This window comes from Streptomyces sp. NPDC085900, assembly GCF_044540925.1.
Lineage (GTDB): Bacteria > Actinomycetota > Actinomycetes > Streptomycetales > Streptomycetaceae > Streptomyces > Streptomyces gilvifuscus.
The window spans coordinates 626,738-676,598 of record NZ_JBITSP010000005.1; the positions used below are offsets into that span (position 1 = coordinate 626,738).

Here is a 49,861-nt window from a genome sequence, read left to right on the forward strand (position 1 = left end):
GGACTTCTCACCGATGCTGTAGTGCTCGGGCGCGACGATCCCGATGAGCGTGAACCAGCCGATGACGTGCAGGGCGATCACGAGGGCGGCCATGCCGCCGACCCTGGTCCACTCCTCGCGTGTCATGGAGGTGCGGACGCGGTGCCAGGTCATACGGGTGGTTCTCTCTTCCGGGGGCGCGGCGGTTGCGGCAGGCAACCTGATGCCATCCTCCCGCACCTGCACATCATATGCAGTAAAGGCCGCGACAGCTCTTCACCATGGGCGGGAAAAGACGCGGGGCTCTGTCAGGGAGCGGCGTTCGGCCCGTCCGGGCGGCTGCGGCGCGCCTCCACCATCTCCCGGCTGAGCTGCTCCGTCTCCTCCTCGGAGAGCCGTTCGAAACCGTCCTCGGTGATCACCGACACGATGGGGAAGATCCGGCGGCCGATGTCGGGCCCGCCGGTCGCCGAGTCGTCGTCGGCCGCGTCGTACAGGGCCTGGAGGGCGGCCAGAGCGGCCTCGCGCCGGTCCATGCCGGCACGGAAGAGCTTCTTCAGCGCGCCTCTGGCGTACGGCGATCCCGAGCCGTCGGCGTGGAAGCCCCGCTTCTCGTACAGGCCGCCGGCGACGTCGTAGCCGAAGATGCGGCCCCTGCCGCCCTCGGAGGCGGCGGGGTCGTAGCCGGCGAGCAGCGGGACGACGGCCAGGCCCTGCATCGCCTGGCCCAGGTTCTGCCGGATGATGCCGGCGAGACGGTTGGCCTTGGCGGCGAGGGTCATGGGGATGCCCTCGACCTTCTCGAAGTGGGCCAGCTCCACCTGGTACAGCTTCACCATGTCCAGGGCGAGTCCGACGGAGCCGGCGAAGGCCACGGCCGTGTGGTCGTCCGCCGGGTGCACCTTCTCCAGGTCCCGCTGGGCGATGAGGTTGCCCATCGTGGCCCGGCGGTCGCCGGCGATCAGCACGCCGTCGCGGTAGGTGAGCGCCAGCACGGTGGTGCCGTGCGGGAACCGGTCGGCCCCGGCGCTAACGCCGTCGGGGAACGGGCGGCGCGTGGGCAGCAGTTCGGGCCGGTGCGCGGCCAGGAACTCGGTGAACGACGCGGTCCCTGGAGTGAAGAACTCCTCCCCCAGCCGCCCACCGCTGTCGCTCGACGTCATGCCGCTCCCCCTCCTCGTCGCACCGACATCGGACTCCTACCTGAAGCGGGACGCCGGGAAACACCGGCACGGTCCCTCGGCGGGCGGCGCCGGCACATCCGGCGCGGCCCCTCGGCGGGCGGCGTCGGCAAATCCCGTGCGGTCCCGCGGCGGGCCACGTCAGCAAATCCGGTGCGGCCCTTCGGTGGGCGGCGCCGAGACACCCGGCGCGGTCCACAGGGCGCGACGCCGGAACACCCGGTGCCGTCCAGCCGCGCCGGGACACGCGTAGCCCCAGGGCCGGCGGTGCCGGAAAACCCGGCACAGTCCCACGGCCGGCGGCGCCGGCACATCCGATGCGGCCCCTCGGAGGGCGACGCCGGAACACCCGGTGCCGTCCAACCGCGCCGGGACACGCGTAGCCCCAGGGCCGGCGGTGCCGGAAAACCCGGCACAGTCCCACGGCCGGCGGCGCCGAGACCCCCGGCGCGGTTCACAGGGCGTGGCGTCGGGCGAGCATCGCCAGGACCAGCAGGCCCGGCAGCAGGGGCAGCCATCCGGTCAGCAGCCGGTAGCCGAGGACGACGGAGGCGGCCGCGGCGCCCGGCGCGCCGGCGGCGGTGAGCGCGAGGGCGAGGGCCGCGTCGAGGGAGCCGAGGCCGCCGGGGGTGGGCAGCAGGGCGGCGGCGCCGCTCGCGGCGAGGTAGAGGAGCGCCACCCGGTCCGCGGGCAGGGGCAGGGCGACGGCCCGGGTGACGGCGACGAGGACGAGCGCGTGCAGTGCGACGAAGGCCGCCGAGCCGCCCCACAGCGCCGCAGCCCGCCCCGGCCGGGCGTGCACGGCCCTGATGTCCGCCATCACCGTCGTCAGCGCCGGACGGCATCGGCGCCACAGCGCCGCACCCGCAACTAACAGCACCCCCGCGACGGCGGCCACGCCCTCCACCGGCAGATGCGGCATCCTCAGCACGCCGGGGCAGCCGGCGGCGAGGACGACGATCAGGGCGCCGCGGACCGAGGCGCCGGCCGCGGCCTTCACCGCGAGGGCGGCGGCGGAGCGGCCGGGGCTCAGTCCGCAGCGCATGAGGAAGCGCAGGCCGACCGCGGCGGCGCCGATGCCCGCGGGCAGCAACTGGCCGGCGGCGGTCGCGGCGAACTGCGCGGCCACCAGCGGGCCCGCGGGCAGTCGCCGTCGCACCGCGCCCTGCTGGGCCAGTGCCGCGCACCCCCAGGTGGCACCGGTGGCCAGGACGCCCACGAGCAGCCAGCCCTGGTCGGCCACGGCCAGCCGGACGGCGCCGGTGCGCAGCACCGGCCAGTGCCGGTGGACGGCGTAGCCGACGGCCGCCCCAACGGCGGCGGTGAGGGCGGTCTGCCAGTAGGCGTGGCGGCGGGCGGCCGGGAGCGGGACCTGCTCGGACGTCATGCGGGCCACCCTTCCGCACCACGGGGAGATTCTTCGCGGACGGGCACAAACTAACCCGCCGCGCCCGGCCGCGCCCTGCGCAGTACGGCCAGGCGCCTGACGCCCCTCCCCCGCGCCGTCAGCGCCGGATGGGGCTGCGGTGCGGCGGCTGCTCGGGGGCCGGGCGTGCCGGTGGCTGCGGAACCGTGCGCAGGACGGGTGCCTCGGTGCGGACCGTCACCGGCGTCCCGTGGTGGCGGATGGTCAGGGGCGGGCCGGACAGCAGCGTGTACGTGGCCTTGTCGGGGCCGATCTCCACGCGCAGCCGGCGGCCGAGGAGCTGGAGGTTGAAGGCCAGCCGGCTCAGCCGTTCGGGCAGGCAGGGAGCGAAGCTCAGCACGTCGCCGTCGCGGCGCAGTCCGCCGAAACCGGCGACCAGGGCCGTCCACGTGCCGGCCAGCGAAGCGATGTGCAGCCCGTCGCGCGTGTTGTGCTCCAGGTCCTCCAGGTCCATCAGCGCGGCCTCGCCCGTGTAGTCGTAGGCGAGTTCCAGATGGCCGGCCCGGGCGGCGACGACGGCCTGGACACAGGCGGACAGGGAGGAGTCGCGCACGGTCAGCGGCTCGTAGTAGGCGAAGTTGCGCGCCACGTGCTCCTCGTCGAAGAAGCCCGCGCAGGTGTACATCGCCAGCACCAGGTCGGCCTGCTTGACGACCTGTTTGCGGTAGAGGTCGAAGTACGGGAAGTGCAGCATCAGCGGGTACTGGTCCGGGCGGGTGCCGGCGAAGTCCCAGCGCTGGTGGCGGGTGAAGCCCTCGTGCTGTTCGTGCACGCCGAGTTCGCGGTTGTACGGGACGTACATCGCGTCGGCCGCGTCCCGCCAGGCCGCGCTCTCCTCGTCGTCGACACCGAGCTGCGCGGCCCGGTCCGGGTGGCGCTCGCAGGCCTCCGCGGCCGCCAGCAGGTTCTGGCGGGCCATGAGGTTGGTGTACGTGTTGTCGTCGGCGATGGCGCTGTACTCGTCGGGGCCGGTGACGCCGTCGATGTGGAAGTCGCCGCGGTGGTCGTGGTGGCCGAGCGAGCGCCACAGCCTGGCCGTCTCCACCAGCAGCTCGACGCCCGCCTCCCGTTCGAACTGCTCGTCCCCGGTGGAGGCCGTGTAGCGGACGACGGCGTCGGCGACCGCCGCGTTCACGTGGAAGGCCGCCGTACCGGCCGGCCAGTAGGCCGAGCACTCCGAGCCCTCGATGGTGCGCCAGGGGAACGCCGCGCCGCGCAGGCCGAGTTGGGCGCTGCGTTCGCGTGCGGCGTCCAGGGTGCTGTGGCGCCAGCGCAGCGCCTCGGCGACGGCCTCGGGCGCGGTGTAGGTCAGCAGCGGCAGCACGAACGCCTCGGTGTCCCAGAAGGCGTGGCCGTCGTACCCGGACCCGGTCAGGCCCTTGGCGGGGATCGCGCGCTGTTCGGCGCGGGCGCCGGCCTGGAGTACGTGGAAGAGGGCGAAGCGGACGGCCTGCTGGATCTCCTCGTCGCCGCCCACCTCGACGTCGGCGCGGCTCCAGAAGTCGTCGAGGGTCTCGCGCTGTTCCTCGGCCAGACCGGCCCAGCCGCCGACGCTCGCGGCGGCCAGTGCCGCCTCGACCTGGTCGCTCATCGCCGGTTTGGAGCGGGTGCCGGACCAGCCGTGGGCGACCAGCTTCTCCACCCGCAGCCGCTCGCCGGGTTCCAGGACCGAGGTGACGGTGAGCCGGGCGACGTCCTCGTTGCTCTCGCTGCTCGTGCTGGTGCCCTCGGGGCCCTCGACGACGTGGTCGGCGGCCACGGCCACCCGCAGACCGCTGCGCCGGGTGCGGTGCACCAGCCGCAGCCGCCGGCCCGCGGCGAAGTCCTCCTCCGGCTCCAGCGGCGACTGCAGCGCCTTGGCGGCGCGCGGATCGCCCTTGGTCTCGGGCAGTTGCTCGTTGGCGACGAGCTCCGACTGGATGACGACACGCGTACGTGCCTCGACGGGCTCCACCTCGTAGGAGACGGCGGCGATCGCGCGCTGGGTGAGGGAGACGAGCCTGGTCGAGCGCACCCGTATCGCCGTGCCCGCCGGGGAGACCCACTCGCAGACCCGCTCCAGCACTCCCCGGCGCAGGTCGAGGGTGCGCTCGTGGGAGACGAGGCGGCCGTAGCGCAGGTCGAAGGGCTCGTCGTCGACGAGCAGCCGCAGGACCTTGCCGTTGGTGACGTTGATGACCGTCTGGCCGGACTCGGGGTAGCCGTAGCCGGCCTCCGCGTAGGGCAGCGGGTGCAGTTCGTGGACGCCGCCGAGGTAGGAGCCGGGCAGTCCGTGCGGTTCGCCCTCGTCGAGGTTGCCGCGCCAGCCGACGTGGCCGTTGGACAGGGCGAAGACCGACTCGCTCTGGGCCAGGACGTCCAGGTTCAGGGCGGTCTCGCGCACGCACCACGGTTCCACGGTGTACGAGCGGTCGCTGATCACTCCTGCCCTCCCAGCTCCGCGAGGTCCTTGACGACGACATCCGCGCCGTGCTTGTACAGCGCCTCGGTCTGGCCGACGCGGTCGACGCCGACGACGTATCCGAAGTGGCCCGAGCGGCCCGCGTCCATGCCGGCCAGCGCGTCCTCGAACACGGCGGCCCGCTTCGGCTCGACGCCCAGGTCGCGGGCGGCCGCGAGGAAGGTGTCCGGCCGCGGCTTGCCCGGCAGCTTGCGCTCGGCCGCCACCACGCCGTCGATGCGTACGTCGAAGAGGCGCTCGGCGTCGATGGAGCGCAGCACGTCGAGGGTGTTGGCGCTGGAGGAGACGATCGCGGTGCGCAGGCCCAGCTTGCGGGCGGCCTCGATGTAGCGCAGCGTGCCGTCGTAGGCCTCCACGCCCTGGGTGCGGATCCGCTCCAGGAGCAGGACGTTCTTGCGGTTGCCGACGCCGTTGACCGTCTGGGCGTCCGGTGGGTCGTCGGGGGTCCCCTCGGGCAGCTCGATGCCGCGGGAGGCGAGGAAGGTGCGCACGCCGTCGGCGCGCGGGCGGCCGTCGACGTACTCGTCGTAGTCGGCGGCGGAGTCGAACGGCCGGAAGTCCTCGCCCTCGCGTTCACGCAGGAACGCGTCGAACGTTTCCTTCCAGGCGGCCGCGTGCACCACGGCGGTCCTGGTCACCACACCGTCGAGGTCGAAGAGGCAGGCCTGGATGTCTTCGGGAAGTCCGAGCAGCGTCATACAGGACACCGTTCCCCATAAGGAGAACTCCAGTGAGTGGCCCGCACCACACGGGCGGCAAAATCTTGTCGGCCGGCCCGGAGATCCCCGCCGTGGCGCGGATGGCACACTCGGGTTGTGCCGCTGACTTTCGACGACCTCCTCACCCGTGCCCGCGCCCTGAGCAGGGGCGACCGGCGCGCGATCCTCGGTATCACGGGCAGTCCCGGCGCCGGGAAGTCCACGCTCGCCGAAAGCCTGGTGCGGGAGCTGAACGGGACGGGCGAGCCGTGGGCGGCGCACGTTCCGATGGACGGTTTCCACCTCGCCGATGTCGAGCTGGACCGGCTCGGCCTGCGGGACCGCAAGGGCGCGCCCGCCACCTTCGACGCGGCCGGGTACGCGGCCCTGCTGCGGCGGCTGCGCGAGACGGATCCGGAGGCGGCCGGCGACGTGGTGTACGCGCCGGGCTTCGAGCGGTTGCTGGAGCAGCCGGTCGCGGGGGCCGTGCCGGTGCCGCCGACGGCCCGGCTGGTGGTGACGGAGGGGAACTACCTGCTGCTGGACCACGGCGCGTGGCCGCGGGTGCGGCGGCAGCTGGACGAGGTGTGGTTCTGCGAGCTCGACGAGCGGGAGCGGCTGCGGCGGCTGATCACCCGGCACGAGGAGTTCGGCAAGGGGCACGAGGAGGCGGTCGCCTGGGTGATGCGCAGCGACCAGCCCAACGCCGAGCTGGTCGCCGCGACCCGGGGCCGGGCGGACCTGGTGGTGCCGGCGAGCGTGCTGGAGCGCCCCTCGCCGCTGGGAGTCACCGACTGACCGCGCGCAGCGCCAGCCGGGGCTCCCCCTTCTCGTCGTCCGGTCCGATCACGGCCGTGAACTCCCCCGTCGTGAGGACGAGTTCCCCCTCGCGCCGCTCCACCGCGACCGTGAACGGCGTCTCGGAGCCGTAGCGGACGGCGAAGACGTGCAGGTCGTCCGGGGTGCCGGGGACCGGGCCGGCCTCCAGCGCCGTCGAGCTCACCAGGTGCCGCCAGCCCTCGTCCGGGTTGCCGTAGCCGCGCGGGTCGGCCGCGAGCGCGAACGCGGCCTGCTCCTGGAGGAGTTCGGCACGCGCGTCGAAGTGCTCGGCCCCGCCGGACCGCGGGTGGGTCAGGCGCAGGGCGCCCGCCGAGGCGACCGGCGCCGCGGCGATGCGCCGCACCCGGTCGCCGTCGTCCTCGGCGTACGGCAGCCCGGCCAGCAGGTACGGCGTCCCGTCGAGGCGTTCGACGGCCACCGTGGTCCACAGGGTCTCGCCGTCGGTGACGTACAGGGACCGTACGTGCCGCAGGACGTGGTCGCGGCCGACGACCGGCTTGGTGACCAGCTTGGCCGTCAGGCCGTCCGCCCGCAGGTCGCGGACGCGGACCGCGCCCATGGGGCGGCACATCAGGAAGCCGTCGGTGACGGGACCGAAGCCGTGCTGACGGCCGACGGCGGCGGCCAGCCAGTAGGTGCCGGCCGCCTCCACGACGGCCGGGGTCATGCGGTCGTCGAAGGCCACCGACACCCTGCCCGCGCGCAGTTGGTGCCGTGCCGGAGTCTGGCTCGGCCCGCGGTGCCAGGGCGTGGCGTCCTGGATCTGCCAGACCAGCATCCAGGCGAAGTGACCGTCGACCCCGCCGTCCGGCTTGCACGCGTACCGGGCCCAGCGGCTGTCACCGCGGTAGCGGCCCAGGTCGGAGCCGATGCGGGCGCTGAAGTACCGCAGTCCCAGGACGGATTCGAAGGCGGAGTGCTGCTCGCTGTAGCGCGGGCCGCCGTTGTCGAAGCCCCCGCCCGTCAGCCGGGCGTCGATGTAGCGGGCGAGCGCGTCGCCGTCCTCGGCGAACATCGCCTCACCGCTGATCCGGTGGGCCTGGGCGAGGAAGGACAGGGAGATCGGGCCGTAGTTGTTGTCGTATGCGCCGCCGTGCTCCGGGGGCAGCAGGGCGCCCCGGTCGCGGACGCGGTGGGCACGGATCTCGTCGGTGTACAGCTCAAGCGCCCGGGCGCGCACCGACTCGCCCTCGGCGGCGGGCAGATGGCGGGCCAGCATCAGGCCGCCGACCACGCATCCGATGGCCTGGTTGCCGGCCTCCTGCGGGTTGAAGAACGTCGCCTCGGTCAGCCAGCGCCAGTAACCGCGGGCCAGCTCCAGCAGTGCGGCCCGCTGTTCGTCGTCGACCAGGCCCTCGGCGGTGTCCAGGACGTTGACGGCCTGGAGCAGCGCCCACACCGTGCTGGGCCAGTCACCGATGGGGTGCGCGCCGGCTTCGAGGACGTAACGGGCGTACGGCAGACCGGAGTCGCGGGCTCTCAGGTTCGGGTAGCCGGGGTTGTCCTCGACGTACACCCGCTCGCGCAGATGGAAGGCGAGGCTGCGGCGCACCGCCTCCGGCAGCCGCGGGTCCTTGCCGCGCTGCCAGGCGAACGCGAGCAGGGAGGTGATGCCGAGCGAGGTGTCGCCGATGTCGTCGACGCAGTCGGGGTGTTCGAGGCTGCCCTCCGGGGTGAGCCGGGCCAGGGCCTGCTCGACGACGTCGGCGAGGACGGCGTCGTGGGCCTCCGGGGTGTCCGGCAGGTCGTGCAGCGGTCCGCGCTGGTGGAGGAGGTGCACGGGGATCAGTCCTTCATGCCTGAGGTGGTCGCGCGCAGTGCGACGGTCAGTGTGTGCGGGCCATGTCCACCGATGTAGACGCGGTTCCCGGTCGTCGCGTCGGTACCGCCCACCACTGTGTAGTCCTGCCCGGGGTCATAGCGCAGTACGTCGCTCCTGTCCGGTCCGGCGAGCGGTTCACCCGTCTCGACGGCGGCCTCGACCCGGATCTCGTCGTCGCCGACGCGGTAGGTCATCGGCTCGGTCGTCAGGCACCAGCTTCCGTCACCGAGCGGTACGGCACCCTGCGGATCGCCGCCCGGCCGGAAGGTCAGTTCGAGGGCCCAGGGCACCGGCGGGCCACTGATGGCGATCCGCAGGTCGGCCCCGTCCTCCCGCAGGTCCACCTGCACTCGGGTCGCGTGGGAGACCTCGTCCCGGGGCCGGTCCGGGAAGGCCATCGCGGCCGAGAAGCGTCCCTCATCCGCCATCCGGTAGGCGCCGTCGTCCCGCCGGTGGTCGGGCGGGAGCGGCTGGTAGTAGGCGGCCGAGAGGGTTTCGGTGAGCAGGTAGCGGCCGTCGGCGAGCCGTCGCATGTCGGCGGCGCGGAACGGGCCCAGGTCGAAGAACCCCCTTGAGAGGCGGACCGCGTCGAGGACGGCGGCACCGGCGAACAGGCGCAGGAAGGTGGGGTTGCAGGCGAGGCCCGAGCGGATGCGCCGGTGCTCGGGCACGTCGGAGCCTCCGTACACCACCGTGTACGTGGTGGCCGAGGCGCGGGTGGCCAGGCGCGCGGTGGGGAGGTACCGGTCCCGCGGGAGCGGCTCCGCGTCCGGGGCCGGCAGGGCGCGGCACAGATCCGGGGTGAGGAGGGTCTGGGCGAGCAGGTCGGGGTCGTGGATGCCGTCGGCGGCCGCCAGGCGGGCAGCGCGGGCGAAGTCGCCCCGGCCGGTGCGGATCGCGAGCAGCCGGTAGTGCGGCAGGTAGGGCCACAGTGCGAACGGTTGCCTCTGGTCCTGGCGGCGCGAGTGGACGGTCTCCACCGTGCCGTCCGGCCTGATGAGCTCCAGGGTCGCGGTGAGGTTGCGTTCGACGGCGTCCACCAGGTCGGTACGCCCGAGCACCTCGGCCAGCAGCAGCAGCGCCGGGTTGGTCACGATGGACGCGTAGACGGCGCTGCGTTCCGAGTACAGGCCGTCGGCGTCGATGTCGACGCCCTCGGCGAGCCACTCCTCGGCGCGGACGAGCAGCCGGTCGTCGGGGAACGATCGGTGCAGCCGGGCCAGCGCCGCGGACAGCTCCCAGCGGTGGTTGGGGGTGTGCACTCCACCGGCCAGGAGGCTTTCGGTGGCGGCGCCGGCGATCTCGGCCAGCGCCGCCGTGACGTCGGCCAGTTCGGGCCCCGCGCCCGCGGCGAGGACGTGCGCGTCGCACACGTCGTTGACGGTGAACGCGGAGTCCGGCGGCGACTGCACGTTGTCGCCGCCCGCGAAGAGGCCGGACGCCGTCTGCGTGGACCGCAGGGCCCGGAGGTGAGTCAGCGCGGCGGCGGCGGCCCGCTCGCTGCCGTGCAGGGCCGACGCCGGCGAGCGGTACGCCGCGACCAGGGTCTTCACCCGCCGGGCCAGGGCGCGGTGCGGCTCGATGAATTCCGCCGACGGATCGGCCGACCCGTCGGCGGCGAGCGCCGCCGCGCGGACGAACTCGTGGTCGATCGGAGCGGGCAAGGTCAGTCCTTCAGTCCGGCGTTGATGTCGGCGCCCATCACGTAGCGCTGGAAGACCAGGAAGATGGCGATCAGCGGGATCATGGAGATGACCGACGCGCCGAGCAGGACCGACCAGTTGATGTTCTGCGCGCCGACGATGCTCTGGATGCCGATCTGCACGGTGAACTTGTTGGGGTCGTTGAGCATCAGCAGCGGCCAGATGTAGTCGTTCCACCGCCACTGGAAGGACAGGATGGCGAGGGTCAGCATGATGGGCCGGGAGATCGGCACCATGATCCGCAGGAAGATGGACAGTTCGCGGGCGCCGTCGATGCGCGCGGCCTCCACGAGTTCGTCGGGGACCGTGAGGAAGAACTGCCGGAACATGAAGCATCCGGTCGCGGTGAGCACGGCCGGCAGGATGATGCCCGCGAAGGAGTTGTAGAGACCGAGGTTGCGGACCACCAGGAACTCGGGGGCAAGCATGACCTCGCCCGGCAGCATCGTGGTGGCCAGAATGCAGAGGAAGAAGGCCTTGAGCCACTTGTTGTCGTACTTGGCCAGCGCGTAGCCGGTGCAGCAGCTGACGCCCACGGTGAGGATCGTCGTGATCACGCACACAATGGCGGTGTTGACGAAGTACTGGGAGAAGTTGGCGCTGTCCCACGCGGCCTTGAAACCGGACAGGGTGGGGTTGTGCGGTACCAGCGTCAGCGGATAGGAGAACAGGTCGCTGGCCGGCTTGAGGGAGCTGAGGATGAACCACAGCACGGGCAGCCCGTAGAGGCAGGCGAGGATCCACAGCAGCGTCGTCGCGGACACCGCCCGCCGCAGTCCGCCGCTGCCGGCTCTGCGGGGTCGCTTCTTGGAGACGGCCCGTCCGGGACCGGCGTCGACAGGGCGAGGAATGTCTGTGGTTGTCATCGGTTCTCCACCCGCCGGTTGACGATCAGCTGGATGATCGCGACGGCCATCAGAATGAGCATGAGCACGAACGACGCGGCGCTCGCGTAGCCGATCTGACCCCGTTTGAAGCCGGTCTCGTAGATGTACTGGACGAGCAGGTTGTTCGACGTACCGGGTCCGCCGTTGTTGAGGGCGACGAACACCGGGTATTCCTTCATCGCGTTGATCGTGTTGAGCAGGATGACGATGAACGAGGTGGGCGCGATGCTCGGCAGCGTGATGCTGACGAACTGCCGCCAGGGGCCCGCTCCGTCGAGGGAGGCCGCCTCGTAGTACGAGGTGGGCACGTTCTTGATCGCCGCTATGAACAGCAGCATCGAGAATCCCGTCCAGGCCCAGGACGCCGCCATCACCACCACCAGCAGCGACAGGTCCGCGTTCGACTGCCATGGGACGGCGCTTCCGCCGAGCTTCTCGATGACGTAGTTGACCAGTCCGAAGTTCTCACCGAACAGCCACCGCCACAGGACACCGACGACGATGGGCGACAGCAGCCACGGGATGAAGAAGATGACGCGGGCGACCGACGTGCCCTTGGCGTGCTTGCTCACCACCAGGTTGGCGGCGGCCAGCGCGAGCGCGAAGTTCAGCGGCACGAAGAGCACGGCGTACAGCAGTGTCCGCGTCAGCGCGTCGTAGAACGTGGAGTCCCCGAACAGGTTGTGGTAGTTGTCCAGTCCGACGAACTGGAACGCCCCCACACCCGTGTAGTTCGTGAAGGAGTAGACGAGCCCGATCACCGCCGGCCAGACGAAGAACAGCGCGAAGAGCACGACGTTGGCCGCGATGAGGACGAGCGGCGCGAGAACGTACTTATTGCGTCTCCTGGGCGGGCTCGCGGACACGGCCGAGGCGTGTTTTGTCATCTTCCTGACTCCGTGCTGGTGGAATGGATTGCTGTGGGCTCGGGCCGTGAGCCCGGCATCGCATGGGCCGGGGCCGGGCGGCGGGGTCTCGGTCCCGCCGCCCGGCCCGTCGGCCTACGACGCGCCGCCGACCTGCTGGTTGTAGCCGGCCACGATGTTCTCCAGGGCCTTGTCGGGCGACTGCTGGCCGTTGATCGCCTTGCCGAGTTCCGTCTTGGTCGGGTCCTCGGTGAGGCTCTTGCCCTTCAGCACCCAGTTCGTCTGCGCGCCGTTGAAGTAGCCGGAGATCGGGGCGTAGAGCGGGATCTCCTCGTTGTAGAGCTTGAACGCCGCCTGCGCCGCCTCGGACTTGAAGGGGTACTTCGGGCTCAGACCGCTCTCGACGGGCAGGAAGCCGGACGCCGCGCACAGCTCGGTGTAGTGGGCGGGCTCGTACAGCCACGACATGAACTTCTTCGCGGCGGTGGCCGCGGCGCCGTTGTTGTTGAACCCGACCATCATGCCGCCGCTGTTGACGTCACTGGCCTGCACCGGCTCGGCGGGGGTCGGGACGCTCGCCCAGTCGAACTTCTTGATGCTCTCCGAGAAGGCGGCGACCTGCCAGACGCCGGACCAGTAGGCGACCACGTCACCGCTCTGGAACATGGCCGACGGGTCGGCGCCGCTGGTCCACACCGACTTCGGCATGGTCTTGTCGTCGTTCCATCCGACGAAGGTCTTCACGGCCTTCTTGGTCGCGGCGTCCACCGAGAACTTGCCGGAGGAGTCGGCGTGGACGTACTTGCCGCCCAGTTCGTACACCATGGCGCGAAGGCGCGAGGGCGACTGGTCGAAGGTCAGGGAGTACTTGGCGCCGGTCTTCTCGCGGACCTTGTTCGCCGCCTTGATGAACTCGGTCCAGGTCCAGGTCTTCTGCGGCGAGGTGGGGAAGGAGACCCCGGCCTTCTCGAACAGCGACTTGTTGATGAACAGGCCGGAGGCGGTGACGTCCGAGGGGATGGACAGCACCTTCCCGGACGAGTCCTTCGCCAGGAAGTTGGCGTTGATGTTGTTCGCCTTGTCGTTGGCTATGGAGCTGAGGTCGACCAGCTTGTTCGACCAGATCGGGTCCAGCGCCGGGACGGCCGCCACGTCGGGCAGGGAGTTCGCCTGCGCGGCGTTGTGCAGCTTCGTGGTGTAGCCGTCGTAGGGGATGTTGACGAGCTTGACCTTGACGCCGGCTTCCTTCTTGTACTGCGCGACCACCTTCTTCCAGCCCGCGTCCTGCCCCGGAACCGTGGAGATCCAGAACGTCAGGGACTTGGAGGTACCGCCCGAGCTCGACCCCGAGCCCCCGCAGGCGGAGAGCAGAAGGGCACCTGCCGTGGCCACGGCAGCGAGGGGAACCACACGGCGTATACCGCCGCGGCCGAGTCGGCGGGAGCGCCGCACACCCACATTGGTCATCTTCGATCCCTTTTTCGTCGTAGGAGACGGAGCACGGCGCCGATCGAGGCGGCACGGGTGCATTTTGCAGGAAATTTCGCTTTCCGGGGGTGCGGCCTCGCCCGGCCGCGCAGCCTCGACGGGTGGGATCCCCGGCCCCGAGGGCCGTCGTCGCACAAGCACGCCCTCGTGCGGCTGCCGTACTTCGCGTACGGCCGGGACGCCAACCCAAGCCGGCGTCCCGGCCGACTTAGAAAGCGCTTGTCCGGACATTGGCAGACCGAGTCGGAGGCCGTCAATCCTTCGCATGCGCGGCCTCGGTCACGGTTTGGACTCCACGGGCCACCGCGAGCCGGGCGGCACCCACGACGGTGCCCAGATCGCCCAGCGTGCTGCTGACCACCTCGGTGGGCCAGCTCAGCCGCTCCAGCTCGGCCCGCACACCCGGCAGGAGCTGCGGATACGCCCCGGTGCTGCCGCCGAGCACGATGAGCCCCGGGTCCAGTACGGCGGTCACGGCGGCGGCGAGCCGGCCTATGTCCGCGGCGTGCCGGCCCACGACGGCGCGGGCCGCGGCCCGGCCCTGGCCGGCGAGGGAGAAGAGCTCCTCCGTGGTGCGCGGGCAGGGACCGTCCTCCTCGCGCCAGGCCTCCGCGGCCCGGCGCAGCAGCGAGCGGGCGCCGACGTGCTCCTCCAGGGCCTCGTGGCGCGGCTCGCGGCCGTCGTCCCAGGGGTAGGGCAGCCGGGCGACCTCGCCCGCGGCGCCGTTGGCCCCGCGCAGCACCTGGCCGCCGATGACGACACCGAGACCGATACCGACGCCGATCCGCAGGTAGCCGAAGGTCTCGCGGCCGTGCGCGGCGCCTTCGTGCAGCTCGGCGAGTGCCGCGCAGTTGACGTTGTTCTCGAGGTGGACGGGCACCCCGGGCGGCAGCGCGACGGTCACCGCGTCGAAGACGGGCCCGGCCTTGGCGGTGGCCGGACGCACCCCGGCGCCCTCGCCGTCGCGCGCGGTGACGTCACCGACGGCGACCACGATGGCGCGCAGCGGGGCGCCCGCGGGCAGCGCGTCCAGGGCCTCCCGGACGGCCTCGGCGGCCTGCGCCCGGGACTCGATGGCCTCGGCGAGCAGGGTGCCGTCCAGGGCGCAGCCGCGTACCCGCGTCAGGGCGGGGCCCAGGTCGACGGCGAGGACGGTGCCGGCGGCCGGGCCCAGCCGGTAGACGGCGGCGCTGCGGCCGGTGCCGCTGGACGCCGTGCCGGAATGGGCGGCGAGCCCGGCGTTCTCCAGTTCCGCGACGGCGGAGGACACCGTCGGCTTGGACAGGCCCGCCAGGCTCGCGAGCTGCGGCCGGGTCGCGCTGCCCGCCCGGGCCAGCACGGCGAACACCGCGCCGGCGCTCTCGGTCAGGCGCGGGGCTCGCACCACGTCGTGTTCCACAGTTCTCCCGCAGGTCACGGGCCACTCCCCCGTCGTACTGACAGCGGGGGCGCGGCGATGGGATGCCCGGCGTCACGCGGTACCGCCCCCGTCCGTGGGGCAGCTCGGTCGGTCGGGTGCGCGAAGCCTCTTGACGCACTGTACTTCGTTAGTTAACTTCCTAACGAACTTCACGGTACTCGCCTGCCGTGTTCCGTCCAGAGGCCCGTCCCGGGGCTTCGCGAGTGCTTCAACCTGCTTCTGACCAGGCACGGTTCGCCCACCGTCGCAGCACAGCGCAACGACGAAAGAGGTTCCGTGCAGGACTTCACGCCTCTCGTGGTCGGCATCGACGTGGGTGGCACCAAGACCCACCTCCGCGCCCTGGCGGGGCACGACCCCGTAGCCGATCACGTCCGGTCCAGCAGTGGCTGGCGGCCGCACGACCCCGTGGCCGCGGCCGGCTGGCTGGCCGCCCTGGTCGCCGAGGCCCTCCCCGCGCGCACCCGCCCGTCCGCGCTGGCCGTCGGCGGACACGCCTGCGAGACCCCACGCCAGTGCGAGCAGATCCGCACCGCGCTGCAACTGCACTTCGACGCGCCCGCGCTGGTCGTGGGCGACGCCGAACTCCTCGTACCCGCGGCCGGACTGGACAAGGCCGTCGGCCTGGTGGCCGGCACCGGCTCCGTCGCCGTGGGCCGACTGGCCGACGGCACCCCCGTCCAGGTCGGCGGCTGGGGCGCGGTCCTCGGCGACGAGGGCGGCGCGGCCGGACTCGTCCGCGAGGCCGCGCGGGCCGTGTGGGCCGCCCACGACCGCGGCGAGGAACCCGACGACCTCGCCCTCGGTCTCGTCGCCGCGTTCGGCGTCGGCGAAGTGCCCGCGCTCGGGGCCGCGTTGGAGGGCGCCCGGGACGTCTCGGCGGAATGGGGCCGGCACGCCCCGGTGGTGTTCGCGGCCGCCGAGGCCGGCTCCCGCGTCGCCCGCGCCGTGATATCGGAGGCCGGGCACTCGCTCGCCGCGCTCGTGGAACGGCTCGCCGCCCGCGGGCTCCCGGTGGACGACGTCGTGGTCGCCGGCGGCACGATCCTGAACCAGCCCGCCCTGTACGACGCGTTCGCCTCGTCGCTCGCCGCCTCCCTGCCCGGAGTCCGCCCGCAGCCGCTGCGGGTGCCACCGGTCGAGGGCGCGGTGGCGCTGGCACGTTCGCTCCTGTGAGGGGGGCTCGGGGCTCCGCCGGGGATGCCGCGAGGTGTGTCACCCCCGGTGCCGGCCGAGCCCGGCACCGGAGCCGACTGCCGCGGCGGCCGCGCGCCCCCGTGGGGGAGTCGCGCTCGCGCGCAGCGTCTCCTCCGGCCCGCGCAGCTCACCCGCAGGACACGTCTGGCCGGAGGTGCGTCGCCCCCGGCACGGCGTCGCCGTACCGCGCGGGCTCTCCCCCGGCCCGCGCAGCTCACCCGCAGGACACGTCTGGCCGGAGGTGCGTCGCCATCGGCAGGGCGTCGCCGTACCGCGCAGTTCACCCGCACGACACGTCTCGGCCGCCGGGCACTCCCCGACGGGCCAGGACACGGCCGTAGATCTTCGCTCAAAGCTTCACGGGACGCATCGGATTCGCACATTCCCGCGCCCCACGGAACACCTCTGATCGCACGATCTCCCCCGGCCGCAGGGCCGAAGAACTCAAGAGAGGTACACGCATGCCGTCATCCGCCGGGCACCGCTCCCCTTCGTCGAACGGCCGACCCTCCGTCGGCAGAAGGGGTTTCCTCAAGACCTCCCTGGGCGCCTCGGCCGGTGTCCTGGCCGCGCCCACCTTCGTCTCCTGGCTGGGCGCCGCCGACGCCAAGGCCGCCGGCTTCGCTCTCGCGTTCGTCGACGACTACAAGACCAACGTCATGGCGAACCTCACCCCGGAGACCAACGCGGTCGTACGGGTCCTCGGCGGGTTCGCGCGGATATGGAAGACGGGCGGCGCCTGGAACACCGGCACCCCGCTCATGCCCGAGGTGCTGCGCGCCAACATGCGCTACTGCGCCCGCCTCACCGGCGCCCGGACGGACGCGCAGGCGAAGGAGGCCTTCCTCTACGACCGCCAGCACCAGAGCTACGCGATGATCGCGGGCCTGGGCCCGCTGGCCGACCTCTACAAGGCGGGCGCCAAGGCGGTCACCTCGATCACCAGCGCTCCCGACGGCACCCCGCCGGCCAAGATCGACGACGCCGTGCCCGCCGGCGCCCCGGCCGGCTCCGCGCTCGGCGCCGGCTCGCACGACTCCGCGCTCGGCAAGGTGGCCGAACTGGTCGACACCGTGCGCGGAAACTGGGCGTCGGGCAACCCGTCCAAGTACGCCTACCAGTACCCGCGCCCGTGGCGCATGAACGAGGACAGCGAGGTCGTCGACACGGGCGCGACAGACGCCCTCGGCTACCCCGTGTACGACTCCGAGGTGGTCGTCGCGCCGCAGCTGCTGCGCCAGCGCAGCACCTCCCCCACGGACGACGGCGGCTTCCCCAGCGGCCACACCAACGCCTTCCACCTGGCGGGCCTCGCCTACGCCTACGCGGTGCCGGAGCGCTTCCAGGAACTGGTGACCCGCGCCTTCGAGCTCAGCCACACCCGGATCATGGCCGGCATGCACTCCACGGTCGACGTGATGGGCGGCCGCATCATGGCCACCGCCCTGGCCGCCGCCACCCTGGCCGACCCGGCGAACGCCGGTCTCAAGGCCGCCGCCCGCGCCCAGGCACTGGCCTACTTCACCGGGCAGACGGGCACCACCGCCGACTCCCTGTTCGCCTACGCGCACCCCGGCACCGGCGACACCTACGGCGACCGGGACGCCAACGCGCGCGCGGTGCGGCCCCGGCTGACGTACGTGCTGACCCGGCAGGGCCGCAGCACGCCGCTGACCGTGCCCAAGGGCGCCGAGGTGCTCCTGGAGACGCGGCTGCCGTATCTGAGCGCCGAGCAGCGGCGCGAGGTGCTGAGGAGCACCGCGCTGCCGTCGGGGTACGTCCTGCTGGACGGCTTCGAGCAGTGGGGCCGGCTGGACCTGTTCACGGCGGCGGACGGCTACGGCGCCTTCGACACCGACGTGAGCGTGACGCTGGACGCGGCGGCGGGCGGCTTCGGCGCGGCCGACAGCTGGCGCAACGACATCGACGGCGAGGGCGGACTCACCAAGCTGGGCAGCGGCACGCTCACGCTGACCGGTCACAACAAGTACACCGGCGGCACCCTGGTGCGGGACGGCGTGCTGGTCGCCGCCTCGTCCCACGCGCTCGGACACGGCGATGTGCGGGTGTCCGGCGGCACCCTGCGGGTGCTGCGGCCGGTGCGGGTGCACGGCACGTACTCCCAGGAGTCCGCCACGCTGGAGCTGACGCTGCGCTCGGGCCACGAGCCCGCCCTGGAGGTGACGCGCCGGGCGCTGCTGGGCGCGGGCGGTGTGCTGTCGCTGGTGCTCGACGCAGACCGGCCGCCCGTGGCGGGCGACACGGTGCGCGTCCTGTGCGCGCCCCGGCTGAGCGGCCGATTCGACCGCGTGGAGCTGAACTCCGACCGGCTGCGGGCCGTACCCGTCTACACGGCGGAAGGTCTGTCGGTACGACTCCTGAAGCGGTGACCCCCCAGGGGCGGGAGACGGTGCGAGAGTAGGGCCCATGACAGGGCCCCGGATCGCTCCCGCCCCCTCGCGGCCGGTGTCAGCGCGGGGCGGATGATGGCGCACGAACAGCACTCGGTCCTCGCACCGGGCCCACGCGACGACGAGGAGCGGCACCCGCCGCGGGCGACGCCTGCCGCCGGCCGGCCCGCCCGGCGGTGGCTGGTGCCCCTGCTGGTGGTGGTCCTGCTCGGTCAGATGGCGGCCGCGATGGTCACCGCCGCCGTGCAGCAGACACCGACGATCGACGAGCCGATCTACGTCGCCACGGCCGCCGACTACCTGCACGAGCACCGCGTCCGGCTCAACCCCGAGCACCCGCCGCTGGGCAAACTGATCGTCGCCGCCGGAGTGGCGGTCGCCGATCCGCACGTGGACACGGCGTACCGGGGCGACCAGACCGCGTACGCACGCCATCTGCTGTACGAGTCCGGCAACGACACCTGGCGGCTGATGTTCTGGGCCCGGCTGCCGATGATCGTGCTGTCCCTGCTGTTCGGGCTGGTGGTGTTCGCCTTCGCCCGTGAACTGGCGGGCGCCGCGGCCGGTTCGGTCGCCCTGGCCCTGTACGCCCTCTCCCCCGACGTCATCGCGCACGGTTCCCTGGCGACGCTGGACGTACCGGCCGCGGGGTTCGTGCTGACGTCCGTCTGGCTGCTGTGGCGGGCCCGGCGACGCCCCCGGCTGTACGTGCCGCTGGGCGGCGTGGCGCTCGGCGCGGGGCTTGCGACCAAGATGAGTGTGCTGCCGGTGGTACCGGTACTGATGGCGCTGGCCGCCTGGTCGGTGTGGGCGGCGGAGCCCGGGGACCGCCGGCGGGCGCTCCGGCGGGCCGCGGCGGGGGCGGCGGTCGTGGCGGTGGCCGGCGTGGCCGTCGTATGGCTGTCGTACCTGGTGGTCGATCCGCGGCTGCGGTGGTCGGCCGCGGGGCAGCAGGTGCCCGCCGTGCACGGGTTGAAGGGGCTGCTCGTGGGGCTGCTGCCGTTCCCGGAGTCGTATCTGGACGGGATGCGCATCCAGTTCGGGCTGGAGCGGTATCCGTGGCAGGGCTTCCTCTTCGGGCATCTGTACACGGGCTCCCGCTGGTACTACCTGCCGGCCGCGCTGCTGGTGAAGACGCCGATCGGCATGCTGGTGCTGTGGGCGGCCGGTGCGGCCGCGGTGGTGGCGGTACGGCGGCTGCGGCCCGCCGCGCCCTATGTGCTGATCCCGCCCGCCGTGCTGCTGGCCGCGGCGATGACCGGCTCACGGGACTTCGGCACCCGCTACGCGATTTTCGTGCCGATGTTCCTGGCGGTGGCGGCCGGCTGCGTTCTCGCCGTACGACGGCGGTGGGCTCCGCTCGCGACCGGGGCGCTGGTGCTGTTTGTCGCGGTCAGCTCGCTGCTGACGTTCCCCTACTATCTGCCGTACTCGAACGAGGCGTTCGGCGGTCCGGACAAGACGTATCTGCGGCTGCACGACTCCAACGTCGACTGGGGGCAGGACCTGGGCAGGCTCGCCGACCGGCTGCGGGAGCGGTATCCGGGCGAGCGGGTCTGGCTGGTGTACAAGGGCAGTGGTGTGCCGTCGTACTACGGCATCGACGCCGCCGATCCGCGCGAGGTGGCACCCCGTCAGGTGCACGGGCTGCTGGTCGTGTCCGACACGGCGATCGACAAGGCGCGCGGGCGGCTGCGCACCCTGATCGACACCAGTCGCCCGATCGACGAGGTCGGCCACTCGATCACGATCTACCGCCGGTGACGCGAGCCTGCGGCGCGTGGTCCCAGGACCCGTCCGGCGGGGGCCTGTTGCCCTCGTGCAAGCCCTGGTCACGACGGTGTGTGAGCTATGTTGAAGCACTGTGGCAGAAAAAGGAGACGGACCGGTGCCATCGCCGCAGCAGGCACGCGCACAGGCATCCTCGATCACCTCGGGCAAAACCGCTCCAGAAGCGGAGGCTGCCCCGGCATCCCAGCTCAGGACGCTTTTCGACCGGCCCCGGCTCTCTCCCGGCCAGCGGCGCATCGCCCAGTACCTGATCGAGCACATCACCGAGGCGGCGTTCCTGTCGATCACCGATCTCGCCGAACGGGTCGGAGTGAGCCAGCCGTCGGTGACGCGGTTCGCGGCGGCGGTCGGCTTCAGCGGCTACCCCGCGCTGCGCGAGAAACTCCAGTCGATCGCCCTGGGCACCCTGGCCGGCGGGCCCGGCGCGACCGAGGAGAACGGCAGCAACGAACTTCAGGCGGCGGTGGACGCCGAGATCGAGAACCTGGAGAACCTGCGGCGCGACTTCGCCGACCCCGACCAGCTCATCGACATCGGCCGCGAGCTGTCCGCGTCCACCCCGCTGACCGTGCTGGGGCTGCGCATCTCGGTCTCCCTCGCCGAGTACTTCGCCTACGCCGCCCGCCGTATCCACCCGGACGTGCGGCTGGTGACCCGGGGCGGCAGTGTCGCCTACGACGCGCTGCTGCAGTCCCGTGAGGCGGGCGGCAACTGGGTGCTGGCGTTCTCGATGCCCCGGCACGCCCAGGAGACGCTCACGGCGGTCCGGGTCGCGCGCACCGCCGGGCTGAAGGTCGCCCTGGTCACCGATCTGGCGCTCGGCCCGGTGGCCGACGAGGCCGACGTCGTCTTCGCCACCGGCACGGGCTCCCGGCTGGTCTTCGACTCCTACGCCGCGCCCGGCGTGATCGCCGCCGCGCTGCTGCAGGCGATGACCGACGCCGATCCGGAACGCACCCAGGCCCGGCTGGAGGAGTACGAGCAGATCTCCGACCAGCACCAGTTCTTCCTGCGGGACTGACCGAGCACCTCCCGCGGAACCGGCCGAGCCGCAACCCTCGGTAACACCGCTCCCACGCGCCGTCCGGAATTACAAAGGGACCTTTCGGAACATTTCGCGCATGAATGTTTTCATGCGTCTTGCAAAGCAGACGGCATATATAAATACTTCTCACGCGTCACCCGGACACCGAAGCCGCCGTCTCCTACCCGCGTCGGCGCCTGTGGTGTCCGGGCGGGCCCCGCTCAGGAGGCCCGTGGCGGTCCCGGTCATCCCCTAGGCCGGGGCCGCCCGCACCCGTCGGACCACCCTTCACGACGCCGCACACCCGGAAGCGATGCTCATGCAACTGACGACCACGCGCCTCAGCCCGGACTGGCCGTGCCAGGTCAAGCAGCCCGGTTCCTACGACTGGGAGCGCTCGGCGGCCAAGTGGCTGCGCGAGCTGGTGCCTGCGCGCTACGCCAGCTATCCGGCGCTCATCCGGCACCCCGTGCTGCTCGCCCGTCACGCGCAGATCCAGGTCCAGCAGGAGATCCGGGTGGCCCGCACCGCCCTGCAGACCGCCCGCGCCGATCTCCCCGGCCTCGGCATGCCGGAGTCGGTCATCGAGCACACGATCAAGCTGTACGCGGCGGAAGTCATGCAGCTCCAGCACATCGCGCGCAGCGTCCGTGCCGTCACCCGGGCACTGGTGGAGGCGGGGCGCTGACGCGGGGACCGGCGCCCGGGGCATGATCCGGGCCGTGCGTGGCACCCGTGGTGAGCATGAGCACCACCCAGCTGCGACGAGGCGAGCCGGTCACCACCGTTCTCACCTGGCAGGTACGGCCGGGCCGGGAGCAGGAGTTCGAGGAGTGGACCCACGGGATCACCCGCTGCGCCAGGCGGTTCCCGGGCAACGAGGGCGTCTCGTGGCTGCGCCCCGAGGAGGGCCACCGCTTCCACGCCGTACTGCGCTGGTCCGACCCGGACCGGCTCACCCAGTGGCTCAGATCCGCCGAGCGCGCCGAGTGGCACCGGCGGATCGACGGCGTGGCCACCGAGGTGGGCAGCGAACGGCAGTCGACGAGCGGGATGGAGACCTGGTTCAGCCTCCCCGGCACGACCGTGCAGTCCCCGCCCCGCTGGAAGATGGTCCTCACCACCTTCCTCGGCGCCTACCCCCTCACCCTCCTCATCCAGTGGCTGGTCACACCCCGCACCACCGCCTGGCCCCTGCTCCTGCGGGCGGCCGTCTTCCCGCTGGTGCTCCTGCCGGTGCTGACCTACCTGATCATGCCGCGCCTGAGCCGGCTCCTGCGGCGGTGGCTGTACCGACCACCGGATGAGTGATCGCGGGGGGCGCGAACGGGCACGTCCACCGCCATGGCCCGGGCTGTCCCCTTTCGAGTGAAGTCCGGGCGGGCAAGACCGTGATCGGGCCAAGCCATGTGTGCGATGCTCGTCGCGTGACGAGCGAGCCCGCCACGCCGGCGGATTCCGGTGCCGCGCCGGACACCGTCGCGCTGGCCGAGGTCGTCGCCAGGCAACGTGCCGAGCTGGACAGGCTGCGGGATCTGGCGGCGATGGCGGCTGTCCTGGAGCGGGCCAAGGGCGCGGTGATGACGCTGACCGGCTGCACTCCCGACGCGGCGGACGAGGAGCTGCGCCGACGCGCCAAGGCCGGACGACGCACCCTGCTGGAACAGTGCTGGATCACCCTCGGCACCCTGGCGGCGCCGCAGGCCGCCCCGGCGGACACCCCGTCGACCGCGGAGAGCCGAGCGGACGCCGGCACTGCCGCCACCGTCCCGTCGTCGCGCAACCCGGCACTGAGCGAAGGGAGTTCGGCCACCCTCGCCGCGCTCGGCAAGCAGCTGGTCCGGGTCGCCACACCGCAGGAACTCGCCCAGTGCCTGCTGGAGCAGCTCACCGAGGCGGACACCGACGCCGTCATGATCTACGCGCGGATGCCCGCCGGAGGACTCGACCTGATCGGGCACGCGGGCATCGATGAGACGCTGGCCACCCAGTGGCATCACGTCCCTCCGCTCAGCGGGGTCGCCGCGCTCGACGCGCTGCGGGCGGGCGAGCCGCGCTGGCTGGAGGACCTCGAGACGGACCGCAGGCGGTATCTGCTGATCGGTGGCCCGCCCAGCCGCTGGCCCACCCGCGCCTGGCTGCCCCTGCCCGGGGCGGCGGGCGGACGCCAGGGCTCCGCCACCGACGTGTGCATCGGCATCCTGCGCTCCCGGACCGGGGCGTTCTCGGCGGAGCACCGTGACCTTCTGCAGGCGGTGGCCCGCCTCTGCGCGGGGCGGCTGCGCGCGTTCGACTCCCACCCCGGGGGTGCGGCCGACGCCGCCGCGGAGTCCGTGCAGGCGGTGTTCGACGCGCTGCCCGGCGCGGCCATGCTCCTGACGCCGCCTCCCGACGCGTCGGCAGGGGTCGAGGACCTCCGTGTCGCCGCCGCGACCGCGCAGTCCGGCGTCGTGGTGGGCAGGGCCGGACAGGAACTGGTCGGCCGCCGGTTCCAGGAGTGCTGCCCGGCCCTGGCCGCCGAGCCGTCGCTGCGCCGCGGCCTGCGGCGGACCCTCACGACGGGAGAGCCGTACGAGAGCGAGCCGTTCGGGCACCAGGAGGTCGTGGACGGGATCGCCGAGCTGTCCACGTACTCGGTGCGGGCGGCGCCGCTCGGCGAAGGAGTGGTCCTCACCTGGGTGCGGCACGGCTCCTCGGACCGGCAGGAGCAGCGGCTGGCGGATCTGCAGCGGCTGGGCAACCTGGGCTGGGCGAGCTGGAACCTGCTCACGCACGAGGTCACCTGGTCCTCGCAGGTCTACGCGCTCCTCGGCCGGAGCGCCGAGTCCGGCCCGGTCGGGCTCACCGCGCTGCCCGACCTCGCGCTGCCCGAGGACCGGGCCGCGCTGGACCACGCCATCGCCCGACTCCTGCGTGACGGGCGGCCGTTCGACCTGCCCTTCCGGATCAGGACCACGGGGGGACTGCGGCATCTGCGCGCCGTCGCCGAGGCGGTGCCGGACTCGCACGGCACACCCGTCGAGGTGCACGGCGTCATCCAGGACCTCACCGCGCAGCGCAGCGCGGAGCTCGCCCTCGTCGAGAGCGAGCGGGCCATCCTCACCCAGCACGACGTGCTGCTGGCCGAACGGACCCTGGCGGGCCGGCTGCAGGACGCGCTGCTGCCACTGCCCACCCGGCCGGTCCGGCTGGCCGGACTGCGGGTCGAGGTCGCCTACCTGCCCGCCCAGTCGGGCATCCATGTGGGCGGCGACTGGTTCAGCGCCATCGAACTCGCCGACGGGGAGGCCCTGTTCGTGGTCGGGGACGTCGCCGGTCACGGCATCGACGCGGTGGCCACCATGGCCCAGCTCCGGTTCACCGCCAAGGGCATGGTCATCACCGGATCGTCGCTGACCGGCGCGCTGGCCAGGCTCAACAGACTGCTGCTGCACTCCCGCGACTCGCACGGCACGGCGACCATGGTCCTCGCCCGCTACGACCGGGCCCGGCGCCGACTGCTGTGGGCCCAGGCCGGCCATCCGCCGCCGCTGCTGCTGCGCGACGGCGAGGTGCGCTTCCTCGACCGTCCCGCCGGCATGCTCCTCGGAGCGAGCACCGAGCCGCGCTTCCAGGAGGCGGAGGTCGGCCTCGAACCGGGCGACCGCGTCCTCCTCTACACCGACGGTCTGATCGAGCGGCCCGGAGAGACGCTGGACCGGGGCCTGAAACGGCTCGCCGATGGCGTCCTGGCGCACCACACCGACGAGACGGGCAAGCTCGGCGCGCTGCTCGCCGAAGTGCTGGCGGGCGAACGGCGCGACGACGTCTGCGTGCTCGACATCCGGGTGCCGACCGAGCCGGAGTAGCCGGCGGCGTCCGGAGCGGGGCGCCGCGCTCGCGCCGTCAGCCGGTGGAGGCAGTCCGGGACTCAAGCGCCTGTCGGGTGTCGTTGCCGTAGACGCCGGTCTCGTCGCCCCTGATGCCGTACCAGAGCTGGAAGCGGGCCACCGCGGCCCGCAGGGTGGCGTCGTAGACGCCGCTGGTGGCGCCGTCGCGGTAGACGTCGGGGATACGCAGCAGGCGTTCTTGCAGGTCGGTCACCGCCGGGCCGCTGTCGCCCTCGCGGAGGGTGCCCGCTCCGTCGGGATCGTCGGCGGACGTGGCGGTGGCCGTGGGGGTGGCCGTGGGGGTGGGCTCGGCGGAGGCCGTGGGTGCGGGTGTCTCCGCGCGGGTGTCGTCGTTCCTGCCGGACAGCAGGAGCGCGCCGCCGAAGCCGACGAGGGCGGCCGCGGTGACGGCCATGGCGACGGCGGCACGGCGCAGGCCGGGGCCGAAGCCGAACCGGTCGCCGCGCGGCGGGGTGCGGTCGTCGGTGCGCACGGGCGGGAGTTCCTGCGTCTCGCCCTCGTCCCAGGAGTGCGGGTCGGGCACGGTGACGGTCTCCAGGCCGGTGCTGCCCTGCTCCATCTCCCTGAACAGTTCGGCCAGGGCGTCCGTGCGGCGCGGGCGCAGTACGCGGATGGGCTCCAGCGGCGGCTGGTCCTGCGGTGACCCGGATGCCGGCGGCGTGGGCACAGTGCGCTCTCCTTCCGTCCCGTGGCGGGTCTGTCCGCCGTTCCCCGAGGAGAGATACGCGGGGGCGTCGCCGAGAGTTCAGCGCCAGGCTGTCGTCGCCTGTCGGGACCGTGCAGAGCACTCAGTTCCCTGTTCGGCCTGCACTGAGTGCCATCCGTGTCCCGAAGGTGCTACTTTCGCGTTCATGAACACCGAGCCGGCGGCCGCGAAGCCCCCGATGCGGGACGCCCTGGTGGCGGCGGCGTTCCAGCTGTTCCTGGAGCGCGGTTACGAGCAGACGACCGTCGACGACATCGTGGCGCTGGCCGGTGTCGGACGGCGCTCGTTCTTCCGCTACTTCCCGTCCAAGGAGGACGTGGTCTTCCCCGACCACGAGCGGTGCCTGGCCGACATGACGGAGTTCCTCGCCGAGAGCTCCGACGACGAGCCGGTGCGGCGGGTGTGCGACGCGGTCCGGATCGTGCTGCGGATGTACACCGAGAACCCGACCTTCTCCGTGCAGCGCTATCGGCTGACCAAGCAGGTGCCGGGGCTGCGCGCGTACGAGCTGTCGGTGGTGTGGCGCTACGAGCGGGCCTTCGCGGACTATCTGCGCGGCCGCCTCGCCGGCCGGCCGGACGGGACGCTGCGGGCCGATGTGATCGCGGCGGCCGTGGCGGCGGCGCACAACAACGCGCTGCGGTCCTGGCTCCGTTCGGACGGGGAGGGTGACGCGAGTGCCGCGCTGGACCACGCGCTGGGCTATGTGCAGCAGGCCTTCGCCGGAACCCGGGCGCCGCACGGCGAGGAGGAGCCCGAGGACGTGGTGGTGATCGTCTCCCGGCGCGGCGCACCGATGTGGCGGGTGGTCCGGGAGATCGAGAGCACCCTCGAACAGGACTGACCGAACGTCCCGCAATTTGAGGGTACGCAGTGCCTTTACGTATGACACTCAGTGCCATACATTGATGCCGTGCACGGTGGCACGGCAAACCGCGCACGTGGGATTCCGGCCGAGCGCAGGGAGTTGACCAGCGTGTACCACCACTCAGGAAGCGTTGTCCGGCAGGCGGGCGGCTCTGCGGCGGGCGTGCTCGACACGGCGCCGCGGGACTCGGACGCCATCCTCTTCCAGCGCTGCACCTGGTGCGGCACCGCCATGTACCACCGTCTGCTGTGTCCGGTCTGCCAGGGCAGCGACCTCAGGACGGAGCGCAGCGAGGGCGTCGGCACGATCCGGCACTCCACGACCGTGCACCGCAACACCCCCGCCGCTCGCAATGTGTCGCTGGTCGAGATGGCCGAGGGGTTCGTGGTCCGCGGCCGGGTGATGGGCCCGCCGATCGGCATCCACAGCGGCGACCGGGTGCGGCTGTCCACGGCCAAGGACCCGGTTCGCGGCGAGCCGGTGTTCCAGCTGGTCGACGAGCCCTTCCGCGCCTGGACCTGACCAGGGATCAGTCCGGCGCGGGCCGCAGGGTGCGGCTGCGGCCCCGGAACTCGGCGACCACCTCGTCGCCGCGCCGTACCGTGACGTCGTAGATCCCGCTGCGGCCGAAGCCCACCCGCTCCGCCGCCTCGGCGGTCAGGACGTCCCCCTCGCGCGCGGACGCCACGAAGTCGATGTCGGCGGCGGCCGCGACCGTGACGGGCCCGTGGCTGTTGCAGGCACAGGCGAACGCGGTGTCGGCGAGCAGGAACACACAGCCGCCGTGGGCGATGCCGTGTCCGTTGACCATCTCCGCCGTCACCGTCATCCGCAGCACAGCGCTTCCCTCGGCGATCTCCAACAGCTCGATGCCCAGACCCCGCGCCGCGCGGTCCGCGTCGAACATGCGCCGGGCGGCCTCGGTCGCGCCGTCCTTCTTCCGCGTCATCGCTCCCACAGTCCAGGTGTCAGGTGCCGCACGGCCACCGGCCGGCCGGTCTCGAAACACCGGTTGGCCGCGAGCCCCACGGCCAGGGCGAGGGCGCCGTCCCGCTCCGTGGCCGTCGGGTGCCCGGCGGCGCCCGGGTCCGCCGCCCGGCCCGCGTCGACGGGTCCGAACAGCGCGTCGAGCATACGGGGGTCTCCCCCGCCGTGCGCCTCGTGGTCCGCGTCGAGCGGAATGTCGGCCGGCGGCTTCCACAGCGGGCGCAGGGTGAGCCTGGCGCCGCCCGCGTGCTCGGCGGCCGTATCGCCGTGCAGGGCGCCGCTGTTAGCCCTCCCACGGCGAGTAGGCGGTGAGGTGGTACGTCATCGTCGCCCCGCGGGTGTAGCGCACGAGGACGGCCATGTCGTCCTGGATGGTGACCGGTCCGCCGAAGACGTTGCGGTCGTGCAGGTATCCGTCGTGCCGCTCGGCGTCGAGGTGGAGGGCGCGCAGGGTGTCGTCGGAGGCCAGGTCCAGGGCGAGGGGGTCGTCGGCCGCCTGCGCGGCGCCGTGGGCGCGCTCGTAGTCCCGGCGCAGTCCGTGCCGCCGGCCCGCCTCGGGGTCGTAGAAGCCGAGCCGCCCGTAGCCGAAGACCTCCTGCGGCTCGTCGGCGAGCCACCGGTTGACGAGGTCGAAGTGGTGACCCGCCTTGTGCACCGTCGGGCCGCCGCTCAGGGCCTTCTCGCGGTGCCGGCGGCGGAAGCAGTCGGCGCCGTGACGGGTGCCGAGGAGCCACTCGAAGTGCACGGAGAGGACCTCGCCGCTCGCGCCGTCGGCGAGCAGGGCGCGCACCTTCTCGTGGACCGGGTTGAAGCGGTAGTTGAAGGCGACGGTGAGGGAGTTGCCGGTCTCGCGGACCGTGTCGAGATGCGGGCGCACCGCTCGGCGTCGACGGTCATGGGCTTCTCGGTGACGACCCGGCAGCCCGCCTTCAACGCCGCGACGATGTAACGGTCGTGGGCGGCGTCCACGGTGGTGACGACGACCTCGTCGATGTCCTCCTCGGCGAGCAGGTCGGGGAAACGGTCGGGCTCCCAGGTGGTGGCGGCGGGTTCCCCCCTCGGCGGTGAGCAGCCTGTTGTGGAAGGCCATCCGGGCCGGGGTCGGGTCGCACAGGGCGGCCACGCGGTGGCGGGGGCGCGCGGCGAGGCCGCGGGTGACGGTCCGGGCACGGTGACCGGTGCCGACGACCGCGGCGCGCAACGGGGTTCGGCTCATTGAGGGGTCCTGTCCCGAGGCACGCGGGCGCATGCCTGCCGTACGGCCCTGGCCTGATCGCGCCGTTCAACCCCGGCGACATCACCGGCCACAGGCAACCCACAGCTTCGTCTCTCCGTCCTCCGGGGCACGAGGCTCCCCGCCCGACCAACGGGGTGCCCGCAACCGGTACTTGAGGAGGAACACCTTGATCCGTGCCCGGCGAATATGGGCTACCGCCGCGGTGGTGCTCGCGGTGGCGGGGGGATCGCCAGGACTGGCACAGGCGGCACCGCCGTCCGCTGCCGGACCGCACCCGGCGGTGACAGACGACGGCGGTCTCCCGCCCGGCTGGCGGATCGCCGGCCGGGGCGGGGAGCGGCAGTTGGTGTGGCGTTCGGCCGCGCCCGTGCGCATGGGGGACGCGCGCGTCGACTTCTACGCGGGCGACCGGCTGCTCGGCCACCCGAGGGCCGCGAAGGACGGCCGCACCTTCCGTCTGGACCTCGAACACGTCCGTTCGGCAAGCGAGTTGAAGGTCCTGGAAGTCCGTGCCGGCGGGCGCGAGCTGGACTCCGCGGGCCGTACGCAGGCTCCGCGGACCCGGCGCGAGACGGCGGCCCCGCAGCCGCCCGCACCGCTCCCGGCGAACTCCGTGGACCCCGGCAAGCCGGGCCAGTACAGCACGGCCACCGGCGAGTACGACCTCGACCCGGTCAAGCTGCCCGACTTCCCCCAGCCCGTCGAGATGAAGGCGGTCGTGGTCGCGCCCAAGGGCGCCACCGGCAGCCGGCGGCTCGCCCTGTTCCTGCACGGGCGCCACTCGACCTGCTACAAGGGCGACGACGTCACCGGCGACTGGCCCTGCCCGGCGGGCACGAAACCGATCCCCAGCTACCGCGGCTATCTGCGCGACCAGCGCCTGCTCGCGTCCCAGGGCTATGTGACCGTCTCGATCTCCGCCAACGGCGTCAACGGCCAGGACTGGGCGGCCGAGGACGGCGGGGCGCAGGCCCGCTCCTCCCTGATCCGGCAGCACCTGGCCCGCTGGGCCGACTGGGCCGCCCACCCGGAGACGGCCCCCGCGGTCGTGCGCCAGGCGCCGAAGGCGGATCTGTCCCGGGTCCTGCTCGTCGGCCACTCGCGCGGCGGCGAGGGCGTGAACCGCGCGGCGATGGACAGCCTCTACCCGCCGCCCGCCGCGCAGGACGGCTACCGCGGCCCGGTCCGCTGGCACATCCGGGGAACCGTGCTGATCGGACCGACGATCTTCGGCCAGAATCCGGTCGCGGACGTTCCTTCGGCGACGATCCTGCCGGGCTGCGACGGCGACGTCTCCGACCTCCAGGGCGAGGTCTACGTCGACGGCACCCGGGGCGTCAGCCGCGGCAAGGCGCTGCACAGCGCGGTGTACGTGGTCGGCGCCGACCACAACTTCTTCAACTCCGAGTGGACTCCGGGGCAGTCCGAGGCCCCCTCGGAGGACGACTTCTACACCGACCCCCAGCACCCGGACCCGGTGTGCGCCCCGGGGACGGCGACCCGGCTGACCGCCGACCGGCAGCACAAGGCCGGCAGCGTGTACATCGCGGCCGCGGCCCGGCTGTTCGTCGCCGGTGACGACCGGGTGCGGCCGCTGCTCGACGGCACCGGCCGGCGGGCGCCGTCGGCCGACCCGGCGCGGGTGCTGACGCACGCGGTCGGCGCCGACCGCGCCGGCGGCTTCCTGCCGGACGGCAAGATGTCGGTGACCGGCGGACGGCTGTGCTCGGCCGTGGACCCGGACGCGCACGTGGCCTGCCTGGGCAGCGGCGCCAAGGGCTCCTCACCGCACTTCGCGCAGTGGGAGACGGACCGCGAGGTCGGCCGGCGCGCCGTTGCGCTGAGCTGGTCGGCGGCCGGATCGGCGGTACGGGTGCGACCCGGCACGCCGGTCGGACTCAAGGGTGCCAAGGACCTCGCGTTGCGGCTGATCGTGCCGCCGAACTCCACCGGCACGAGCCTGGACGTGTCCGTCACCGACACCCACGGCAAGCGGGCCGCGCTGGGCCGCGTCCGCGTCGACGGTCTGCCGGGCACCGAACAGACCGCCTCCTACTGGGCGCGCGAGGTCCGCGTGCCGCTGACCGCCGCGACCCGGGCGGGCGTGGACCTGGGGCACGTCAAGTCCCTCGACCTGACGCCCCGTTCGACCAGCGGCAAGGCGTGGCTCATGGACGCCTGGGGCTGGCACGCGGGCACCCCGACCGTGAAGGAGGCCGCCCTGCCGCGCGTCGACATCGGCCGGACGACGGTCAAGGAGGGCGACTCGGGCGTGCGCACCTACCGGGTGCCGGTACGGGTGGCCGGGCAGGGCAGCGGCCAGGTGCGGGTGTACGTCCTGGACCCGGTCACCGGCCGGGCGAAGGAGCGCCTGGTGACGGTGCGCCCGGGCGGCCACGACATCGACGTCTCCGTCCAGGTGAAGGGCAACACGCGCTACGGCTACGACGTACAGAACGACGTGCTGGTCAAGGCCGTGCACGGTGCCGTCGTCGGCTCGTACCGGGGCGGCGTCACCGCACAGAACGACGATCCGATGCCCACGCTCACCGTGACCCCGGTCGCGGACCGGGTGACCGAGGGCGGCGCCCTGAAGTGGAAGGTGTCCCTGTCGGCGGTGGCGGACGTGGACCTCGCGGAGTACTTCGTCGTCACGCCCGTGACCGACGGCCCGGAGCTGTCCACGAAGGACGTCGACCCGCACTGGCTGGGGGACGTCTCCGGTGAGGAGCCCGATCCCGAGCGCCCGCTGTCCTCGATCAGGTACCTGGCCCTGGCGGCCGGCGTCCCGGCCGGACAGCTGACCGCGCAGCTGGAGCTGCCGACGGTCAAGGACCATGTGGCGGAGCCCGCCGAGTCGGTGCGCTTCCAGCTCGCCGACGACAACGGCGACCCGCGGCCCGGCGGGCCGGTGCTCGCGGGCACGGTGCTCGACGCGTCGTAGCCCCGGGTCCGTCGGCGTGACGGCCGCGCGGCCCCCCTTCTTCCGAGGGGGGCCGCGCGGCCGTACGCGTGTCAGGGCTTGAGGGTCACACGGATGCCGACGGTGCCGTCCGCGCCCCGGCGCAGTCGGCTGCCGAGGAGCGTGAGGCGGCCCACGATGCCGTACTTGCGGGCGATGAGCTCGCGGTAGCGGGCCACGGTCACCCCGTCGGTGATCTCCGCGGTCGCCGGGAGCTGCGCGCCGGTGGGGTGACCGCGCAGGTCACAGGGGCCGACCAGAACATCCCCGCGGGCCCGGATGCGCTTGACCTTCCAGGAGTCCGCGGTGGTCCACACGCCGAGGCTGTCCCCGTCGCGCACCACCCAGACCGGGGTGGCGACGGGGGTGCCGTTCTTGCGGAAGCTGGTGACCAGCAGATACTTGCCCTCGCCGAGCCGCTCCAGCGCCGTGTCGTCCATGACAGAAGTCTAGGCACCCCCGGGCGCGCGGAGGAGATCGGGCAAGCGACGGCGGCCGGGCCCGGCGCGGCGGACCGTCACGGGTACACGGCCGCCGCCCTCCGCCGTACCGTCTCCAGCACGTCGGGCGGGCAGGTGCGCCCCTTCATGCCGGTGCGGCGCCGCAGGACGTCGAGGGTGGGGCGCGCAAAGGATTTGATTCACCGGGTGTGTCGTGCGCGATCCTGTTCATGGTGCACAAGACAGGGGGCTGTGGTGTGACCTGGAACGACCTGGAAGTCGGGTGCGACGAGTCGGGGTCGGACGGCGAGAACCTCACCGGCGGCAACACCGACGTGTTCGCGCACGCCAGTGTGCTCCTGCCGGTCGGCACCGCGGCCGGGTACCTGCGGGAGGTCCGGGACCGGATCCGCTCGCCCGCGGAGGAGTACAAGGCCAACCACCTGCTGCGGGAGAAGCACCGGCCGGTGCTGGAGTGGCTGCTCGCTCCCGGAGGGCCGCTGCACGGGACGGCCCATGTGCATCTGACGGAGAAGGCGTTCTTCGTCGTCGACCGGGCCGCCGACCTGCTGCTCGGCGACGGCGGCGAGGCCGCGCCCCTGTTCCGGGAAGGGCGGCGGACGCTCGGCGACGAGCACTGGCGGGAGTTCCTTCAGGCCGCCAACCGGCTGTTGCGGGTGCGCAACGACGGGGAACCCTCCGAACCCGTCGAGGTGTTCTTCCGTACCGTCGACGCCCTGCGGCGCGCGCACGCGGGTACGGAGGTCGCGGCGGTGCTGGAACGGCTGGCTGCGGCGCGTTCGCGCGCGGACGCCTATCGCGCCCGGATCGACGCCGGGCCCACACTGGTTCCGGTGCTCAACCCGCTGCTGCCCGCGATCGTCGCCACGGCCGCGTACTGGAGCGCGGGCGGGCGGCCCGTCCGCCTGGTGCACGACCGGCAGAACATGCTCACGCCGGAACGCATCGCGTGGATCGAGGAGACCGCCCGGCGCTCCGGCATCCGCCTCGCCGGGGTGCGGCTCGTGGTCGCGCGTGAGGACCCGCGGGTGCAACTGGCCGACTTCCTCGCCGGGATCGCCCGCAAGATCGCCTCCGACGAGCTCAACGGGCGCGCGGACCCGGCGCTCACCACGCTGCTGCGCCCGTACGTGGACGCCGCGTCCGTATGGGGCGACGACGTCGCGCGGGCGCTGCTCGGGAACGCCCGTCCGGGCTGCTCCGAACCCTCGGCAGACATCAACTCCGCCGTCTAGATTGCCTCTCGACAGCGCGCCCGCCGCACCACCAGGCCCTCCAGGAGCTGAGCCCGTGACGGAGAACCCGGCAGCCACCGAAGATCCGGCCGCGGCCCTGCGCAGACGCATCGACACGCTGCGCCCGCACACGGCCCGGATCTGGAACTACTGGCTGGGCGGCGGGGACTACTACGAGGTCGACCGGGTGGCCGGCGACCGCATCCGCGAACTCCACCCGGGCATCGGCGAGTACGCCCGCGCCGACCGCCTCTTCCTCGGCCGCGCCGTGCGTCATCTCGTCACCGACGCCGGGATCAGGCAGTTCCTCGACATCGGTACCGGGCTGCCCACCGCCGACAACACGCACGAGGTCGCCCAGCGGCTCGCCCCCGACGCCCGGATCGTGTACGTCGACAACGACCCGCTGGTCCTGGCCCACGCCCGCGCCCTGCTCACCAGCACGCCCGAGGGCCGCACCGACCACCTGGACGAGGACCTGCGCAACGTCGAGTCGGTCCTGGAGCGCGCCGCCCGCACCCTGGACCTCAGCCGTCCCGTCGCCCTGCTGCTGCTCGGCGTGGTCATCTTCGTCGGCGACGACGAGGACCCGTACGGCGTCGTGCGCAGGTTCATGGAGGCCCTGCCGGCCGGCAGCCACCTCGTGCTGTCCCACACCGTCACGAGCCCGGCGCTGCCGGAGGTGGACGAGGCGGTCAGGTTCTGGAACGAGCACGGCACCCCGAAGCTGACCCAGCGCACCCCCGAGGCCGTGGTCCGTTTCTTCGACGGGCTGGAGCTGCTGGAGCCGGGGGTGGTGACGTGCTCGCGCTGGCGGCCGGACGACCCGGACGGGGATACGCCGGACGAGGTGGGGATCTACGGCGGGGTGGGCCGCAAACGCTAGAAGATCGTCCGCGCGCTGAACGCGCGCGCCTCCCGCCACGTATGGGAAGAGGGCGCTCAACGACCGGAGGGCCCCGCGGTGTTGACGCCGCGCGTTCGGGTTCGGGAGCCATGCATGAGGCACGCACGACGACGGATCGTCCGGCGAGTGACGCGACTGGCGGCCGTCGGCGGACTCCTTCTGGGAGGCGCCATGGTGACGCAGGCCGCCATGGCGAGCGAACCGTCGGGCACCTCGGCGGTGCCGTTCGCCGCCACGGACTCCGCGTCCGGCACCGGCGCCTCGCTGATCTCACGGCTCGGCACCGCGCGCACGGCGGGTACCTGGATCGACTCGGCCGGGCGCACGGTCGTCGCGGTGACCGACGAGAAGGCCGCCGCCCAGGTGGAGCGGGCCGGCGCCGAGGCGAAGATGGTCGGCCACAGCATGAACGAGCTGAAGGCGGCAGCCAGCACGCTGCGTGCGGCGCCGCGCGTGGCCGGGACGGCCTGGGTCATGGACTACCGGACGAACCGGGTCGTGGTGCAGGCCGACAGCACCGTCTCCGCCTCCGACTGGTCGAGCATGACGAAGGTGGCGTCCAGGATCGGCGGGTTCGTGCGCATGGAGCGTACGCAGGGGACGTTCACCACCCGGCTCAACGGGGCGCAGCCGATCCTGTCGACCGGCGGGCGCTGCTCGGCGGGCTTCAACGTGACCAACGGTCAGAGCGACTTCATCCTCACCGCCGGGCACTGCGGGCCCAAGGGCTCGACGTGGTTCGCGGACAACCAGGGCAACCAGCAGCTGGGCACGACGGTTCAGTCCAACTTCCCCGGCAACGACTTCTCGCTGGTCCAGTACGCGAGCGGTTCGGCGGGCCAGGGCGCCGACATCGTCGCCATCGGCAACGGCAACGGCGTGCGCATCACGGGCGTGGCCGACGCGGCGGTCGGGCAGCGGGTGTTCCGCAGCGGCAGCACCAGCGGGCTGCACGACGGCGAGGTCAAGGGGCTGGACGCGACGGTCAACTACCCGGAGGGCACGGTGACCGGGCTGATCGAGACGAACGTGTGCGCCGAACCCGGCGACAGCGGCGGCCCGTTGTTCTCCGACGGCATCGCGCTGGGCGTGACCTCGGGCGGCAGCGGCGACTGCACGACGGGCGGCACGACGTTCTTCCAGCCGCTGACCAAGGCCATGCAGGCGCTCGGCGTCCAGCTGATCGTGTCCAAGCAGGCGGCCGCCGGACAGAGCGGCTCGCCCACGCCCGCGCCGTCGGCCTCCTCCATGCACAGCTCGATCGCGCCGGGCGCCGCCTCGCCCGGTTCCTCGGCCCCCGCCACGGGCGTCGCCGGCGAGACCCTGCTGGCGCGGCTCACCGACCCGCAGAACATCGGTCCCGGGATGCTCGTCATCGGCGGCAGCCTGATCGCCCTGGTGGCGACCCGCTACTTCCGCGAGGAACAGGACCGCAAGGCGTACCGGCGCTACTACTCGGCGACGTGGAGCTAGGGCCCGTCGTCACGCCGAGGACGGCGGGGAGGGCGGCCGGACGGCGGCATGCGGAAACCGGCGGGAGACGATCCCGCCGGTGGTAGGAGCACCCCGCGGCTCGAGCGAAGTCGAGAGCCGGGGGACGACAGATGCCGTGGAATACGGCCGAGGCCAGTGTGAGGAGAGGGCCCATCGGACCGGGTGTCCCGGTCCGGTGCCGGGATTCCCGGCGGACTGCGGTCGGGTGCGGCTAGGCCGGCTGCGTGGCCGCGGTGGCCCACTCCAGTACGAGGCGCTGGTACTCCTCGCGCTGCTCGCCCGTCAGTGTCCCGCCGGACCGGAGCCACAGGGCTCGGATCTCCTCGTTGACCTCGGCCGCCGAGCGATCGGAAACCGGTTCAACAGTGGTGGACATGCTGTGAAGCATAAGGCCCCAGAGGTGAAGGCGCCGTGAGTAATCAGGAATGAAACGGGCATATCGGACCGTGTCGCTGATCACGTCCATCTGCCCGAACCCGCCGGGGAGTTCAGATCTCCGCCGCCCCGAGCACCAGCACCTGGATCGCCAGGACCGCGGCGCCACGTGCCCAGTCGTGAAAATCGGACACCTTCGTCTCGAGGTCGACGGGGGCGGCGTGCGGATGGCGCCGGGCGCCGATCGTCCGCCGTACCGTGTTCCCCGCCACATCCATCAGCCCGACACCCTCCCCGGCGAGCAGGATCTTCTGGGGCATCACGAAGTTGGAGATCTGGGCGACCAGGATGCCGAGGGCACGGGCCGCCTCGTCGATGACCCGGGCCGGCATGGGCTCGCCCGCGGCGGCCCGGGCGAGGATCTCCTCGTAGGCCGGATCGCGGCCGGTGGCGGCGGCGACCTGGTAGCGGATGTTGGGGATGGTCAGCAGGGACACGGCGCTGCCGCGCTCGCCGGTGGGGGTGAGCGGGCCGTGGGGGTCGATGATCCAGTGGCGGCCGAAGCCGCGGTCCTCCGCCGCGTTCGGCACCCGCTTGCCGCCCAGGACGAGCCCGTAGCCGATGCCGGCGCCGATGGTCAGGACGACGAAGCGGTCGAGGCCGCGGCCGGCGCCGAACCAGGTCTCGGCCTCGACCAGCGCGGCGACGTCGTTCTCGACGACGACCGGCAGTCCCGTGCGTTCCTCGACGAGCCGGGCCAGCGGGACGTCCCGCCAGCGCAGAAAGGGCGACTCCCCCACCACCGCGCGGCCCTCGACCAACCCGCCCACTCCGATGCCGATGCCGGCCAGCCGCGGGTGGCCGGCGGCGAGCTCGCCGGCCATCTCGGCGAGGAGGTCGGCGACTTCGGCGGGTTCGTGAGTGGTCAGCGGCCGGTCATGGCGGGCGACGATGTCGCTGCGCAGGGTGGTGACGACGCCGTAGACCATGTCCTCGGTGATCTTGAAACCGATGAAGGAGCGGGACTCGGCGACGACGTCGAGCGGCTGCGAGGGGCGCCCCTGGCGCACCTCCGGCGGCGCGCCCGCCTCGGCGACCTCGATCAGCAGCCCGGACTCGATCAGCGGTTTGGTCAGGCGGGTGAGGCTGCCCGCCGACAGGTCCAGGCGACGGGCGAGCTCGGTACGCGACAGCGGACCGTTGACGAGCACCTCGATCGCCACCGAACGCTCCCCGGGGCTCAGCGGAAGCCAGCTCGCGGCAACTGTGGTCATGGAGGTCAGACTCCCACATCCATTTTTTTCGTCATGGAATCAACAGCGCCACTCTAGTGCGGGAGACGCCGCCCCGGACACGCGCGGAACAGTTTTCCGCAGGCCCCTTGACGCCTCGATTCTTTCGTGACGAAAGTAAGTGTGGCTTCACCCGCGCCATCCGCTTCACCCGCTTCCACCAGTGAAGGGCATGTCCTCCATGACGTTCTCGCTCGGCATCGTCGGCGCCGGCCAGTTCTCCGGCCAGTTCGCCACGCTGTTCCAGGCCCATCCCGGCGTCAGCGACGTCTACGTCACCGACCTTCTGCCCGACCGGGCCGAACGACTCGCCGCGGCGCAGGGGCTGGCGGGCACCTTCCCCTCGTACCAGGCGATGCTGGAGTCGGAGGCGGTCGACGCCGTCGCCGTCTTCACCCAGCGCTGGACGCACGGCCCGCTGGTCCTGCAGGGCCTGAACGCCGGCAAGCACGTGTACTCGGCGGTGCCCATGGCGATCACCACCGAGGAGATCGCCGCCATCATCGACGCGGTCCGGGCGACCGGGCTGACGTACATGATGGGCGAGACCAGCCAGTACAACCCGGCGACCGTGCACGCCCGCAACCAGATCGCCGAGGGCGCCTTCGGGCGGCTCTTCTACGCCGAGGGCGACTACGTCCACGACATGGATCTCGGGTTCTACGAGGCGTACCAGTACAGCGGCGGCGAGAACTGGAAGCAGACCGCCAGCTATCCCCCGCTGCTGTACCCGACGCACTCGGTGGGCGGGGTGCTCGGCGCCTGGCAGACGCACGCGGTGAGCGTGTCGGCCATCGGTGTCGTCGACGGCCGCGGCGACGGCGTCTTCGACAAGGACGTCAGCCAGTTCGGCAACGACTTCTCCAACGCGACCGCGCTGTTCGAGGTGGCGGGCGGGGGTTCGTTCCGTACGAACGAGTTCCGGCGGGTCGGCTACCCCTCCCACATCCGGGAGTCGCGTTTCCGGTTCTTCGGCACCGAGGCGAGCATGGAGCAGCTCGCGACGGTGGCGCTGTGGCAGGACAAGAAGGGCGTGAAGGACATCAGCGAGCTGCTGGAGCCCAAGCCCACCATGTCCCCCGACGACCCCTCACTGCGACACATCGCGCCGGAGCTCCGGGCGGCCTTCACCTCGGGTTCGGCGCCGGTGCACGACCGGGCGCGGCTGCCGCGGGTGTTCGACAACCTGCACAACGGCCACGAGGGCAGCCACCACTTCCTCGTCGACGACTTCGTCACGGCCGTCAACACCCGATCGCTGCCGTCTGTGAACGCGTGGGTGGCGGCCCGATACACCCTGCCGGGCATCGTCGCGCACGAGTCCGCGCGGCAGGGAGGCGTACGGCTGGACATCCCGGACTTCGGGGACGCCCCGCAGTGACGGGACGCCGGGGCCGGGTGCCTGCTCAGGTGCCCGGCTTGCGGCCGTAGACGAAGACGTCGTCGCCCGTCTTCAGCAGCGACCAGTACTTCTTGGCGGTGGTCGGGGTCATGTTGACGCAGCCGTGCGAGCCCGGCGGGTTCCACATGCTCAGGTTCACCGAGTGGAAGGCCTGGCCTCCGTCGAAGAACTGGCTGTAGGGCATCGGCACGTTGTAGATGTTCGAGACGTGGTCGATGTCCCGCCAGTAAATCTTCTTCAGTCCGGTGCGGGTCTCGTAGCCGTCGCGGCCGGTGCGGACCGGGACGGGACCGTAGACGAGCCTGCTGCCGTCCTGGATCCAGCTGAGCTGGAGGGTCAGGTTCACGCAGGCGATGCGGCCCTTGTTCGTCGGGCACTTGCCGTCCTTGTTGGGGTTGTTCCCGACGGCCTTCTGCTTGTTCATGAGATCCATCACGCCCCAGGTGACGGACCCCGCGTAGCCGATGTTCGGCGTGATGCCGTGCTTGGTCTGGAAGGCCTTGATGGCCTTGCAGTCACTGGCGGACTGCTTGCCGTCGACCGGCAGGCCGAGGAACTTCTCCACCTGCTTCTGGTACGGGCCGGTCGAGGTGGTGCAGCTCGTGGACGCCTGGGCCGATCCGCTGCCCAGAACGAGTGTGAGCGGTGCCACCAGTCCGGTGATTCCGAGTACGACGGCTCCCCGTCTGCGTATGTCCCCCATGGCCGGCCTTGCCTCTCGTGTGGTGTGGTCTTCTGATTCGCGGTGTCTGCAAGCTAGACCGGCGTGCCCAGCGATCGGTTGCAGGGATCGTCCACGATGCGACGAAACGGTGACATTCGCAGTGCCCCAGCTCACAGCGTGAGTTCTCAGACATCCCGATGCTGTCCTGTCGCCCGCAGGAACCCCGTGTTGACGGCGGTGAGGCCACCGTCGACCGTGAGCGCGGTGCCGGTGATCCAGGACGCGTCGCGCGAGGCGAGGAAGGCGACGGCGGCGGCGATGTCGTCCGGCTCACCGACCCTCCCCAGCGGATACAGCGTGCGCATCGCGTCCAGTTCCTCGTCCCGGCCCTCCCAGGCGGAGGTGCGCACCGTGCCCGGCATCACGAGGTTGACGCGCACGCCCCTGCCGGCGACATGCGCGGCCATGGTGCGGGTGAGGGAGATCAGGCCCGCCTTGGCCGCGCTGTAGGCGTGGTTGCCGAAGTCCTGCACGGCGTTGACGGAACCGATGTTGACGACCGCGCCGCGGCCGGAGGCGGCCAGGTGCGGGAGCGCGGCGCGGCTGCACCGGTAGGCGCCGGTGAGCGTGATGTCGAGGTCGCGTGCCCACCCGTCGTCGGTGCCGTCCTCGAACAGCGGAGTGTCCGGGGTGCAGCTCGCCGCACAGTTCACCAGGACGTCCAGGGCGCCGAAGGTGTCGACGGCGTGGGCGACGGCCGCCTCCACCGCCGCCCGGTCGGCCACGTCGCACGCCAACGCGTCGGTGGGCAGGCCCTGTTCGCGCAGCGCCGTAGCGGTCTTCGCGGCCTCGGCGCCGTCCGTGTCGGTCAGCAGCACGCGGGCGCCCTCCTCGGCCAGCCGCCGGGCGATCGCGGCGCCGATGCCACGGGCAGCGCCGGTGACGAGAACTCCGTACCCGGCGAAGCGCTTTGAGTCAGCCATGGGCCGAACCTACTCCCGAAACGATCTCCGGGGCAGATAGCGTGCGCGCATGTCCGCGTTCATACAGCAACTCCCCGCGCTGATCGGTGTGGTGATCGGCGCGCTCGGTTCGTACCTGGCCGTGGTGCGGGGTGATCAGGCCCGGTTCCGGCGGGAGCGGGAGGCTCGTTGGGAGGAGCGGCGGCTGGCGGTGTACGCCGACTACGCGCGGGTGCTGAAGACGGCGGTCACGCTCTCCTACCGGGTGGCGTCCCATCTCGGCAACGACCCGCACCCCCACCCCCTGTCGCCCGAGGAGGCGGCTGTGCTGATCGCCGAGGCCACGACGGCCCGTGACCCGGCCGGTGAGTCGCTGCTCCTGCTCGGCAGCCCGGAGGTGGTGGAGAAGGCGCGCGTCTGGGTCACCTGTGTGATGGAGATGGAGCTGTTCCTGCGCGAGGAGACCCGGGATCCGGCGGCCTGGCAGGAACTGCTGGAACGGCAGCGGGCCGGACGGCAGGCGTACTACGCGGCGGTACGGCGGGACCTGGCGCTGCCGCCCGGTCACTCCGCGCGCTGGCCGCTGCCGCCCGTGCCGCACGCCTGATCTCAGCGGTATCCCGTCGTGTCCGCCGGCTTGCCCGCGTCCTGGACGTCGACGAGATAGCGCCAGGCGTCCGGCCGACTGCCGTCGAGGTCGGTGAATCCGTAGACCTGCGCGAGGCCGCCGCCGGAGAGGGACTCGCCGTTCCAGCGGGAGACGTCCGGGTCGGCGGCCAGCGCGGCGACGGCGCGGCCCACGTAGCGCGGGGTCTCCGAGATCGCGAAGTGGGGGACGTCGGTGAGGGCGTCGCGCCAGTTGTCCTCGCGGACACCGAAGTGGTCGAGCATGATCTCCGAGCGCAGCCAGCCGGGCGTCAGCGCGACGGCCGTGGCGCCGCGCGGGCCGAGTTCGTGGCCGAGGGCGAAGGCCATGCGCAGGACGGACGCCTTGGCGAGGTCGTAGAAGAAGGAGACGCGGTAGGTGTCGCGGTTGTACTCGGCGGTGCCGTCGGTGACCTCGACCACCAGTCCGCCGGGCCGGCGCAGCAGCAGGGGAAGGGCGTGGTGGCTGGTGATCGCGTGCGTCTCGACCGCGAGCCGGAGCAGCCTCAGGCCCTTGTCGAGGTCGTGCTCCCAGACCGGGGCGTCCCACTCGAAGAGCGTCTCACCGCCCCAGATGTCGTTGACGAGCACGTCTAGCCGGTCCTGCTCCCGGGCGATCCGGTCGACGAGGGCACGGACCTGGGTGGGGTCGAGGTGGTCGGTGGGTACGGCGATGCCGTGGCCGCCGGCCTCGGTGACCAGGTCGGCGGTGTCCTCGACGGTCTCGGGGCGGTCGTACTCGGAGCGCCGAGCGCGGGTGCTGCGTCCGGTGACGTAGACGGTGGCGCCGGCGGCGCCGAGCTCCACCGCGATCCCGCGTCCCGCTCCGCGTGTCGCCCCGGCGACCAGCGCGACCTTTCCCTCGAGTGCTGCGGACATGTCCGGCCTCCCGTTTTCCTCGGATGTCGTCACGGTTCGAGGGTGCCGGGGAAGCCGGACATCTTCTGTCGCCTTTTGTCGCCGCTCAGTGGCCGCGGGCGATCCACTCCTCCAGATGGGGGGCCTCGGCACCGATGGTGGTCGGGTCGCCGTGGCCGGTGAGGACCCTGGTCTCGGGCGGCAGGGTGAGCAGGCGGTCGCGGACGGAGTCGATGATCGTCGGGAAGTGGGAGTAGGAGCGGCCGGTGGCGCCGGGACCGCCCTGGAAGAGGGTGTCGCCGGTGAAGACGACGCCCAGGCCGGGATCGTGCAGGCAGACGGCGCCCGGCGCGTGCCCGGGGGTGTGCAGCACGGTGAGGTCGGCTCCGGCGGCCTCGATGACCTGGCCGTCGACCAGATGCGCGTCGGGGTCGCGGTGGGGGTGGGTCTGCTTCCACAGCGGCAGGTCGTCGGGATGTAGCCAGATGGTGGCCCCGGTGCGGTCGGCGAGTTCGGGGGCGGCGTCGATGTGGTCGTTGTGGGCGTGGGTGCACACGATCGCCGTCAGCCGACGCTCGCCCACGGCGGCGAGGATGGCGTCGGCGTCGTGGGCGGCGTCGATGACGACGACCTCGCGGTCGTCGCCGACGAGCCACACATTGTTGTCGACGTCCCAGGTGCCGCCGTCGAGGCTGAACTGCCCCGAGGTGACGAGGCGTTCGATGCGGGCGGCCGTCACAGCACCACCACCGAGCGCAGGACGTCGCCGTGGTGCATGCGCTCGAACGCCTTCTCCACCTCGTCCAGGGCGATCGTCTCCGTGACGAACTCGTCCAGCGGCAGCCGCCCTTGCAAGTGCAGGTCGATCAGCATGGGGAAGTCGCGGGAGGGCAGGCAGTCGCCGTACCAGGAGGACTTCAGCGCCCCGCCGCGGCCGAAGACGTCCAGCAGCGGCAGCTCCAGCTTCATCTCCGGGGTGGGTACGCCGACCAGGACGACGGTTCCGGCGAGGTCGCGGGCGTAGAAGGCCTGCTTGTACGTCTCCGGGCGGCCGACCGCCTCGATGACGACGTCGGCGCCGAAGCCGCCGGTCAGCTCACGGATCGCCTCGACGGCGTCGTTCTCCTTGGAGTTGACCGTGTGGGTGGCGCCCAGCCTCTTGGCGGTCTCCAGCTTCCGGTCGTCGATGTCCACGGCGATGATCCTCGCCGCGCCCGCAAGCCGGGAACCCGCGATCGCCGCGTCCCCGACGCCGCCGCAGCCGATCACGGCGACCGAGTCGCCCCGTCCCACGCCTCCGGTGTTGATGGCGGCCCCGATGCCGGCCATCACCCCGCAGCCCAGCAGGCCCGCCACCTGCGCGGAGACCGACGGATCGACCTTGGTGCACTGCCCGGAGGCGACCAGCGTCTTCTCCGCGAACGCACCGATGCCCAGCGCCGGGGACAGCTCGGTGCCGTCGGTCAGCGTCATCTTCTGCTTCGCGTTGTGGGTGTTGAAGCAGTACCAGGGGCGCCCGCGCAGACAGGCCCGACACTGACCGCACACGGCACGCCAGTTGAGGATCACGAAGTCACCGGGCGCGACATCGGTGACACCCTCCCCCACCGACTCCACGACACCGGCCGCCTCGTGCCCCAGCAGGAAGGGGAAGTCGTCGCTGATGCCGCCCTGTTTGTAGTGCAGGTCGGTGTGGCACACCCCGCACGCCTGCACCTGGACGACCGCCTCGCCGGGGCCGGGATCGGGCACGACGATCGTCTCCACCCGCACCGGCTCGTCCTTGCCCGGTGCGATCACGCCCCGTACTTCCTGCGCCATGGTGCTGAACCCTTCCGTGTGCCGGTGTCCGTCCTCCCGACCCTAGAGGTGACTGATCGGTAACGGCGGCGGCGCCCCGCGCCGGGCGCAGGAGCCGACGTAGCCTGAATGCTCCCCACTTCCCGCGAGGAGAGCCGTGAGCATCGCAGCCACCGAGACCCGACCGGCCGCCTGGCGGCTGCTCATCGGTTACGTCCGGCCGCATCGGTGGGCCCTGCTGACGGGCGCGTTGCTGTCGCTGGTCACGGGAGCCACCGGGCTGCTGCTGCCGCTGGTGGCGAAGGGACTCATCGACGACCTGTCCCACGACCGCGCCATCACCGGCGCGTTGCTCGCCATGTCCGCGCTCGTCGTCGCCAACGCGGCGCTGGGCGGGCTCGGTTCGTACGTGCTGCGGCGCACGGCGGAGTCGGTGGTGCTCGGCGCGCGGCGCGCCCTGTCGTCGTATCTGCTGCGGCTGCGGATCACGGCCGTGGACCGCAGCGAGCCGGGCGACCTGATGGCGCGCATCACCTCGGACACCACACTGCTGCGCGAGGTGACCACCGACTCCCTGGTCGGCCTGGGCACGGGCGGGCTCACGCTCGTCGCGACCGTGGTGATGATGGGACTCGTCGACCCCGTGCTGCTCGGAGTCACCCTGGCCGTGATCGCGGGCGCGGGCACGGTCCTCGGGGTGATCGTGCCCCGCATCAACCGGGCCAGCCGGCGGGCGCAGGACGCGGTCGGGGTGATGGGGGCCTCGCTGGAGCGCATCCTCGGCGCGCTGCGCACGGTGAAGGCCTCGGGCGCCGAACACCGCGAGGAACGGACGCTGCACGAGGCCGCCGAGGAGTCGTGGCGGCAGAGCGTGCGCGCCGCCAAGTGGTCGGCGGCCGCGGGCAACACGGCCGGTCTGGCGATGCAGATCGCCTTCATCACCGTGCTGGCGGTGGGCGGGGCGCGGGTGGCCACCGGGGCGATCGAGGTGGGCACGCTGGTGGCGTTCCTGCTGTACGTCTTCTATCTGATGTCCCCGATCCAGCAGGTGGTCGGCGCGATCACGCAGTACCAGACGGGTGCCGCCGCCCTGGCGCGCATCCAGGAGGCGCTGAGCCTGCCCTCCGAACCGGCCGCCCGGCCCGCTCCGTTGCCGACGCCCGGCGCGGAGCCGGCCGCCCTCGCCTTCGACGACGTCCGCTTCCGGTACACCGACGATCTGCCGTACGTGCATCACGGAGTGTCGTTCGCCGTGCCCGCGCGCGGCATGACGGCGTTCGTCGGCCCGTCCGGCGCGGGCAAGACGACGGTCTTCTCGCTCATCGAGCGGTTCTACGATCCCGAGTCGGGGACGATCTCCCTGGACGGCCGCCCGCTCGCCGACTGGGAGCTGCCGCGGCTGCGGTCGGCGATCGGCTACGTGGAGCAGGACGCGCCGGTCCTGTCCGGTTCGCTGCGGGACAACCTGTTGCTGGGCAACCCGGACGCGGACGACGACGCGCTGGCCCGCGTGGTGAAGACGACCCGCCTCGACGGCCTGGTCGCCCGCCTTCCGCAAGGGTTGGAGACCCTGGTGGGGCACCGCGGCACCAAGCTCTCCGGCGGTGAGCGGCAGCGGGTCGCCATCGCCCGCGCCCTGCTGCGCCGTCCCCGGCTGCTGCTGCTCGACGAGGCCACCTCGCAGCTGGACGCGGTCAACGAGGCGGCGCTGCGGGACACCGTCGCGGACGTCTCCCGTACGACGACGGTGCTGGTCGTCGCCCACCGGCTGTCGACGGTGACGATGGCCGACCGGATCGTCGTCATGGACGCGGGCCGGGTGCGTGCCGTGGGCACCCATCGCGAACTCGTCGCCGCGGACCCGCTCTACGCGGAGCTCGCCGCCACGCAGTTCCTGGCCACGGCGGGGTGAGGACCCCGCAAACAGCGAGGGCCGCCCGGATTCGGGCGGCCCTCGGTCGGGGAGCTGCTCGCTCAGTGGATGGCCCCGAGGAGCGGGAGCAGGGGGGCCGCCAGGTCGGTGACCTGGTGCAGCTGGTTGAGGTCGTTCAGCCGCTGCAGCTGGTCGGACGGCCTGGGCATCTCGCCCACGTGCTCCCGGGGCACATCACTCACCGCGAGCGAGTCGAGCGTGGCCATCGGGCTGATCCGGCCCGGGTTCTGGGCGGCCACGGGGGCCGCGCTCGCCATCGGCGCGGCGAGGCCCGTGATGCCCGCGGCGAGACCAACGGCGGCGACGATACGTCGTGTTGAGATCATGCTCTGAGCAACGGCCGCGGCCGCCCGCCGGACACGGGCGCACCGCCCCGCTCACCCGTCAGGCGCATCGGACCGCTGCGCTTGCCGAGCCTGCCGGGGCGGAGGAGGCTCGAAGGTGAGGTGCTGCGCGGCCCGCTCCGCTTTGGGTCGCGGCCCTCGGAGGAGGTCACCATGGGCACCGCGGCAAGCTCCACCTTCAACGCCGAGACACTGCGCAAGGGGGTCGAAGGACACACGGCGGCGGATCTTCTGTCGCTCTACGCGGACGACGCGCAAGTGCGCATCGTGGACCGCAACAGTCAGCCGAGCCAACCCAGGGTCCTGCGCGGGCGCGACGAGATCGGCGCTCTGTTCCAGGACATCTACAGCCGGGACATGACGCACAAGGTCGACCAGTGCATCATCCAGGGCGACCACGCCGCGTACAGCCAGTCCTGCCGGTACTCGGACGGCACCCGGGTCCTCACCGAGTCGATGATCACGTTGCGTGACGGGAAGATCGCCGAGGAGATCCTGATCCAGGCCTGGGACGAGTAGGAGGAGAGGCGGCGAGGGGCCGGGCCCGCCGCGGGCGGGTCCAGGCCCCCGGCGTGTCCGGACCGGCCTCGGTTAGGCTGTCGGCGGGCCGTGACTGGCGCTGAGGTGGAGCACCACCGGGGAGCGGCCACGCAGAGTCGATGCCGTGCGCCTGGGCGATCCGTCACCCAGGAGTGGATCATGACCCAGGCCCGGCTGGGGGCACCTCCCAGGCCCTTGAGGCACTGGGGGAGGACGGCACTGCGCTCGCCCGTCGCATCGTCGAGGACACCGCCAAGCGCGCCGCCGACCTCACCGAGCGCACCGGTGCCACCCCCTGCCTCGCGACGGTCCTGGTCGGCGAGGACCCGGCCTCCGTCACCTACGTCCGCATGAAGCAGAACCGCTGCCGCAAGGCCGGCATCGAGTCGCGGCACGTGACCCTGCCCACCGCCACGACCACTGGGGAGCTCGTCGCCACCCTGCGCGCACTGTCCGACGACCCCGCCGTGCACGGCATCCTGCTGCAGCACCCGGTCGGCGAACACATCGACGAGCGGGCTGCGTTCGAGGCGATCGCGCCCGAGAAGGACGTCGACGGCGTCACCTTCGCGTCCTTCGCGACGACGAGCTTCGGCCTGCCGGGATTCGTCTCCTGCACCCCCGGCGGGATCATGCGGCTGCTCGACGAGTACGACGTCGATCCGGCCGGGAAGCGAGCGGTCGTCGTGGGCCGCAGCGCCATCCTCGGCAAGCCGGTCGGCATGCTGCTGCTTGCCCAGGACGCGACGGTGACGTACTGCCACTCGCCGTACCCGCGAGCTGTCTGCCATGGTCCGGGAGGCGGACATCGTGGTGGCCGCGGTGGGCCGGCCGCGGCTGATCCGCCGGGAGGACGTCAAGCCGGGCGCCGTGGTCGTCGACGCCGGGTACAACGCGGGCAACGTCGGCGACGTCGACTTCGACTCCGCCGCCGAGCGCGCCTCGCTCATCACGCCGGTGCCGGGCGGCGTCGGCCCGATGACGATCGCCACGCTGCTGGAGCAGACCGTCGACGCCGCCGCCCGGCAGCTCGGGGTGTGATCAGCGCATCCAGGCGCTGTACGACATCACGTCACCGGCCTTGACGCCGTACGCGGGCTCGGCCCGGGCGAACACGCTCTCCAGGCCGAGTACGGCGCCGGTGACCGGGTCCATCACCAGCATCCGGCGCAGACCGTGGCCCTTGTACACGTACGCCTGGCCCCGCCGCCCGAGCCGGTCGGTCACCTGCCCGGCCGGGCGCAGCCCCTCGGTGTCCGCCAGCAGCCGGGCGAGTGCCGCGCTCTCGCGGGCGCCGAGCGTCCAGTGGTCGAGCAACAGCTCCACGGCGTCGAGGAGTTCGGGAGTGGTGGGTACGGCGCGCAGGTGCGCCGCCTCCCGCAGGTAGGCGCGCAGCCGGGCGGCCTCGTGCGGCGGGGGCGACTCGGGCGGGGCGTCGCTCCAGCTCGGCGGGTAGGTGCGCCGGGTGATCACATGGCCGTCCGCCACGGCGCCGCCCGCGTCGGTGAGGACGGGCCGGCCCGGGTGGCGCGGGTCGGTCGCGACGACGAGCTCGGTGTGGCTCCCGTCCGCCCGCCAGCGCACGACGCGTTCCTCGGGCAGGGTGATCGGGGGAGCGTCCTCGCTCATGCCCATGCTCCACGACTGCACATGGGTGCCCTTGCGCAGGCTCGGCGAGCCGTCGGCGGCGACCGCCCGCGCCCGGTCGGCCAGCACCTTCAGGGGTACGGGCGTGGAGTCGGCCTGCACGACCAGCGGCCGGGGCGCGGCGACGGCGGGCGGCGTACCGGGTCCGGTGAGCACCAGAGCCAGCGTCACGCAGGCCACGACAAGGACGGCCACGAGCCCCCAGGCGACCTTGGCCGGCCGGCCCCGGACGGGAATGAGCGCCGACGACCGGCGTTCCCCGACGGCCAGAGGGTCTCGGGCGAGCTGCCCCCGGCGACCCGGGACGGGAAGACGCGCCGACCACCGGCGTTCCCCGACGGCCACAGAACCCCGGGCGAGCTGCCACCGGCGCCCCCGGACCGGAAGACGCGCCGACCACCCGCGTTCCCCGACGGCCACAGAACCCCGGGCGAGCTGCCACCGGCGCCCCCGGACCGGAAGACGCGTCCCCCGCCCGCCTTCGCCGCGGCGCTCGCCGTCGGCCACCCGGCCCGAAGCGCTCCTGCCCCGTCGGCCCCAGACGGGGAGACGCATCCGCCGCCCGCTTTCACCTCGCCCCTCGCCCAGCAGCTCCGTCAGTCGTCGCTCCGCGCGGTGGTCGAGGGGGCCGTCGCCGAAGTGCGGTCCGTCTGTCGGGACCGGGTTCGCGTGGCGCAGGAGGTCGAGTTCGTCAGCCATGGTGGTGCTCCTTCGTGGCGGTCCCTCCGTCGGCGAGCGCGGGGCGCATGCGGTCGATCTCGGCTCTCAGCCGGCGCCTGGCGCGGTGCAGCCGCATCGCCGCCGCCCGCGTGCCGCAGCCGAGAGCGACGGCGAGATCGTCGACACCCAGTTCCTCCCACGCCGTCAGGCGCAGCACCTCCTGGTCGGCCTCGGAGAGCCGGCCCAGCGCGTCGTGCACCCAGGCGCCGGGCGCCTCCGTGTCGGGGCTGTCCACGATCTGCCGGCCGTGCGCGGTCTCGTCGTTGCCGAGCCGGTCCAGCAGCCGGCGCCGCCGCCCGTACCCGCGCACCGTGTTGGCCAGACAGTTGCGTGCCACGCCGTACAGCCACGGCAGCGGGGACACCGGCAGGTCGGCACGGCGCCGCCAGGCCACCGTGAACACCTCCGCCACCACTTCCTCCACCTCGCCGGCCCGCCCGTTGAGTCGACGCGCGACGTAACGGCTGACCGCCCAGTAGTGCTCGCGATAGGCAGCGGCGAAGATCTCGTCGTTGCTCATGTTCGGTTCGTGTCCGGCACCTTCGGGATCGTCACACCCTTTTCCGTGATTCTCGTCGCGTCCGAAGAGTGTGACCGCGTGGCCCGGTGCGGACACAGGCGGGGCGTGAGCAACCTCAAGAGCATCAAGTGGCTGACGACCACCGACCACAAGACGATCGGCACGCTGTACCTGGTCACGTCGTTCGCGTTCTTCCTGATCGGCGGTGTGATGGCGCT

42 protein-coding genes, 3 pseudogenes and 1 riboswitch (1 of these 46 only partly in view) are annotated in these 49,861 nt (G+C 72.4%); of the genes and pseudogenes, 20 read left to right on the plus strand and 25 right to left on the minus strand.

All coding sequences use genetic code 11. The features are described from left to right. The 5 genes from ACIGDI_RS21320 to ACIGDI_RS21340 form a co-directional block, all read right to left on the minus strand. Positions 1–153: the 5' end (the start) of a HoxN/HupN/NixA family nickel/cobalt transporter gene (locus tag ACIGDI_RS21320; RefSeq protein WP_399898740.1), read on the minus strand. It extends 951 nt beyond the left edge of the window; 153 of the gene's 1,104 nt are visible here — the first part of the coding sequence; its start codon is at positions 151–153; its stop codon lies beyond the left edge, outside the window. Between the two features lie 134 nt (positions 154–287). After that, positions 288–1,142 (minus strand): proteasome subunit beta, encoded by an 855-nt coding sequence (gene prcB / locus ACIGDI_RS21325; protein ID WP_399898743.1) that lies wholly within the window; start codon positions 1,140–1,142, stop codon positions 288–290. A gap of 472 nt (positions 1,143–1,614) precedes the next feature. Beyond that, positions 1,615–2,547, minus strand: coding sequence for a lysylphosphatidylglycerol synthase domain-containing protein (locus ACIGDI_RS21330; RefSeq protein ID WP_399898746.1), 933 nt, complete (start codon positions 2,545–2,547; stop codon positions 1,615–1,617). Between the two features lie 118 nt (positions 2,548–2,665). Further along, entirely contained in the window at positions 2,666–5,008 is a 2,343-nt protein-coding gene (locus tag ACIGDI_RS21335; protein WP_399898749.1) for a glycoside hydrolase family 65 protein, read from the minus strand. Then, positions 5,005–5,745, minus strand: a complete 741-nt coding sequence (locus ACIGDI_RS21340; protein ID WP_399898752.1) for a beta-phosphoglucomutase family hydrolase — start codon at positions 5,743–5,745, stop codon at positions 5,005–5,007. Before ACIGDI_RS21340 ends, ACIGDI_RS21335 begins: the two co-directional genes overlap by 4 nt. A gap of 117 nt (positions 5,746–5,862) precedes the next feature. On the opposite strand from ACIGDI_RS21340, the gene ACIGDI_RS21345 reads away from it, so the two are divergent. Beyond that, a complete protein-coding gene (locus tag ACIGDI_RS21345) occupies positions 5,863–6,543 on the plus strand; it encodes a nucleoside/nucleotide kinase family protein (RefSeq protein WP_399898756.1) in 681 nt (226 codons plus the stop codon). On the opposite strand, the gene ACIGDI_RS21350 is transcribed toward ACIGDI_RS21345, so the two are convergent. The 6 genes from ACIGDI_RS21350 to ACIGDI_RS21375 all read right to left on the minus strand — a co-directional run bounded on the left by ACIGDI_RS21350 (position 6,533) and on the right by ACIGDI_RS21375 (position 14,738). Beyond that, positions 6,533–8,365, minus strand: coding sequence for a hypothetical protein (locus tag ACIGDI_RS21350; RefSeq protein WP_399898759.1), 1,833 nt, complete (start codon positions 8,363–8,365; stop codon positions 6,533–6,535). The two genes, ACIGDI_RS21345 and ACIGDI_RS21350, sit on opposite strands and share 11 nt — an antisense overlap. Positions 8,366–8,370: 5 nt before the next feature. Next, positions 8,371–10,071 carry a hypothetical protein gene (locus ACIGDI_RS21355; RefSeq protein WP_399898762.1) on the minus strand — a complete coding sequence of 567 codons (1,701 nt, stop codon included), beginning with the start codon at positions 10,069–10,071 and terminating at the stop codon, positions 8,371–8,373. Between the two features lie 2 nt (positions 10,072–10,073). After that, positions 10,074–10,976: a carbohydrate ABC transporter permease gene (locus tag ACIGDI_RS21360; protein ID WP_399898764.1), complete on the minus strand. Its 903-nt coding sequence runs from the start codon at positions 10,974–10,976 to the stop codon at positions 10,074–10,076. Further along, positions 10,973–11,884, minus strand: a complete 912-nt coding sequence (locus ACIGDI_RS21365) for a carbohydrate ABC transporter permease (protein WP_399898767.1) — start codon at positions 11,882–11,884, stop codon at positions 10,973–10,975. Before ACIGDI_RS21365 ends, ACIGDI_RS21360 begins: the two co-directional genes overlap by 4 nt. 114 nt (positions 11,885–11,998) lie before the next feature. After that, positions 11,999–13,330 (minus strand): ABC transporter substrate-binding protein, encoded by a 1,332-nt coding sequence (locus ACIGDI_RS21370; protein WP_399898770.1) that lies wholly within the window; start codon positions 13,328–13,330, stop codon positions 11,999–12,001. A 274-nt stretch (positions 13,331–13,604) separates the two neighbouring features. Next, positions 13,605–14,738 carry an ROK family transcriptional regulator gene (locus ACIGDI_RS21375; protein ID WP_399898773.1) on the minus strand — a complete coding sequence of 378 codons (1,134 nt, stop codon included), beginning with the start codon at positions 14,736–14,738 and terminating at the stop codon, positions 13,605–13,607. Between the two features lie 309 nt (positions 14,739–15,047). Between ACIGDI_RS21375 and ACIGDI_RS21380 the strand changes: the two genes are divergently transcribed. The 7 genes from ACIGDI_RS21380 to ACIGDI_RS21410 all read left to right on the plus strand — a co-directional run bounded on the left by ACIGDI_RS21380 (position 15,048) and on the right by ACIGDI_RS21410 (position 25,042). Next, positions 15,048–15,947: an N-acetylglucosamine kinase gene (locus ACIGDI_RS21380; RefSeq protein ID WP_399898776.1), complete on the plus strand. Its 900-nt coding sequence runs from the start codon at positions 15,048–15,050 to the stop codon at positions 15,945–15,947. A gap of 482 nt (positions 15,948–16,429) precedes the next feature. Further along, the gene (locus ACIGDI_RS21385; RefSeq protein WP_399898779.1) at positions 16,430–18,358 is read left to right on the plus strand and encodes a phosphatase PAP2 family protein; all 1,929 of its coding nucleotides are present in this window, start codon (positions 16,430–16,432) and stop codon (positions 18,356–18,358) included. 93 nt (positions 18,359–18,451) lie between these two features. After that, positions 18,452–20,143 (plus strand): ArnT family glycosyltransferase, encoded by a 1,692-nt coding sequence (locus ACIGDI_RS21390; protein WP_399898782.1) that lies wholly within the window; start codon positions 18,452–18,454, stop codon positions 20,141–20,143. Between the two features lie 124 nt (positions 20,144–20,267). Beyond that, on the plus strand, positions 20,268–21,191 hold the full coding sequence (locus ACIGDI_RS21395) for a MurR/RpiR family transcriptional regulator (RefSeq protein WP_399898785.1): 924 nt from the start codon (positions 20,268–20,270) through the stop codon (positions 21,189–21,191). Positions 21,192–21,507: 316 nt separating this feature from the next. After that, a complete protein-coding gene (locus ACIGDI_RS21400) occupies positions 21,508–21,882 on the plus strand; it encodes a hypothetical protein (RefSeq protein WP_142145628.1) in 375 nt (124 codons plus the stop codon). Between the two features lie 56 nt (positions 21,883–21,938). Further along, a complete protein-coding gene (locus ACIGDI_RS21405) occupies positions 21,939–22,505 on the plus strand; it encodes an antibiotic biosynthesis monooxygenase (RefSeq protein WP_399898788.1) in 567 nt (188 codons plus the stop codon). Positions 22,506–22,621: 116 nt separating this feature from the next. After that, positions 22,622–25,042, plus strand: coding sequence for a SpoIIE family protein phosphatase (locus tag ACIGDI_RS21410; RefSeq protein WP_399898791.1), 2,421 nt, complete (start codon positions 22,622–22,624; stop codon positions 25,040–25,042). A gap of 37 nt (positions 25,043–25,079) precedes the next feature. Here ACIGDI_RS21410 and ACIGDI_RS21415 read toward each other — a convergent pair whose 3' ends face one another. Beyond that, a complete protein-coding gene (locus tag ACIGDI_RS21415; protein ID WP_399898794.1) occupies positions 25,080–25,751 on the minus strand; it encodes a peptidoglycan-binding protein in 672 nt (223 codons plus the stop codon). Positions 25,752–25,968: 217 nt separating this feature from the next. On the opposite strand from ACIGDI_RS21415, the gene ACIGDI_RS21420 reads away from it, so the two are divergent. Further along, entirely contained in the window at positions 25,969–26,634 is a 666-nt protein-coding gene (locus ACIGDI_RS21420) for a TetR family transcriptional regulator (protein WP_399898912.1), read from the plus strand. A gap of 132 nt (positions 26,635–26,766) precedes the next feature. Then, complete coding sequence (locus ACIGDI_RS21425) at positions 26,767–27,180, plus strand: Zn-ribbon domain-containing OB-fold protein (RefSeq protein ID WP_399898797.1); 414 nt, start codon at positions 26,767–26,769, stop codon at positions 27,178–27,180. Positions 27,181–27,187: 7 nt separating this feature from the next. On the opposite strand, the gene paaI is transcribed toward ACIGDI_RS21425, so the two are convergent. Together paaI and ACIGDI_RS21435 are read right to left on the minus strand one after the other, a co-directional pair. Beyond that, complete coding sequence (gene paaI, locus ACIGDI_RS21430) at positions 27,188–27,607, minus strand: hydroxyphenylacetyl-CoA thioesterase PaaI (RefSeq protein ID WP_399898800.1); 420 nt, start codon at positions 27,605–27,607, stop codon at positions 27,188–27,190. Next, a pseudogene (locus ACIGDI_RS21435) lies at positions 27,604–28,861 on the minus strand (Gfo/Idh/MocA family protein). Before ACIGDI_RS21435 ends, paaI begins: the two are co-directional and overlap by 4 nt. Before the next feature lie 187 nt (positions 28,862–29,048). Here ACIGDI_RS21435 and ACIGDI_RS21440 point away from each other — a divergent pair. Next, positions 29,049–31,826, plus strand: coding sequence for an alpha/beta hydrolase family protein (locus ACIGDI_RS21440; protein WP_399898802.1), 2,778 nt, complete (start codon positions 29,049–29,051; stop codon positions 31,824–31,826). A 71-nt stretch (positions 31,827–31,897) separates the two neighbouring features. Here the strand turns inward: ACIGDI_RS21440 and ACIGDI_RS21445 are convergent, their stop codons facing one another. Then, complete coding sequence (locus ACIGDI_RS21445) at positions 31,898–32,284, minus strand: PPOX class F420-dependent oxidoreductase (RefSeq protein WP_399898805.1); 387 nt, start codon at positions 32,282–32,284, stop codon at positions 31,898–31,900. 257 nt (positions 32,285–32,541) lie between these two features. Between ACIGDI_RS21445 and ACIGDI_RS21450 the strand changes: the two genes are divergently transcribed. The 3 genes from ACIGDI_RS21450 to ACIGDI_RS21460 all read left to right on the plus strand — a co-directional run bounded on the left by ACIGDI_RS21450 (position 32,542) and on the right by ACIGDI_RS21460 (position 35,920). Continuing rightward, positions 32,542–33,540 (plus strand): hypothetical protein, encoded by a 999-nt coding sequence (locus tag ACIGDI_RS21450; RefSeq protein WP_399898808.1) that lies wholly within the window; start codon positions 32,542–32,544, stop codon positions 33,538–33,540. 55 nt (positions 33,541–33,595) lie between these two features. Further along, on the plus strand, positions 33,596–34,426 hold the full coding sequence (locus ACIGDI_RS21455; protein WP_399898811.1) for an SAM-dependent methyltransferase: 831 nt from the start codon (positions 33,596–33,598) through the stop codon (positions 34,424–34,426). Positions 34,427–34,540: 114 nt separating this feature from the next. Beyond that, positions 34,541–35,920 carry a S1 family peptidase gene (locus ACIGDI_RS21460; protein ID WP_399898814.1) on the plus strand — a complete coding sequence of 460 codons (1,380 nt, stop codon included), beginning with the start codon at positions 34,541–34,543 and terminating at the stop codon, positions 35,918–35,920. Positions 35,921–36,152: 232 nt separating this feature from the next. On the opposite strand, the gene ACIGDI_RS21465 is transcribed toward ACIGDI_RS21460, so the two are convergent. After that, positions 36,153–36,317 carry a hypothetical protein gene (locus ACIGDI_RS21465; protein WP_200700394.1) on the minus strand — a complete coding sequence of 55 codons (165 nt, stop codon included), beginning with the start codon at positions 36,315–36,317 and terminating at the stop codon, positions 36,153–36,155. Positions 36,318–36,429: 112 nt separating this feature from the next. Then, entirely contained in the window at positions 36,430–37,590 is a 1,161-nt protein-coding gene (locus tag ACIGDI_RS21470; RefSeq protein WP_399898816.1) for an ROK family protein, read from the minus strand. Positions 37,591–37,789: 199 nt separating this feature from the next. Here ACIGDI_RS21470 and ACIGDI_RS21475 point away from each other — a divergent pair, with 199 nt between their 5' ends. Continuing rightward, positions 37,790–38,989: a Gfo/Idh/MocA family protein gene (locus ACIGDI_RS21475; protein WP_399898915.1), complete on the plus strand. Its 1,200-nt coding sequence runs from the start codon at positions 37,790–37,792 to the stop codon at positions 38,987–38,989. 25 nt (positions 38,990–39,014) lie between these two features. On the opposite strand, the gene ACIGDI_RS21480 is transcribed toward ACIGDI_RS21475, so the two are convergent. After that, positions 39,015–39,713: a L,D-transpeptidase family protein gene (locus tag ACIGDI_RS21480; RefSeq protein ID WP_200700373.1), complete on the minus strand. Its 699-nt coding sequence runs from the start codon at positions 39,711–39,713 to the stop codon at positions 39,015–39,017. A 146-nt stretch (positions 39,714–39,859) separates the two neighbouring features. Next, positions 39,860–40,657 carry an SDR family NAD(P)-dependent oxidoreductase gene (locus ACIGDI_RS21485; protein ID WP_399898820.1) on the minus strand — a complete coding sequence of 266 codons (798 nt, stop codon included), beginning with the start codon at positions 40,655–40,657 and terminating at the stop codon, positions 39,860–39,862. A gap of 49 nt (positions 40,658–40,706) precedes the next feature. Between ACIGDI_RS21485 and ACIGDI_RS21490 the strand changes: the two genes are divergently transcribed. Beyond that, a complete protein-coding gene (locus ACIGDI_RS21490) occupies positions 40,707–41,243 on the plus strand; it encodes a hypothetical protein (RefSeq protein ID WP_399898823.1) in 537 nt (178 codons plus the stop codon). A 2-nt stretch (positions 41,244–41,245) separates the two neighbouring features. On the opposite strand, the gene ACIGDI_RS21495 is transcribed toward ACIGDI_RS21490, so the two are convergent. The 3 genes from ACIGDI_RS21495 to ACIGDI_RS21505 form a co-directional block, all read right to left on the minus strand. Beyond that, the gene (locus tag ACIGDI_RS21495) at positions 41,246–42,160 is read right to left on the minus strand and encodes an SDR family oxidoreductase (RefSeq protein ID WP_399898826.1); all 915 of its coding nucleotides are present in this window, start codon (positions 42,158–42,160) and stop codon (positions 41,246–41,248) included. An 85-nt stretch (positions 42,161–42,245) separates the two neighbouring features. Further along, on the minus strand, positions 42,246–42,878 hold the full coding sequence (locus ACIGDI_RS21500; RefSeq protein WP_399898829.1) for an MBL fold metallo-hydrolase: 633 nt from the start codon (positions 42,876–42,878) through the stop codon (positions 42,246–42,248). After that, the gene (locus ACIGDI_RS21505) at positions 42,875–43,960 is read right to left on the minus strand and encodes an S-(hydroxymethyl)mycothiol dehydrogenase (protein WP_399898832.1); all 1,086 of its coding nucleotides are present in this window, start codon (positions 43,958–43,960) and stop codon (positions 42,875–42,877) included. The genes ACIGDI_RS21500 and ACIGDI_RS21505 overlap by 4 nt, the downstream gene beginning before the upstream one ends. Positions 43,961–44,096: 136 nt before the next feature. On the opposite strand from ACIGDI_RS21505, the gene ACIGDI_RS21510 reads away from it, so the two are divergent. Beyond that, the gene (locus ACIGDI_RS21510; RefSeq protein WP_399898835.1) at positions 44,097–45,851 is read left to right on the plus strand and encodes an ABC transporter ATP-binding protein; all 1,755 of its coding nucleotides are present in this window, start codon (positions 44,097–44,099) and stop codon (positions 45,849–45,851) included. A 62-nt stretch (positions 45,852–45,913) separates the two neighbouring features. Here the strand turns inward: ACIGDI_RS21510 and ACIGDI_RS21515 are convergent, their stop codons facing one another. Further along, entirely contained in the window at positions 45,914–46,198 is a 285-nt protein-coding gene (locus ACIGDI_RS21515) for a hypothetical protein (protein WP_399898838.1), read from the minus strand. Between the two features lie 171 nt (positions 46,199–46,369). On the opposite strand from ACIGDI_RS21515, the gene ACIGDI_RS21520 reads away from it, so the two are divergent. Beyond that, positions 46,370–46,735, plus strand: a complete 366-nt coding sequence (locus ACIGDI_RS21520; RefSeq protein WP_142145591.1) for a nuclear transport factor 2 family protein — start codon at positions 46,370–46,372, stop codon at positions 46,733–46,735. A gap of 80 nt (positions 46,736–46,815) precedes the next feature. Further along, positions 46,816–46,899, plus strand: a riboswitch (ZMP/ZTP riboswitch). A 9-nt stretch (positions 46,900–46,908) separates the two neighbouring features. Then, positions 46,909–47,797, plus strand: a pseudogene (locus tag ACIGDI_RS21525) (bifunctional 5,10-methylenetetrahydrofolate dehydrogenase/5,10-methenyltetrahydrofolate cyclohydrolase). Here ACIGDI_RS21525 and ACIGDI_RS21530 read toward each other — a convergent pair. Together ACIGDI_RS21530 and ACIGDI_RS21535 are read right to left on the minus strand one after the other, a co-directional pair. Then, positions 47,798–48,748, minus strand: coding sequence for a CU044_5270 family protein (locus ACIGDI_RS21530; protein ID WP_399898918.1), 951 nt, complete (start codon positions 48,746–48,748; stop codon positions 47,798–47,800). 346 nt (positions 48,749–49,094) lie between these two features. Next, on the minus strand, positions 49,095–49,643 hold the full coding sequence (locus tag ACIGDI_RS21535; RefSeq protein WP_399898840.1) for an RNA polymerase sigma factor: 549 nt from the start codon (positions 49,641–49,643) through the stop codon (positions 49,095–49,097). A gap of 9 nt (positions 49,644–49,652) precedes the next feature. Here ACIGDI_RS21535 and ACIGDI_RS21540 point away from each other — a divergent pair. Further along, positions 49,653–49,861, plus strand: a pseudogene (locus tag ACIGDI_RS21540) (cytochrome ubiquinol oxidase subunit I); the annotation flags it as partial.

What these genes read in the sequence shown, in the direction of transcription:
- ACIGDI_RS21505 (WP_399898832.1), bottom strand. Translation starts at nt 43,960, where the DNA reads ATGGCGCAGGAAGTACGGGGCGTGATCGCACCGGGCAAGGACGAGCCG.
- ACIGDI_RS21480 (WP_200700373.1), bottom strand. Translation starts at nt 39,713, where the DNA reads ATGGGGGACATACGCAGACGGGGAGCCGTCGTACTCGGAATCACCGGA.
- paaI (WP_399898800.1), bottom strand. Translation starts at nt 27,607, where the DNA reads ATGACGCGGAAGAAGGACGGCGCGACCGAGGCCGCCCGGCGCATGTTC.
- ACIGDI_RS21385 (WP_399898779.1), top strand. Translation starts at nt 16,430, where the DNA reads ATGCCGTCATCCGCCGGGCACCGCTCCCCTTCGTCGAACGGCCGACCC.
- ACIGDI_RS21535 (WP_399898840.1), bottom strand. Translation starts at nt 49,643, where the DNA reads ATGAGCAACGACGAGATCTTCGCCGCTGCCTATCGCGAGCACTACTGG.
- ACIGDI_RS21460 (WP_399898814.1), top strand. Translation starts at nt 34,541, where the DNA reads ATGAGGCACGCACGACGACGGATCGTCCGGCGAGTGACGCGACTGGCG.
- ACIGDI_RS21465 (WP_200700394.1), bottom strand. Translation starts at nt 36,317, where the DNA reads ATGTCCACCACTGTTGAACCGGTTTCCGATCGCTCGGCGGCCGAGGTC.
- ACIGDI_RS21445 (WP_399898805.1), bottom strand. Translation starts at nt 32,284, where the DNA reads ATGGACGACACGGCGCTGGAGCGGCTCGGCGAGGGCAAGTATCTGCTG.
- ACIGDI_RS21420 (WP_399898912.1), top strand. Translation starts at nt 25,969, where the DNA reads ATGCGGGACGCCCTGGTGGCGGCGGCGTTCCAGCTGTTCCTGGAGCGC.
- ACIGDI_RS21405 (WP_399898788.1), top strand. Translation starts at nt 21,939, where the DNA reads ATGAGCACCACCCAGCTGCGACGAGGCGAGCCGGTCACCACCGTTCTC.
- ACIGDI_RS21365 (WP_399898767.1), bottom strand. Translation starts at nt 11,884, where the DNA reads ATGACAAAACACGCCTCGGCCGTGTCCGCGAGCCCGCCCAGGAGACGC.
- ACIGDI_RS21520 (WP_142145591.1), top strand. Translation starts at nt 46,370, where the DNA reads ATGGGCACCGCGGCAAGCTCCACCTTCAACGCCGAGACACTGCGCAAG.
- ACIGDI_RS21370 (WP_399898770.1), bottom strand. Translation starts at nt 13,330, where the DNA reads ATGACCAATGTGGGTGTGCGGCGCTCCCGCCGACTCGGCCGCGGCGGT.
- ACIGDI_RS21475 (WP_399898915.1), top strand. Translation starts at nt 37,790, where the DNA reads ATGACGTTCTCGCTCGGCATCGTCGGCGCCGGCCAGTTCTCCGGCCAG.
- ACIGDI_RS21330 (WP_399898746.1), bottom strand. Translation starts at nt 2,547, where the DNA reads ATGACGTCCGAGCAGGTCCCGCTCCCGGCCGCCCGCCGCCACGCCTAC.
- ACIGDI_RS21470 (WP_399898816.1), bottom strand. Translation starts at nt 37,590, where the DNA reads ATGACCACAGTTGCCGCGAGCTGGCTTCCGCTGAGCCCCGGGGAGCGT.
- ACIGDI_RS21390 (WP_399898782.1), top strand. Translation starts at nt 18,452, where the DNA reads ATGATGGCGCACGAACAGCACTCGGTCCTCGCACCGGGCCCACGCGAC.
- ACIGDI_RS21495 (WP_399898826.1), bottom strand. Translation starts at nt 42,160, where the DNA reads ATGTCCGCAGCACTCGAGGGAAAGGTCGCGCTGGTCGCCGGGGCGACA.
- ACIGDI_RS21515 (WP_399898838.1), bottom strand. Translation starts at nt 46,198, where the DNA reads ATGATCTCAACACGACGTATCGTCGCCGCCGTTGGTCTCGCCGCGGGC.
- ACIGDI_RS21490 (WP_399898823.1), top strand. Translation starts at nt 40,707, where the DNA reads ATGTCCGCGTTCATACAGCAACTCCCCGCGCTGATCGGTGTGGTGATC.
- ACIGDI_RS21340 (WP_399898752.1), bottom strand. Translation starts at nt 5,745, where the DNA reads ATGACGCTGCTCGGACTTCCCGAAGACATCCAGGCCTGCCTCTTCGAC.
- prcB (WP_399898743.1), bottom strand. Translation starts at nt 1,142, where the DNA reads ATGACGTCGAGCGACAGCGGTGGGCGGCTGGGGGAGGAGTTCTTCACT.
- ACIGDI_RS21485 (WP_399898820.1), bottom strand. Translation starts at nt 40,657, where the DNA reads ATGGCTGACTCAAAGCGCTTCGCCGGGTACGGAGTTCTCGTCACCGGC.
- ACIGDI_RS21400 (WP_142145628.1), top strand. Translation starts at nt 21,508, where the DNA reads ATGCTCATGCAACTGACGACCACGCGCCTCAGCCCGGACTGGCCGTGC.
- ACIGDI_RS21360 (WP_399898764.1), bottom strand. Translation starts at nt 10,976, where the DNA reads ATGACAACCACAGACATTCCTCGCCCTGTCGACGCCGGTCCCGGACGG.